The following is a 53681-nucleotide window of genomic DNA, read 5'->3' on the forward strand; positions in this document are numbered from 1 at the left end:
TGAGATCGGTGACCACGAGGCCGGGCGCATAGACCGTCCAACGCCCGTCGTTGTCCTGAGACATCCGGATGTCGATCAAGGGAAACCTCCCTGCCTCCGTAAAGGCGCAAGACGGTACACGGAGCGTAGTTCCCACGCCGACTCGCGCCCGGCTTCCCGGCGCCGAATCTTCACATCCCGAATCCCGGCACGGGACCGGCTGCCCGCAGCTCTGGCACGCCCCAGTAACCGCCGCCTGCCATCCTGCCGGGGAACCGCGTTGCGTATCGGCTCGGTTCACACGCTGGTGAGATCGGACGCTCCCCCGCCCGTGAGCAGATCGGGGCGGGGCCCAGCGAGCACGCAAAGGCGGGATAGGTTGGCAGGCGGGAGCTTGCGCATCAGCGCTGCACCGCCTCGATGTCGTCCTCGTAGATCGAGTCCGGTTGGCAGGCGTGCCACTCCATCTTCTCCTCGCTCTGCCCCTTACGGCCGAAGCAGTAGCCGGCCTGGGCCAAGCGACCGCTGAGCCGATCTCGGAGGCGGCACTGCTCTCGGGTGACGGCGGGATCGCCGGAGCCTTCGCAGGCCTGCGTGGCTTTCAGCTCCGCGGTCAGGAGTTCAGGGACGGTCGGCAGCTGTTGCTGAGCCTGCGCTCCACCTGCAGCGGCGACGAGAACGAGGGCGGCGATGGCTATGCGCATCCCCGCAGGATAGCCATCGGATTGGTGGTGTCGAGTTCGCAGAGCCTCTGGGCCCGGGCCTACGCGATCGCGGCCATCGGCGGGCAGGCGTGTATGGCGTCTCGTTTCACGACGCCGTGCAGAACCACGGGTGGTAGATGGCGAGGCGGATACAGCTTAAGCCTCGGAGGCCGGGTTTAATGCAGTTGCAGCGTCTGCAGCGCCTTGCGCACCAACCGTTCGCCACACGGTTTGGCGATGAAGTGCGCCTCGCCCGGCAAGAGAGCCGCCTCGTTCGGCGTACATCCAGAGCAGACGATGATCCGCGTGTCCGGCCATCGCGCGCGGACTGCATGCGCCAAATCACAGCCGTCCATCGCGCCAGGCATGTTCACGTCGGTGTAGAGGAGCGCCACACCATCATGGGCCTCCAGATGCTGTAACGCCCCGTGCGCGTGCTCAGCTTCCAGCACCTCGAAGCCCATCTTTGTCAGCATGTCGGCCGCCACGAGACGAGCGAACTCGTCATCTTCGGCAAGGACTGCGAGGGGGCGAGGCGGTGACATGGATTGATGAATGCGGTCGCCCGTATCGCGTTTCAGCGTGGCCGCAGATTTTTCGATCTCTCGCCCCACCGGCAGCGACGGAGAGAGCGAGGGCGGCGAGGGCTATACGCACGGGAGAAGCTAGCTGCTGGGATGGCGGTGTCGAGTTAGAAGCGCCCAAAGGTCCGTGCCTCTGCAATGGCAGCGGACAGCGGGCGGCCGTGACCCGGCAACTTCGTCGTCGACATCGTGGAGAACCACGGGCGGCAGAGGGCGAAGGCGGAATAGATCAACCTCCACCACCGCCACCTCCACCGGTCCCAGGACCACCGAGATTGCCGTCCTTGTTCGGCGTGTTCCAGTGAATGATGCCGTCATCAGGAGGCCGTAGCGTTGTGGTCGCCGGTCGCGGGTATCCGTATTGCGGCGCTTCGATCGTTGGTCGAGGAGCCGCCCTATAGATGCGCCTTCGCTGCGCGACAGCTGTGGTGCTCACGCTGACGATGAGCGCTACCACGAGCCATCTGATCAGCGCGGTTCTCATGATCATCTTGCGTCGTGCAGAGCGTGCCCCCCCGTCGGCTGCGAGGGCTGTGCGCATCACGCCGGCGGAGATTTAAGCAGCCGCAGAAGGATTTGGCCGACCACGACCAAGGCAGCGCCTCCGCCGAGCGCCTGTGCGCCAGCGGTCAGCCAAGATTGCGCCAGTTTTGCGTTTTCGGGTGATCCGTAGAATGCTACATACATTAGGAACGTGAGGATGATCACGCCGACGGCCGCACCGGTGAACACGATGCGCGTGAAAAGGGACAGCCGTCGCTTCTCGCGACGCTCCTCCCCTTCCATTCGACTCGTGGCGAATTCAAATTCGCGAGCGTTCTGGGCAACCTGCGCAGAGATCATTTCGCGAACCACTTCCGTCCGGCGGTTAGAGCTATCAATCCGAGCGCGCTCGATGGCCATGAGTTCACGAAACTGGACGCCCTCCAGGTCGTGGCTCTGGCTGTTGGTGCTCGGATTATAGGGAACGGGAACAGCCGCTGGGCGCGGCTGGTCGTCACCCTCAGTCATTGAATGAGGCGCCGCCGAAACCGAAGCCGTTCATGAACCCAGGCATGGGCGTTCCATCGAGTGCCATGTCGAGGATAAATTCCGCCGGCAGACTGCGGACCACGAAACGCCCATATGCAGAGCGCGTGACGTTCGTGATGTAGCCTTCCAGGTTGGGCTGACACTTACGTCGCGTGGCTTCCTGGAGCGCTTCGCGGTAGGTGTCGTGATAAGACTCGACGGTTGCAGATGCAGCCTCCGGTCTCGGATGGGTCTGCACGGGCATAAGGTCCCCTATGGCGCGTCCGGGCCGGATCATCGGAATGATGGCGGCGCCCGGAGTTAAGGCACGGTTACATATTCAACCCGACTCGGGCAACAAGTGTCCTGTCGCACATGAAGCGGGTATGCCTTCTACCGAAAGCCCTTCCAGGCGCATCACACGAATGGATGATTTTGACCGGTTCATTCGCTGCGGTGAGGATACTCCGTAGCCTTCCGCAGCCGCACCCCCGGCCCCTCGCCGTTCTCCTCAATGAAGATGACGACGACGGCTTCCAGAGCGGAAAGGCTTAGAAGAGCGCCACGAGCGCAACGCCGGCTACCATCAGGAGGCCGCCCAGAACACGCCAAAGGCTGGCCGGGTGCTCCTCGAAGCCCACCCACCCGAAATGGTCTAGCAGGATCGAAGTCACGACGCCTGCGGTGACCAAGAGGCCGAGGAACACCCCGGCTCCGACTTGGCGGGCGATCAGCAGTTGGGTGATCACGATCCCGCCACCCAAGATACCGCCACCCCAGGCCCACCATGGCACCTGTGACAACTCCTGCAGCGTTGGCCAAGCCAAGCGACGGGACACAAGGCCAGCGGCCAAGACGGTCAACGCCGTGCCGATCCCGACGACCAGACCGGCGACAAGGGGCTGGGAAAAGCTTCTGGCCAACGTGCTGTTCTGACCGGGCTGGATGGCATTCGCGATCCCGGCGATAAGAACGGCGCCGTAGAGGTACCACATGGTCGAGATCCGATCGGTGGGATCTCCCTAGGTAGGGCGTTCAGTGCCTCTTCCACGAGGGGGGGGATGATGTCAGGAGCGGTACCGCCCCACCTCAAGGCCCTTGAGCGGTACGCCCATCCTGAACCGGTCGTACTTTCGGCCGAGGGCGTCGAGGTAAGCGCCGGCCACTACCGAGGCGGCAGGGCGATTCTTATCGGCCACGACGTGCAGTAATCGCGGCTGGAAGACAGCGTCAGTCTCGGGATCGCTCACACCCTGTTCAATAGTGCAACGAGCACACACGCGAGAAGGCCCGCACCGAGGACTACGAGAGGAGCGTACTCAACGCCTTCGTCAGTGAGAAGCTGCAAACCAGCCACAGCTACGACCGCGACACCTATGACGGTCGCGGCCCGGCCGAGGCTCATCTCATGAGGCCCTTCGCCTTTAGGTGCTCGGTGAGGGGCATCACGGCACCTCTTCCAGCGCTGATCCGCGAACACAGTGCCAGCACGGACTCTCCGGATCAACGCAAGCGCCAACTGGTTGCAGAGGGTCGGAATATACGCGAGCCGGCCGCGGCCTTCTCGTTCTCGCTAAAGCTCGTGAACGGCACGAGGCAGCGGTGCTCGGGAGAAAGCCAGCGGCGCCAGTGCGGCGACGCAGTGTTGCGCACGTTCGTGACGCCCGGATAGACCTTCTTGCCCTTCAGCGCGAAGGCAGGCGACGGCATGCCCCAGCGCATCATCGACAGGGCGCGGGCGCCCTCGCGCATGCGGATCACGGGAGCCGCGGTGTTCGGGAAGATGCCGGGCAACGGTGGCAGGTTGCCGGTATCGTCGTACTCGACGCCGAACGCTTTGCCGATCTCAGTCTGCGAGCGGATCAGGCTGTAGAGGTTGCACATACAGCAGGCTCGCCAGGGACGCGAGATGCCAAATGCTGCCCCCGCTGCTCGATCTGATCACGGCCTGGCGAGGCTCAATGCCGTTCCTTACGGCGATGGTGCCAGTACGCAACACCGTCTGAACGGTAGGATAAGCGATGGCGGTTAGTCGAGGTTCAACAGCGACCTATGCCTGCATCCCAGATCGGGATGCCCCCGCATCTCCGAGTGGCGATGCGGCTCAGCTCAGGGCATCTGGGTGAGGGGTCGAGGTTCCTGAGAACCCCCTCCCGTTGAACGGACACCCCTCGTGTCCCTTGCGATGCATCAAGCCCAGACGGCTTGTTCCCTCGTAGGTGCCGAAAATGTAGACGGGTCCGTGACAAGCGCAACAGCGTTTAGGTTCGGACCGATGTTGATTATGGGCTTGGGCGATGGTGAGCGTCTGCCAGTCGCCCGCAACCTGGATCTGACACGTCAAGGGCTGCGCTGGTTTCATCGCTGGACTGTTACTTACAAACCCGTCCGGACTGAGGCCAGGATCGCCCTGGCCGACCCAGCTGATTTGGGAGGAAGCAGTTTGGCTACCCTCTCACGGACGGGGCTGCGGCTCCCCAGATAAGAGATATGATCACCTTCAAGCCGAACCCCCACAAGCTGCAGGTCACACTATCCTCAAAGGAGCCGGGTCGGTTCGATTGGTCGATTACCTGCGACGGTGTCATGGTTCGCCAGTCGGCTCGCTCCTTTGGCTCAGAGGGGGCGTCTGAGGCAAACGGCGACGCGGCGTTTCGGGAGATCACATCGCGTTGGCAGAACGCGCGATAGGTGTCGCCCTTGTCCGTCGGTAACGATTCTTCGTCCTATAGAGCCCTCGCGTAGCCTGGAAGGAGGTCGATCGCCTGCGCTGTGGCCTGGGAGAGGCGTACCTCGGTCAAGGTGACCTCGGCACCTGCCCTGACTGCATCCTTGACGATCTGGATCCCGCGTTCCGGATCCTCGGCCAGGACCGCATAGAACAGGGTGAGTAGCTGCTCCGGCGCATCCTCATCCGGACATGCGACTTTGACGATGTAGGCGGTCTGATTGGGCTCTATCATCGATGGAGCCTACACCCGACACGCTCTGCAACGAAGGCACGACTGACCAGTCGGACCGTCGAGAGGCGCTTGGTGTCGAAAGCGACGTGCCCGCGGTAGCGAGCAATGATGGTTTCGGGCGAGCCGCCGAACATCAGCGTCGTCGTGGCCTCGCCAGCGGCGTGAACCTTCTCGACCACCATGGATTGCGCCTTGGCCAGCCATTCGGCCCCGCCCCAGGCCGATCGAACCAACCTGAGTTCGATGACCCGCTGAGCCTCGATCGCCAGAATAAACGAAGAGAGGAAGAGTTTGTACATAGAACCTTCGCACCATTTGAACAAAATTACAGTCCAGCCCGATCAAAAATTACAAAAATTTCTCATCAACATGTGTTGGATTTTGCTATCAATGTTTCAGTCGATTGCCCTTGAGGTCGCAGGTCAGAACTTTCGGACCTAGCCATATGTTTCTTGTTCATGTTCGCGATAGCGCGGACAAGCGAGGTTCATGAGTGTCAGAGCAGACATCCGGTCAAGATAGCCGCCAGGGCAAGCGCGGCAGGCCGGCCCTCTACGTCCTGATCGTCAGTGTCGGCCTGATGCTGATATCCCTGACCGGGTTGATGATCTGGCAGGGCGCGAGTTCGCCACCAGACTATGCGAGCCAGAGCCAGGCAGCATCACGCAAGCAGATCACCGGCTCGGAGACCGGCAGATCAGACGCCGCGTCATCGGCCAACAGCAGCGGGGTGCCTGGGGGAAATCCGGCATATCCTCAGCCAGCCGTGCGCAGGGCCAACCCATGAGCGCGATCAACGATCCGTTCGAAGCGGCAGTGCTTCAACGTGCGCAGCAGAATTTCCTCGACAGAGGTCCGGGCAACCGGATGTGGGCAGATCCCTCCCCGGTGAAGGGGTCTCTGTTGAATCTGTGCTTTACTCTGAACCCAGCTGAACGCGCCGCGTTTATTGCCCTCGCAAGGGTCGAGATCGAGAACGAGACGAGCCAGCCCACCCAGGCGGGGGCAGCTAAGCCCCGAACGATTGTAGAACCATGACTTCCGGCATCAATGCACTGTATGAGAGCCACAGCGGCGCGCAGGCGGCGATGGCTACGCTGGTTGCGGCCGGCATCCCCAACGCGGCGATCCGGTTCGTCGTTGGCTCTCTTACCTCTAAGGCTGGCAGTGTCGAGACGAGAGACCCGTATCTCGACAACGACACGCTACGACGCACGCTCAATGAAATCGGCCTACCCCAGGCGGCGTGGGCTACCTATTGCGCGAAGCTGACCGCCGGCGGGGTGATGCTGAACCTAGTAGTCGACGATGCGGAACGGGAGCGCGTATTAGCGATCCTGAATGATCACGGTTCGATCGACCCGACGCAACGCGTCGCGATCTGGCGTGACGAGGGCTGGGGCGGGACATCGCCGGTTTCGACCGAGGGCTGGGGCGGCTACTCCGCCACTTCGACTGGTGGAAAGAACATCACCGACAGTCAGGTTTGATCCAATGGCGAACGCTCTTACGACATCCGAGACGACCGACCTCGACGCCGTGCGGCGTTACGCGGTGAGCGTGATCGCGCAGTCAGAAGGCGAGGACCTGCAGATGAAGGCGGTCACCCTAGCGCTGCTCGGCGGGATCATGTGGCGCAGCAAGCCAGGATCGACCGAGATGACGCAGGATGGTGACAGCGCCAACGCCGTCCTCTCGACGACGCTCGGAGGCCGCCACCTAATATTCTCGTATGAGCAGCAGACCGAGTCGATCGTGATGCGCGAGGGCCGGGTCGATGGCCCCATCCTGCACAACTTCTGCAACCGGACGCTGATTGGAGATTTCGAGCGGGCCTTCAGTGCTCTATGGCGCTGAGGAAGCACGATCCGATTTCGTTTATCTGAATGCTTGTTGCTCAGACTTGCGAAGCAGAGATGGATGGCAAGTGGCGCTTGGTCAGCCTCACCGAGGCCGTGAGCCGCTATGCGATAGCTATAAAGCGTTGTCCCGCGCCACGGGCGCGTCTCGATCAACGGCGCCTACTGCGGCCCTAGTTTCAGCAAGACGATGATGCACAGGAAGGCTCACAGCAGCTGCCCAGTGAAGCCTGACACGTATTGCGGCACGCCGTCGCCTATCCTCAAGCGCTTGCCTGATGGCTGGGCCCCTGCCGCCCGATTTGATCATGGGCGGGCAGGGGTGTCTATCTCACTGGCGAGAGCCGATACGCGATGCGGCTCGGGATACAGGATGCCAGCGCCCGGTTAGCCGAAGAGCTATGACGAGAGCCGGCGGTGGTCCCGGATTGGGAAGAGCCAGGCGCTATTCAGATTGGCGGCGCTCTCCTTGCCGGTGCGCCGGTCGGCCTCGACGGCTTAGGAGATCTCCAGTCGCTCGAAGAGATTGTGCATCCAATTGCGCGCGTGAAAGTTGATCTGGAGGACCTAGCAGTCGTTGGTCCATAAGGATTTCGCCATGCCTGCTAATATAGCAGTTTTACCTGAAGACGTTCAGAGTTTTGCTTCACTTGCACGAGCTAAGATTGACAAGCGACTCGCTCAGATCCCAGAGAGAACGAGACCAAAATTTTGGGCCATCATCGCGAATGTCTATGGTCGAGGTCTTACAAGAGACGCGGTGCCTGCAAACCTTCTCCAAGCGCCGCCCAAGATCGCTCTCGACTTCGTATCTGCCGCCAAGCTGATCACGGCTACCCCATGCGATTAGAGCGCAACGAGCGCGGCGACTGGATGCTCGATCCCGAGCAGCTCCACTCCCGGCTCATGATCAATCCAGGCTTGATGCGGCAGAAGATGAGGCTCGGCCTTGTCACCAGCCGGATCGAGAAAGGCGTCGATGCAGATGTTGGCAGGTCGCGCGTAACAATAAAAGTTGCCAAATCGACATGGGAAGGCATATTTGATGAGGAAGGATACTTGTTTAATGAAAGTATTATATAGTTTTATTTGCACCCAATGTTCGAGGCCACAGTGAGAGCGCAGCTATACCAATCCCGACTGCGCGTTCTTGACCTCCAGTCCTCCGCCTCCATGCAACCCGAGGGCAACCTGCCGAGATGCGCTACGCTGTCGCCGCATGACCTGATCACGGGTCGGCGGGAGAGATCGTCGATCTCACCGGATATAGCGGCGCTCTAGCGGGCGCCCCTTTTCAGTACCCCTCCGTTCTCTTCAATGAAGATGGCGCCGGCGATCTAGCGGGCAGCCTTAGTCACCCTACTCGGCGGCGAGGGATGCATCGGCCTCGCGTTCGACGAACCCACGTGCGGCCACCAGGAGAGCCTCGCGGTTCTGCGGATCTCGGATCGCCTGCCAAAGGCGAAGCAGTTCGGCTGCTTCCAAAGCATCAGACTTGAGGGGAGCGTCCCCGAAGAATGCTTCGACCGGCACTTCAAGAGCCTGAGCTAGCCGCTGCAGTTGAGCCCCAGCTGTCTCGGTATGAGCCACGGGCCGAGTGTCATTCGGCATTCCTATGCGCTCCATCGGTGCTGCAACCGAGCAGGCTTAATGCACGCCTGAATTGCAGACCACATGATAGTGCGTAACCGTGCCATGCGGATTACGAGCGCATGGCACACCCGTAAAACTACCGGTTGTAAAAATTCATCAGCGCCTCAAAAGCCGTCCGGAGACGTACTGAAGACGGAACCGATGACTGAGGATACGGGCACCCAGGCAATGCTAGATGCCTGTATCGCCGCCTACGAGGCCGTCAAAAAGTATGGCACGAGCGAGATGCAATTGGCTGCCCGCATTCTCCTACAGCTGATCGGCGAGCACATTGCTCGTGAGGTCCCACCGCTGACTGCTGAAGCCAGCAATGAGAACTTCACCTAGCGCCGCACGATCAAAGTGACCCGCCTTCAGCGCCTCTTCCACGAGGCGGCGGGTGGGGTCAGTGGATCGTAGATCTTAGCGGTACCACGAACGCTGCCATGCCCTCTTCCTCTACTGCCTTGTTGAGGGCGTCGATGGCGTCTTGTGGGGTTGGAAACGGGTCATCCCAAGCGGTTGAGCTACCCTCATGGTCTAGCACCTCCAACTGCCAAGGGTCGTCGGTCCCGGCAAAGCGGTAGATCTTGACCTCGACCGTCACGCCGTCGCGTGTGAAGTGGCCTGAAAGCGGGGAGCACTCAAGCTCACGCTCCTTGGTCTTCACGATCGCCTCTGTCAATTCGCCACATTAGAGTTCCGAGCGCCCGGTCGGATCCTTATTCGGCGAGACAGCTGCTGGATCTTGAGTTTCGCATCTCGCGCCGTCCGCAACGTCTTAAGGCGCACAGTTCGCTCGTCGAAATCCACCCGGCCAGCTTCTATTTCATCGCGAATGGTTTGAGAATTCGCCTCTGCGATCGCCTCTCTAGAGGCTGGCGTCACGAGTTGCCCGCGAAGATTGTACGGAATATCGGACATCGCCCAAACCTCGCTATCATCTGAATTAAACAGATGGTGCTCAGCTGATCGTTTTACGACCGCTGCATTTTTAAAGATTTTTCGGTCGAGCGACTGACGGCTAGCCCACGATCACCGAGCCGTCGATCTGATTGATCGACACGACGCGCGGACCACGAACGTCCGGATCCCTCTGTTCCCAGACCGACAGCACAGCATTGGCTGCCTCAATGACCACTCCCGGTGAGCCATTGCCGATCTGAGGACGGATCGCCTCGACGAGTCGCGTCAGGATCGTCTGCTCCTCAAGCGGGTGAGCCGGCAACGTCGCCTGCCGACAGAACGCGGCGTAGACGTTCTCGGCGATCACACGGGCGACTCGGTCGGAAGCAGGCGTATCGCTCATTTCAGATAGCCCTTCGCCTTCAGGTGCTCAGTGAGGAGGATCGCAGCGCCACGCATGTCACGGCTTCTTCGGGTCAGCCGCGGCAGCATCTCGTTCAAGGCGCGCAGCCTTTAGCCGAGCGGTCTTTTGATCCGCATCGCTGACGCTTGGCTCAACGGGTATCTTACCGCCAGGATGAACCTGGGTTTTGGCAAAATCCGCCTCGGCCCGCGTTCGCTCTTTGCTGTGGTTGTCAGCCATAGGCCGCTCCTCAATTCACGCCCTCTGGATCCTCACGGTGCCGCACGTAGCCCTGACCAGTGAGCCAGTCCGTGAGCGCGTGACGGATCGCTTCAGGGCGTGAGGGCTTCGGATCGGGCTGAGCTGCGATCCAGGCATCGAGGGGCAATAGGCTGTCTGGCTGCAGCCGTACCTGAATAGGCACGCCTTGACCGGTCGGTTTGGGACCGCGTCGTTTCTTTGGTTGCAAAGTTTCTTGCGTCGCCATGAGAACCATGGTACCAAAGAAACGGCCCGACAGGAAGGTGAGATTTCCGGCCGGGCCTGACCACGCAACGCTGTCGAGAGATACCGTCACATGGCTATCCACCACCCTACACCGCCCCTCAGCGGCGGTGAACGCCCGCGCTTACCTTCAACACAGGTAGGACCGGTCACACAGGCCATCCGCGCGATGCGGGCTGCCGATCCGGTCAAAGCGGACACCGTGTCCGTTTTCCCGAGCCGCACGGCGCAGTTCACCCATGGCATCCGCGCCCTGTCCCGCCCCGAGGTCGAGGATCTGATCGGCGGCCTGATCGACCTCCTCGACGCCATGGACGGCGACGCGGACCGCGAGCCCGAGGTGCTGGACGCCTCGGCTGTCGAATGGACCGGCCGCGGCGCTCACCGCTTCAACGTGGGAGAAGCGGCATGAGCACTCCTACCCCCAATACCCCCCTCGCGCGCGACATGAGCGACGCCGAGATTGCGGCTGTGGACTTCACTCCTTGGAACCGCGACGGCGCATGCCCGGTCCCGACGGCCTGCCAGTTCGACGAAATGAAGAAGGTCGCACCATGGCTGCGGATCGGCTTCCTCTTCATGACGCTCGACAGGGAGCGCTTGGCCGACGCTCTCGCGGAGATGTCTGAGGACGACCTCGACAGTTTGGAGGATGTGGTCAGAACCACCCAGCGCAATTGCCGAGCGCTGGCCGATATGTGCGACGGGCTCGATGGTCGGATGATGATCGCCTACGCCGTCCTGGTGCAGCGCAAAGCCGCGCAAGGAGGCCAGGCATGAGCATCGCCTCCACCCGCCGCGCTGCGCTCGGCGCCATCCTCGCCGCCCCGCTGACATCCATGCCGGCGGCTGCCTGGACAGCAGAAACTGGCAGCGACCTGCCGGACCACGAGGTCCAGTTCCTCGCCCTGATCCCACAGCTTCGTACGCTGGTCCCGCCCATCGAACACGCCAAGGCGTCCGCCAGGGCTCTGTACGAGCACGGCGATCGCAGTGCCGGAGAGCATCCCGGTTGGGGCGATCCCCCAGCTGCGAAGGCTTGGCGGCTGCGAGCTGAGGCAGCCCGGGACCGTAACGGCTACCACGAAGCCTGGGAGGCATGGGCCAAGCTTACCGATGCTGTCGACAAGCTCGTCACCGACTTCATGACCGAGCGCATGACCACGCTGCCGGCCATCAGCTGGAAAGCCCGGGTCGCCGACCTGCTGGACTGCTGGGAGGAGCAGGCCGGCTACGATCTTGCGGCGTGGGCACGGGAGGACGCGCTATGCGCCTGATCCTCGGTTTCCTCGCCCTCGCGCAACTGCGCCTCGCCCGCCTCGACCATGCGCGAGGCGACATGCTGATGGACGACGCCGAAGCGGCCCTAAACCGGGCTCGCGAACGCATCGCTCGCGGCCATCGTCTCGCTGATCGCGCCGGCCAACCGCTGGCACGATTGGTCGCACGCCGCTGATACCCCGGCCCGGCCGCTCGCGCTGTCGAGTTTCCGACAAGTTGTCGGATACTGCTCTGAGCCTGGCCGGGCCTCACGACAGCCCTCGGCGCAATTCCGTACCGGTAAGGGGGTGGTGAAACGCCACCCCATCCGCCAGTCCCCAGATCCGGGGAGCGCAAATGCGAAACGGTTTCGCTTTTGAGAAACGGAAACGGTTTCCGTTTTGCCGAGCCGGATCTCATCATCCACGCCCACTCCGACAGCTGAGGGGCAAATCTGCGAGCGGGCGTGGATCGTCAGCGGGACCGTCTCAGCCCGCCGGCGCAGTCGACTCTAATCGGTCGGCCTTACGGAATGGTGTCTGCCTACCACGAACGCCCCTCGCGCATCTGGTGCGGGCGGTTAACTCCACCGCGGTCCAATGAGGTTTATTGGACAACGCTTGGACATGACAATGGCGATAGTTCGCTAAGCAACTGTCACAATTTCTGTTCTAGTTCGCGGCACTCACCCAGTTGCTGCCGTCATAGGGCGAGAGCACCGCGTCGAGGCGGGCGTTGCCGTAATAGGCCGAGAGCAGGTTATCCATCCGGGCCTGGGCGGTGGCCGGATCCCAGCGCAGGGTCGAGACCTTGTCCATGCCGAACTGGCCCGAGCGCACCACGAGCGTCTTCGCGTCGATGTACGGCTTCAGCACCGACAGGGCGCCGTCGTAGAAAAAGTATGCGTTATTGTCGTCAGGCGAGCCGCCGAACAGCTCGATATTGAACGGCCCCTTGCCGTCCTTCAGGCCCAGCGCATCGACGATCGAGGTCGCCTGCTGCACGCCGACCTTATAGTTGTCGAACGTGGCGTAATAATCAACGTTCGGCGTTCCCTTGATCAGGCGATCATAGGCGATGACCTTCACGCCGCTTGCTGCAGCCTTCGACAGCACGTCGCCCAACGTCGTCCCGTCGATCGAGGCGATCACCAGGATTTTCGCGCCCTTCGTGAGCATGTTCTCGATCTGGGCGAGCTGGGTCGGGATGTCGTCGTCGGCGTATTGCAGATCCGGCTTGTAGCCCTTGGCCTGAAGAAGCCTCGCGATGTTGCTCCCGTCATCGATCCAGCGCTGCGACGACTTCGTCGGCATGGCGACGCCGATCGGATCACCGCCCGCGGCCTGGGCCGGCGAGAGAGTACCGCCCGTGAGCGCGACGCCGAGAATCAGCTTGCGTAACAGTTGCTTGGCGAACATGGCTCCCCCCATTGACCTAAGCGTCGGCTGTTCCGAAATATTCTGTGCCCACCGCCACTTCGTTGTGCTTATATCTGCAAATATCTCTGATCGTATTCCGTCATATATCAGATAATTACGCAGCACATATCGTCTATATTTGGACCAAATACTGGAAGCAGATACATCTTTTATGGTGAAGCGGTAGATTCTTATTGAACGCGCGCAGCTTTTGTTGAAAAATGCTCGCACAGTCGAGGCCGAGGCGGCGGAGTTCCTCTCTCAGCGCGGGATCGGGTTCAGCCCCGCCCGATCTTCGTTACACGATTTGTATGAGTTATAGAACGGGACGTCAATCGTCCGCTCGCACGCGGGCTGCGCCGCGCCGACCCTTGCACACCGTCAAATGAAGGTCGGGATCGGTCTAAGGCTCAGCCGCGGCCGACGAACGGCATCTTGGTGGCCATGATGGTCATGAACTGCACGTTGGCGTCGAGCGGCAGGCTCGCCATGCTGAGCACCGCTTGGCCGACATGGGCCGGATCCATCACCGCCTCGGCCCGCAGCGAGCCGTCCGCCTGGGGGACGCCGGCCTTCATCTTGCCGCCCATGGGCGTGTCGGCGTTGCCGATGTCGATCTGCCCGCAGGCGATGTCGTAGGCGCGCCCGTCCAGCGAGGTCGCCTTGGTCAGGCCCGTCACCGCGTGCTTGGTCGCCGTGTAGGCGATCGAGTTCGGCCGGGGGGCGTGGGCCGAGATCGAGCCGTTGTTGATGATCCGGCCGCCGCGGGGATCCTGATCGCGCATGATCCGGAAGGCGTGCTGGGTACACAGGAACAGGGCGGTCAGGTTTGTGTCGATCACTTGGCGCCAGGTCTCCAGCGGCAGGTCCTCCAGGGGCACCGCCGGCGCGCCGATCCCGGCATTGTTGAACAGCAGGTCGAGGCGGCCGAACTGCGCCCGGGTCCGGGCGAACAGGTCGGCGATCGAATCGGGGTCGGTGACGTCGGTCGGCACCGCGAGCGACCGGTCGCCGCCGATCTCGGCCGCGACCGCTTCGAGGGGCCCCGGCCGCCGGCCCGACAGCACGACGCGCCACCCGGCCCCGGCGAGCGCCAGGGCGGCGGCTCGGCCAACGCCGGTCCCGGCTCCGGTCACGATCGCGATTCGATCAGCCCCCGACATGCAAGCCTCCCGCTTCTTGTTCGGGAAGCCTGTACCGGATGGCGATGCCCGCGCGAAGGGATCAGCCTTTCAGAAGCGGCACGTGGTCACGCGCCGGCGATACGTGCGACGGATCGGAACCGGCGCACGACGCCCGTGTTGTGAGCCGCGTCGTCTTGACCCCGCGGGGCGACGGCCTCCTTTCGGGCTGCGGCAGCGCACGGCGACCCAATGAGCCGACGGAAGGACCGGAAGGATGCGACGATGGCCGGGGGCCGATCGGCCGGAGGTGATCGAGGGAGCGGAGCAGGCTTGAGCGCGCCGGAGATCCCGTTCCTGGCTGGGCTCGACCCGGCCGCCGCCGAGGCGGTGCGCGCCCGGATGGAGCCGGTGACGATCCCGGCGGGAAAGATCCTGTTCGAGCAGGGTGCCACCGGGGACGCGCTCTACACGCTCGTGTCCGGCGTCGTCGGCGTCTCCGCCCGGGACCACACCGGCATGCCGACCCGGATCGCGCGCCTGCGCCCGCCGGAGATTTTCGGGGAGATGGCGCTGCTGTCCGATGCCCCGCGGGCGGCGACCGTGATCGCCCTGCGCGACGCGCACCTGCTGCAGCTCACCCGCGCGGCCTTCGAGGCGGTGATCGCCGAGCATCCGCGCACGCTGCTCTACTTCGCCCGCATGCTCGCCGACCGCCTGCGTCACATCTACGACGGCTATTCGGTGCATCATGCCCCACGAGTCTTCACGATCCTGGCGGTGACGGACGGGCCCGATCCGGCGCACCTCGCCCATCGGCTCGCCGCCGCCTTCGACGCCCTGCTTCCGGGTGAGACGGGCTGCCTGACGGACTGGCCGGAGGGCGCCGACGAGGCGTGGTTCCAGGCCTACGAGGCACAGCACGCGCGCACGATCTTCGCGGCCCGGCAGATCGACTGCCCGTGGTGCCGGTTGAGCCAGCGTCGGGGTGATCACGTGCTGCTGCTGGCAGAGCCGGGCGCCCCGCCGCGGCCGGGAGCGGCAGAGTATCTGGAGCGAGTACGCTCCGACTGGATCCGCATGGATTTCGTCGTCCGGCAGGATCCCGGAGCACGACGCCCGAAACCTCTGCATCCGGCGGTCGCCGCGCTGCCCGCTTCCCTGCGGATCCAGCTCCGCGACGGCAGCACGGGGGATCTGCACCGCCTCGCCCGGCTCGCCAGCGGCGCGGCCCGGGGCCTCGTGCTCGGCGGTGGCGGTGCCCGGGGGCTCGCGCATCTCGGGGTCTTGAGGGCCCTCGACGAGGTGTCGTGCGCCCCGGATTTCGTCGGCGGCACCAGCATGGGGGCGATCATCGCGGCGAGCCTCGCCATGGGCTGGAGCCTCGCCGAGATCCGGGCACAGACCGAGGCCTTCTTCGCCACCGACAACCCGATCAACGATTACACGCTGCCGCTCCATGCCCTCACCCGGGGTGCCAAGGTCGATGCCGGCCTTGCCGCCCGCTACGGCGGCGCGCGCATCGAGGATCTGTGGCTGCCGTTCTTCTGCGTCTCGTCGAACCTCACCACCGGCAACACGATGGTCCACCGGTCCGGCGACCTTACGCAGGCCCTGCGGGCCAGCATCGCCATTCCCGGCCTGCTGCCGCCGGTGCTCTGCGACGAGGGCGTGCTGGTCGATGGCGGCATGATGAACAACCTCCCGGCCGACGTCGCGGCCGACCTGGAGCGCGGACCGGTCCTCGCCGTCGATGTCGGCAGCGACCGGGCCTTCCAAGACATGCCCACGCGCGGCTGGACCGGGCGCCTCGTGCGCAAGCTGATCGGCTCGCCGCTGGCGATGCCGGGGCTGGCGCCGCTGCTGCTGCGCGCCGCCACGGTCTCGAGCGACGCGCAGAGCCTGATGGCGGCGACCCACGCCACCGCGGTGCTCAAGCCGCAGCTCGCCGGGATCGATCTGCGGGCGTGGTCGCGGTTCCGAGAATCGGCCGAACTCGGCTACCAGGAGACCCGCGCCAGCCTCGAGGCCGGCACCCTCGCGCGCTGGCTCGACCCGGTGCGCTGAGATGTCCGCGTGTGGCAGCGCACAAGAGCCCGAGGGACCCCTGTAACCCCAGCCGCCCGGCAACGATCTCCCTGACAGGTTCGCCCGTGGAGTTTATCGCCGTGACCCAAACGACAACGACCGAACCCGTCCGGAGCCCGTCCGCCTCCGATCCGACCCGGGGCCTCCTCGAGGGGGCGGCCTTCGTCCTGCTCTGCCTCTGGACCCGGACCACGCCGGTTCGCCTGCGCGATCAGCTCTCGCCAGAAGTCGGCAGCTGCGCCACCCTGGGCTTCTGACGGTCTCGCGGGGCGCGTCCGGACGGAGCAAGGATGCCGATGGACGTTGCGGGTGTGACCTTCCGGCGAATCAAACTGCCGGAGCTCGGCCTGCACGTGGCCGAGGCCGGCCCCGAAGCGGGCGCACCGACCATCCTCCTGCACGGCTTCCCGGAATTTTGGTACGGCTGGCGCCACCAGATCGGCCCGCTCGCCGCGGCGGGCTTGCGGGTCGTGGCGCCGGATCAGCGCGGCTACGGCCTCAGCGACAAGCCCGGCGGCCTCGACGCCTATCACCTCGACCGTCTGGCCGGCGACGTGATCGCGCTGGCCGATGCCTACGGCTTCCCTACGGTGCGGCTCGTGGGGCACGATTGGGGCGGCCTCGTCGCGTGGTGGGTGGCAAGCCTCTATCCGGAGCGGATCGAGCGGCTGGCCATCCTGAACGCCCCCCATCCCGGCATCGTCGGCGCCTATATGCGGACGCATCCGGGCCAGTTGCTGCGCAGCTATTACGTCGGCCTGTTCCAACTCCCCGGCCTGCCGGAACGCCTGCTCACCGCGGATCGAGGCCGGGCCCTGCGGCGGGCGCTCACGCGCACCAGCCGGCCCGGCGCCTTCGGGGCCGCCGATCTCGATCGCTACGTCGAGTCCTGGCTCCAGCCCGGCGCGATGACCGGCATGCTGAACTGGTACCGGGCCCTGGTGCGGCTCCCCCGGACGACGCCGCCCCGCGTCCGGGTGCCCACCCTGATCCTCTGGGGCCGGCAGGACATCGCCCTGCAGGCCGGCCTCGCCGAGGCGAGTCTCGCCTTCTGCGACGACGGCCGGATCCGCTGGTACGACCGCGCCAGCCACTGGCTCGCGCACGAGGAACCGGCCGCGGTCAACGCGGATCTGATCGACTTCCTCACCTGAGAGCAGCCACCTATCGCGCCATAGAGTGTGTCGCCGAACTGAATTCGCTCTACAGTTATCGCAAGTTGAGTCCGAACGGCTGCGCAGCACGTACAACGCATCTCTTTAATCCGATCGCGTGTTGAAATTGACTGTCGCATTTTCCGCGTCGAACCGGAACCTTCCGATCAGTTTTCGTTTAGGGGACAGCTCCTGAGAGCGGATCGGAGATACTGAATAATGTCTTTTCGCACCCTTCTGACCGCGGGCCTGTTCGCCGGCGGCCTCGTGGCCGGCACGGCGGTCGCTCAGGCTGCCCCCGCGATGCCGCAGGCCGGCCTGGCCGGCGGCGGTCTGGTCGAGACCGTCATGATGCATCACCACCACCATCATCGGATGCATCGCCATCATTCCACCCGGCACGAGCGCCGGATGCGCCGCCTCAACACGATGCGCCACGGCAACCCGAACGCACGCAACCCGTCGCGGCCCGGCTATCAGCAGCAGCTCGGCAACACCACGGGCGGCCCGCGCTACTGAGCTCTATCCACCGCCGCCGCGGCTTCTCCCCAGCCGCGGCGGTGCGCGATCCTGATTCGGCGGTCACGCTCTGCTAAGACGCGCCATGGCCCGAACCGCCGTCCGCCCCGCCGACCCGCCGACCGCCCCAGGCCTCGATCCGGCCGGCGCCACGCCCATGATGGCGCAGTACATCGAGATCAAGGCCGCCAATCCGGACTGCCTGCTGTTCTACCGGATGGGCGACTTCTACGAGCTGTTCTTCGAGGACGCCGAGATCGCCTCCCGGGCGCTCGGCATCGTGCTGACCAAGCGCGGCCGGCACGCCGGGACCGAGATCCCGATGTGCGGCGTGCCGGTCGAGCGCTCCGACGACTATCTCAACCGCCTCATCGCCCTCGGCCACCGGGTCGCGGTGTGCGAGCAGACCGAGGACCCGGCCGAGGCCAAGCGGCGCGGCCCGAAATCGGTGGTGCGCCGGGAGGTCGTGCGCCTCGTCACGCCGGGCACGATCACCGAGGACCGGCTCCTCGACCCGGCCCAGGCCAACCTCCTCCTGGCGATCGGCCGCCGCAAGACGGGGGAGGGGGTGGTCGCCTACGGGCTCGCGGCCGTGGACATCTCGACCGGACGCTTCGCTCTGAGCGAGGTCGCGGGCGGCGACCTCGCCGGCGCCGTCGCCCGCCACGACCCGCGGGAGATCGTCCTGTCCGAGGCGATCCACGCCGATCCGGCACTCGCGCGGATCTGGCAGGAGAGCCGCGCGGCGGTCGTCCCCCTGGCGCAGGCGGAGCTGGAACCGGCCGCCGCCGAGCGGCGCATCCGCGAGCAGTACGGCGTCTCGACGCTGGAGGGGTTCGGCCAATTCACCCGGGCCGAGATCGCGGCGGCCGGGGCGGCACTTCTCTACATCGCCCGTACCCAGCTCGCGGCCCGGCCGACACTCGCGGTCCCGACCCGGGAGGATGCGGGCGCGACGCTTGCCATCGACGCGGCGACCCGCGCCAACCTCGAACTGACCCGCACTCTGTCGGGCGACCGCACGGGGAGCCTGCTCGCCACGATCGACCGGACCGTGACGGCCAACGGCGCGCGGCTCCTCGCCGAGCACCTCGCGGGTCCGCTGACCGCCCTCGATGCCATCGCCCGGCGGCACGCGGCCGTGGCGCATCTCGCGGAGGGCGGGTCGCTCCGCGCCGGGCTGCGCGATGCGCTTGCCCGGGCGCCCGACCTCGCCCGCGCCCTGTCGCGCACCGGGCTCGGCCGTGCCGGGCCGCGGGACCTCGCCGCGATTCGGGAGGGTCTGGCGGTTGCCGCGGATCTCGGCGCGCGCCTCTCCGCCGTTCCGGATCTGCCGGAGGACCTCGCCCGCCTCGCCGACCACCTGGCGGAGGCCGACGCCGCGCTGATCGCGACGCTGGGGGCCGCGCTCGCCGACGAGTTGCCCTTGAGCCGGCGCGACGGCGGCTTCGTGCGCGCGGGCTATCACCCGGAGATCGACGAGGCCCGGACGCTGGGCCAGGATTCCCGCAAGGTGATCGCCGCCCTCCAGGCCCGCTACGCCGAGCAGACCGGCTGCCGGACCCTGCGCATCAAGCACAACAACCTGCTGGGCTATTTCATCGAGGTCCCGCAATCCGTCGGCGAGGCCTGCCTCAAGGGGCTGCAGAGCGAGTTCGTCCACCGCCAGACCATGGTGGACGCCATGCGCTTCACCAGCGTCGAGCTGGGCGGGCTCGAATCCAAGATCTCGGGGGCGGCCGACCGGGCGCTCGCCCTCGAAGCGGCGGTGTTCGACGACCTTGCGGCCCGCGTGCTGGCACAGGCCGAGAGCATCGCCGAGGTCGCGGAGGCGCTGGCCGGCCTCGACGTGGCGGCGAGCCACGCGGAGCTCGCGGTCGAGCTCGACTGGCGCCGGCCATTGGTCGACGACTCGCTCAGCTTCGTCGTGGTCGGCGGGCGCCATCCGGTGGTCGAGGCGGCCCTGCGCCGGGCAGGCGAGCCGTTCATCGCCAACGATTGCGACCTGTCCGGCGACACGCGCGGCCGGATCCGGCTGATCACCGGCCCCAACATGGGCGGCAAGTCGACCTTCCTGCGCCAGAACGCACTGATCGCGGTGCTCGCCCAGATGGGCGCCTTCGTGCCGGCCACGGAGGCGCGGATCGGGCGAATCGACCGGCTGTTTTCCCGCGTCGGCGCCGCCGACGACCTCGCCCGGGGGCAATCGACCTTCATGGTCGAGATGGTCGAGACCGCCGCGATCCTGAACCAGTCGACCCGCCGCTCGCTCGTCATCCTCGACGAGATCGGCCGCGGCACCGCGACCTTCGACGGGCTGTCGATCGCCTGGGCCTGCCTTGAGCATCTCCACGAGGTGAACGCTTGCCGGGCCTTGTTCGCCACCCATTTCCACGAGCTGACCGCCCTGGGCGACCGGCTCGCTCGGCTGGAGAACGCGACCCTCAAGGTGGCCGAGCACCGCGACGGCGTCGTGTTCCTTCACGAGGTGGTACCCGGGGTGGCCGAGCGCAGCTACGGCTTGCAGGTGGCGCGGCTCGCCGGACTGCCCGGCAGCGTCGTGGCGCGGGCCGGGTCGATCCTCAAGAGTCTGGAGAAGGCGGAACGCGGGCGTCCGGCCCGCGCCCGGATCGACGACCTTCCGCTCTTCGCCGCCCTGGCCCCGCCCCCGCCGCCGGAGCCGCCACCCGAGGATCCGCTCGGCGCCCTGCTCGACGCGATCGATCCGGACGCGCTGACGCCCCGCGAGGCGCTGGATGCGCTGTATCGGCTGAAGCGCGAGCGGACGGGCAGCGGATGAAAGTCGCTCGCCGCGGGGGAGGGGAAGCCGCGGACATCGTCCCGAGAAGACATCACCCCGGCGCTGGCAAGAAACCGTCCGGACAGGCCGGTTCGCCGCGGCCGGCGCGGCGGTCGGCCACGTAGTCGAGGGTGCTGGCCACCACCCGCTCGGAATAGGGCTTGGCGATCACCCCGATGGCGCCCGCGAAATCCCGCGGGATGCGCTTGGCGTTGGCGGTCATGAACACCACGGTGGTGCGCCGGTCCTGCGAGAGCGCCCGGGCGACCTCGATGCCGGTCGGGCCGTCAACGAGGTGGATGTCCACCAGGGCGACGTCGGGCGCGGTGGAGCGCGCCAGCGCGATGGCCTCGGTCGAGTTGCCGGCGATGCCCACGGTGACGTGCCCCAGATCATCCAGCAGGCATTCGAGCTCCAGAGCGATCAATGCCTCGTCCTCGACGACAAGGATGCGCAGCGCGGCGCCCGCGTTCCCGGTCCCCATGGGCTCTCCGTATCCCGGCGTCCCCGACGCTCACGCGTCCGGGAGCGTGGAGTGTCCGCGCCGAAGACTCAAGATGCGGATTGCAACGGGATATCGATCTCGACGATCGTGCCCGGCCCGCGATCCGTCCAGGCGATGGTGCCCCGCATCTGCCGCACCACCATCTCCACGAGGTTGCGCCCGAAGCCCGCCGGGTTCGGCGGCGCCGCCGCGAGGCCGACGCCGTCATCCTGAATCGTGAGATGCATCCCGCGTTCGGTGCGCCGGGCCGCGATCGAGACCCGCCCCTCCCGCGCGTCCGGGAAGGCGTGGCGCAGGGCGTTGGCGGTGAGTTCGTGGATCAGCAGGGCCAGCGGTGCCGCCATCGCGGCCGCCACCGCGATCGGCTCGACATCGGCCTCGATCCGGTGCCGCTCCGGGTCGAGGCCGGCATTCATGTCGGCCAGGAACTCGGACGCGAAATCGCCGAGATTGAAATGCGCGCAGTCGCCCTCGGAGTAGAGCAGCCGGTGCGCTGTCGAAAGAGCCCCTATGCGTTCCGCCATGCCCTGCAGCGCGTCGCGCGCCTCGCCTTCGGGCGTCCGGCGGGCCTTCAGCAGCATCAGCGAGGAGATCACCTGAAGGTTGTTCTTCACCCGGTGATCGACCTCGTGCAGCAGCGCGGTCTTCTGCTCGAGCGCCGCGCTCAGGGCGTGCGTTCGGGCATCGACGAGGCGCTCCAGCTCGTCGTTGGTGCCGCGCATCGTGACTTCGAGCTGATGAACATGGGTCATGTCGGCCTGGGCGGCGTAGAAGAACGCCACGCCCTGCGCGTCGCTCACCGGCGTGATCGTCATCGCGTTCCAGAAGGTCGTGCCGTCCTTCCGATAATTGAGCAGCTCGACGGAGAACGGTTCGGCCGCCGCGACGGCGGCACGGATCCGCGCCACGGTGGCCTCATCGGTGGCCGGACCCTGCAGCATGCGGCAATTGCGCCCGACGATCTCCGCGGCCTCGTAGCCGGTGGCCTGCAGGAAGGCCTCGTTGACCCAGGCGACCGGATTGTCGGGGGCGCGCGCGTCGGTGATCACCATCGGCGACGGGCTGCGGGAGAACGCATCGACCAGCATCGCCGGCGGCGGAGCAGGCTCGGATCGGGCACTCACCGCATCATTCCACACTCTGTAACGCTACGCGTCCGCTGAATCCCTCCACGTCCCGAAGCTCGGGGCATGGACATTCCCTTAAGCAAGCGGCGATCAAGATCGCTCGGAACCGCATCACAATCCAGCGAGCCCACCGCGGCGCACAGTTGCCACGATTTCGCGGGATCAAGGCCATCGAGGCTCAGGAGTTCCATGCCATGGGCAACCAGCCACAGGCTTCGCGCCGTTTCCGGCTCCGCGACATCGTGGAGGACCGGCGCATCGTGCTTATGCTCGCGCTCGGTTTCTCCTCCGGTCTGCCGCTGCTGCTGGTCCTCGGGACCTTCACGCTCCGGCTCGCGTTCTCGGATATCGACGTGCGCGCCATCGGGCTGTTCAGCTATGTGGCGCTGCCCTACTCGCTGAAATTCCTCTGGGCGCCGGCCGTCGACCGGCTGAACGTCCCCGTCCTCGGCGCCCGGCTGGGCCGGCGACGGGCCTGGATGGTGACCACCCAGGCCGCCGTCGCCCTGTGCCTCGTCCTGATGGCGGTCTCCGATCCGAAGACCAGCCTCGCGCTGCTCGGATTCGGGGCGTTCCTGGTGGCGTTCTGCGCGGCGAGCCAGGACGTGGTCATCGACGGCTGGCGCATCGATGCCGCCGGCAGCGACTTCCAGGGCATTCTGGCGGCGACCTCGAACCTCGGCTACCGCCTCGGCCTGATCACGGCCGGCGCGGGCGCGCTGTTCATCGCCGCCTCCGGGGGCTGGACGCTGGCCTACCTGATCATGGCCGCGCTGATGCTGGTGGGGATGGTCGCAGCCCTGCTGGCGCCGGCCTTCGACACCCCCCGGGCCGCCGTGGTCGAGACGACGCACCGCTCGCGGCTCTGGTCGATGCGCCGGGCCGTGCTGGAGCCGCTGACCGAGCTGCACGGGCGGTTCGGGGCTGCCCTCTGGGGCATCCTGCTGCTCGTGGCGCTCTACCGCCTGCCCGACTTTCTGTCCGGCGTGATGGCGAGCCCGCTGTACCGGACCCTCGGCTTCGACCTGAAGGAGATCGCGACCGTCACCAAGCTCTACGGCATCTGGGTCGGCATCGCGGGGGGCTTCGCGGGGGGCTGGGCGCTCGCCCGGCTCGGGCTGTTCCCGACGCTGCTGCTCGGCGCCTTCCTGGCGGCGGCCTCGCACCTCGCCTTCGCGTGGCTGTCGGCGGGCGCCCCCGAGATCTGGCGCCTGACGGTCGCCATCTCGATCGAGAACTTCTGCGGCTCCTTCGCGGGCATCGTGCTCATCGCCTACATGTCGAGCCTCACCAGCCCAGCCTACGCGGCGACACAGTACGCCCTGTTCTCCTCGCTCTACGCACTGCCGGGCAAGCTGATCGCGGGCGCCTCGGGCTTCATCGTGGCGGCGATCGGCTATCCGGCCTTCTTCGTGCTGACATCGCTCATCGGCATTCCGGTGCTGGCGCTCGGCCTCGCCGTGGGCCGTCGCAGCGGCAGGGCGGATGCCGAAGCGCCATCGGCGCGACTGCCGAACACGGCGGGGAACCGTGCGACGGGCGCAGAACTTCCTTCCACGGCGCGCGCCCCGGGGGCCGCGTGACCGGAACAGATCCGGGGATCCTTGGATGACCACGACCGACATCACCCGCGCCGACCCGACGCTGCCGACGGTGGCCCGCGAGACGGCACTGAGCGAGGCCGACCTCGCCGCCCTGCGCCGGGCGGTGCAGACGCTGGAGCGGCCGAGCCTGGCGGCGCGCCTCTCGGCGGCCGCGGGGGCCCCCCTGGACATCATCGGGCGCTCGCTGCCGGCCCCCGTGACGGAGGTGGTCAGCCGCAGCACCGAGGCCGCCATGCGCGGGGCGCTCCGGGTCGCCCTGGCGACGCTGCCCCGCGCGGAACTCGCGCCCGCCACGGCGGGCGAGGCCGTCGGCACGGCAACCGCCAAGGCGGAGAGCCGCATCACGCGGCTCCTCGGCTCGGGCGACGCCAAGCACAAGGCGTTTGCCGCACTCTCCGGCGCCCTCGGCGGCGCGTTCGGCCTCTCGACCCTGGCGGTCGAACTCCCGGTCTCGACGACGCTGATGCTCCGCTCGATCGCCGAGATCGCCCGCGAGGAGGGCGAGGATCTGGGGACGCCCGAGGGCGCGCTCGCCTGCGTGCAGGTCTTCGCCCTGGGCGGCCGGGCGACGGCGGCGACGGAAGCGGGTTCGGCGCTCACCGAGAGCGGCTACTTCGCGGTCCGCGCAGCCCTGGCGAAGACCCTGGCGGAAGCCGCCCGCTACGCCGGCAGCAAAACACTCCTCGACCAATCCGCCCCCGCGCTGATCCGGTTCACAGCGCAGATCGCGGCGCGGTTCGGCCTCGTCGTGTCGCAGAAGGTCGCCGCGCAGGCGGTGCCGATCCTAGGAGCGTTCGGGGGTGCGGCCGTCAACACCGCCTTCATGAACCATTTCCAGGCGACGGCGCGCGCCCATTTCACGGTCCGGCGCCTGGAGCGGACCTACGGGGCGGCCGCCGTGCGCGCGGCCTACGAGCTCGAGAAGGCCGCGCTCGGGATCAGTTGACAGACCGGCCCATGATCGTCCGGGATCGGCGGATGCCGCGCCGTGCGGACGGGGGGAGGCGGTCGTGATCGGCAACGGCGAGATGGTGGCGCGGCTGGCGCTGGCGGCGCTGTTCGGCAGCGTGATCGGCCTGGAGCGCGAGCGCCTCCTCTGGGCAGCGGGCCTGCGGACCCACATGCTGGTCTGCGTCGGCTCCTGCCTGATCATGCTGGTCTCGGCCTTCGGCTTCGGCGACGTGCTGGGCGCCGACCACATCGTGCTCGATCCCTCCCGTATCGCCGCCCAGGTGGTGTCGGGGATTGGCTTCCTCGGTGCTGGCACGATCCTGCTGCGCGGCGAGGTGGTGAAGGGCCTCACCACGGCGGCGAGCCTCTGGGGTGTGGCGGCGATCGGGCTCGCGATCGGCAGCGGGCTCTACGTGCCGGCGCTCGCCACGACGGCGCTCATCGTCGGCATCCTGGCCGGCGTGAAGCCGTTCGAGGAGCGCTGGCGCGACCGGATGCGGGTTCAGACATTGCGGCTGACCGTGCGCACGGGCACGATGTCGATCGATACGATCCAGACGGCCACCGGCGCGCGTGCGTCCCGGGTGCGGACCTTCACGGTCCGCCCCAGCGCGAATCCGGATTACGACGACGTCACCGTCACCTTCGTGCGCCTGTCGCGGACCAGCGTCGCGGAGATCGCCGCGACGCTGCGGGCGATGCCGGATGTCACCGCGGTCGAGGAGGGCGCGGACTGAGCGGTCACGCTGCCGAGATGGTCTCGCCGTCGAGGAACAGGCGGTAGGCCGGGTTCTCGGTCTCGTCGGTGGCCGGGTAGCCCAGCGCCTCGATGACCGCGTCGAACCGCGCCCGCTCGCCCGGGGGAACCGCGATGCCGGCGAGCACGCGGCCGTAATCGGCGCCGTGGTTGCGGTAGTGGAACAGCGTGATGTCGAAGTCCGGGCCGAGCGCGTCGAGGAACTTCATCAGCGCGCCGGGCCGCTCCGGGAACTGGAAGCGGAACAGCCGCTCGTGCGCGACGCCCACGGCCCGGCCGCCCACCATGTAGCGGACATGGACCTTGGCCATCTCGTTGTCGCTCATGTCGAGGACGTGGTAGCCGGCCTCGCGCAGGGAGCCGATCAGCGACTGCTTCTCGCGCTTGCCGTCGGTCAGGTTGATGCCGACGAAGATCTGCGCCTCGTTGCCCGGGGCGTGGCGGTAGTTGAACTCGGTGATGGCGCGCGGCCCCAGGGCGTTGATGAACGCCCGGTAGGCGCCGGGCCGCTCCGGGATCGAGACGCCGATCAGCACCTCCCGCTGCTCGCCGATCTCCGCCCGCTCGGCGATGTGGCGCAGGCGGTCGAAATTGAGATTCGCCCCCGACGAGATCGCGATCAGCGTGCCGGTGCCGCCCTCGCGCTCGGCATAGAGCTTGGCACCGGCGAGACTCAGCGCGCCGGAGGGCTCCGACACGGCTCGCGTATCGTCGAAGATGTCCTTGACGGCCGCGCACATCGCGTCGGTGTCGACCGTGATGACCCCGTCGAGGTGCGCGCGGCAGAGGCGGAAGGTCTCCTCGCCGGCCTGCCGCACCGCGACGCCGTCTGCGAACAGGCCGACCGAGGGCAGGCTGACCCGGGTGCCGGCGGCGAGCGCCGCGGCCATGCAGGCGGCATCCTCCGGCTCGACGCCGATCACTTTCGTGCCCGGCCGCAGGTATTTCACGAAGGTGGCGATGCCGGCCGCGAGCCCGCCGCCCCCGACAGGCACGAAGATCGCCTCGATCGGGCCGGTATGCTGCTCCAGGATCTCCTTGCCGATCGTGCCCTGGCCGGCGATCACCTCGGGGTCGTCGAACGGGTGCAGGAAGGTCAGGCCCTGCTCGGCTTCGAGGATCTTCGCCTGCGCCAGCGCCTCGTCGAAGGCGTCGCCGTGCAGCACGACCTCGGCGCCGCGGGCCCGGCAGGCATCGATCTTGATGGAGGGTGTGGTGCGCGGCATCACGATCACGGCCCGCGCGCCGAGCTTGGCCGCGGCGAGCGAGACCCCCTGGGCATGATTGCCCGCCGAGGCGCAGACCACGCCGCGGGCGATCTGGTCCGGGCTCAAGCCCGACATCTTGTTGTAGGCGCCGCGCAGCTTGAATGAGAAGACCGGCTGCAGATCCTCGCGCTTCAGCAGCACCGGGCGACCGAGGCGCTGCGTGAGGCGCGGCATCGGATCGAGCGGGCTCTCGATCGCCACGTCGTAGACGCGGGCGGTGAGGATCTTGCGGATGTAGTCCGTCACGGGGCGGATTCTCGGGCGGTGTGCGAGGGGATGAGCGGCAGATAGACCCTTACGCAGAGAGATGCGAGCGGCGAACCTGTTCAGGTCAGATGGCGCGTCCAATCCTGACGACCGTACAACACGCGAACGATCAGGATGCCGTCCTCCTCCTCGACGTAGGCGACGACATGCGCGCGATAAGGATACAGCCGCACCGGCCGGACGAATTCTTCACGAAGACGGGCCATCTTCGGCCTTTCTTCGAGCAGGGAGAACAGGGCCCTCAGTCCGGCGTAATAGCGTTCGGCATGCCCGCGTCCGAACTTGGCGGCTCCGGTCATGTAGATCTCGACGAGATCCGAATTCGCCCGCCGTGTCGTCCGGATTGTCACGGACGCCGCATGTCCCGCGTGCGCTCCCGGGCCTCGGCAAGAACATCATCCAACGACGATGCGCTGATACCGCTGTCGAACCCCTCGGTGATCAGCGCTTGAATCTGCGCGAGACTGTCGCTCCGCTCCTGATCCTGGCGAATCAGGTCGCGGACATAATCGCTGGCGCTGTTGAAGCGGCCGCTCGTGGCCTGGGCTTCGACCCAATCCTTCATAGCTTCGGACAACGATACATTCACGTTCGCCATGTCGAACCGCCTCCCGCATCAGGGAAGATGGCAAGGATTCTGGATCGTTACCAGGGACAGGCCAACGTCGAGACGACGTCACATCGCGGTTGGGTCAGCCCACCCGCTCGACCAGCGCGGCCACCCACACCAGCAGCGCCGCCACCTGCGCCATGAAGGTCCCCGCCGAGGCGAGATCCTTCACCCGGCCGATCATCGGGTGGTGACTCGGATGGACGTGGTCGCACAGCTTCTCGACGGCGGTGTTGAGGAATTCCGCGGCCAGCATCAGCAGCAGGCTCACCATCAGCGCGACGCGCACCCACAGGGTCTCGCCGAGCAGCAGCGCGACCGGCACGCCGACCGCCAGCAGCACCAGTTCCTGCCGGACCGCCCGCTCGGTGCGCGCCCCGTGGCGCAGGCCGCGCCACGAATTGAGGAAGGCGAGGATCAGGGCGTTCATCAGGCCGCCCCCTCGGGCACGGACCGGCTGATCCACTTCGCCAGCAGCGGGCCGGTGAGCAGGACCACGAACAGGCGCAGGGTCTGCACCGCCAGCACGAAGGAGACGTCCGCCTTCGAGCCGACCGCGATGATCGCGACCGAGTCGAGGCCCCCCGGGCTCGTGGCGAGCACCGCGGTGAGCAGGTCGATCGGCAGCAGCAGGGTCAGGCCCCAGCCCCAGGCGGCGCAGAGCGCGATCACCGAGAAGGTCGCCGTCAGGATCCCAGGAAGCGCCGCGAAGGTCAAACGCAGGGTCTCGCGGGTGAAGCGCAGGCCGACATAGATACCGATGCAGGCATAGGCGAGTTCGAGAAGCGGCACCGGCAGGGCCATCCGGACGAGGCCCGTGGCATGGAGCAGGCTCCCCAGCACCATCGGCCCGACCTGGGCCCCCGCCGGCACCCGCAGGGCTAGGGCCGCGCCGGCGCCGATCACCGCCACCGCGAGGGTCGCCAGGAGGGACAGGGGCTCGATCGCCTCGGCGCCGCCGGCCGCGCCGGCCGCGGGCGGGTTCACCATCAGGAAGCGGGCGGCGAGTGAGGCCGAAAAGACGACCGCGGCGACGCGCACGTACTGCATGAAGGCCACGAGCCGCGGATCCGCGCCGAAATCCTCGGCCATCGCCACCATGGCGGAGGCGCCGCCGGGTGAGGATCCCCAGGCCGCGGTGGTGCCGGGGAGCACCCGCAGGCGGGTGAGGACCCAGCCGACGACGCCGCTGACCGCCACGGTTACCAGCACGACGGCGACGATGAGCGGGCCGTCCTCCAGCAGGGTCTGGGCGATCTGACCGGTGACGGCGTGGGCCACGAGGCAGCCGATCATCGCCTGTGAGGCCTGGAAGGCGGGACGTGGCACGTGGAGCCGCGACCCGCCCACCCCGAACGCGATCGCCCCGATCATCGGCCCGAGCAGCAGCGCCGCCGGGAACTGCGCGCGCATCAGACCGTACGAGACGGCCGCGGACACGACGACGAGGGCGGCCCAGAGGCCGAGGGTGCGGAAGGAGGGCACGGCGATCGCGGGAGGATTTGCCCGCATGGAAGATCGGGCTTCGGCCGCGCGCTACACTGGAATATTGGCCCTGTCACGGCAAAGATTCGGCACGGCGGCCCCGCGCGGGTATCAAGGCTCGTAGGACAGGGCAATCCCGTCCCGGCAGGCTGCGGTCCCGGGCGGCGCGTGCGCCCGGAAGAAGGCCGCCAAGCGCGACAGGCCGGGCGCGCGGGGATCGCTCGACCGCCAGGCTAGCGCGATGGTGCGGCCGGGACCATCGACATCGAAGGCCCGTGTCACGGTCAGGCCGGTCGGATCGGGTCCGGACGGCACCGCGAGGGCGGGGAGCAGCGTATAGCCGGTGCCGGCCGCCACCATCGAGCGCAGGGTCTCCAGGCTCGTGGCATGGCGGCCGACCGAGGAACCTGCCCCGCAGGCGGCGATCGCCTGATCGCGCAGGCAGTTGCCCTCGTCGAGGAGCAGGAGGTCCGGCCCGGCGATCTCGGTGGCCGAGAGGGCGCCGCCGCGGGCAAGCGCATGCTCGGCCGGGCAGGCGAGCCAGAACGGCTCGACGAAGAGCGGCGATACCGTCAGCCCGTGCTGGGCAACCGGCAGGGAGACGAGAGCCGCGTCGATCCGGCCGTCCCGCAGGCCCTCCACGATCCCGGCGGTTCGAGATTCCTGCAGCGAGAGCGTCAGCAGCGGATATTCCTCGCGCAGCGGCCGCAGCACCAGCGGGAAGAAATAGGGGCCGAGCGTCTGGATCGCCGCGAGGATCAGGCGGCCGGTCAGCGGCGAGCCGCGCCCCTCGCTCGCGAGCGCCAGCAGCCGCTGCGCCTCCGCCAGGACCACGCGCGCCTGCCGAACGATCACCTGCCCCACCTCGGTCAGCAGGATCCGGCGCTTCGAGCGCTCGAACAAAACGACACCGAGGGCCGTTTCCAGCTTGCGGACCTGCACGCTCAGCGTCGGCTGGCTGATGTTGCACCGTTCCGCCGCCCGGCCGAAATGGCCTTCGTCGGCGATGGCGATGACGTATTCCAGGTCACGCAGGGACAGGCCGGCCAGATTCATAGACCGCATCTATCACAGTGTTTGTGACGATGCATTTGCTTCGGCATCGTGCCGGGGTCATAACCTGTCACGAGAACGGTTCCAGGCTGGCTCCGCTGTCCCCTCGGAACCCTCGCATACGGAGAGACGGTACGCATGAGCGATCAACGCCCGATCCTGACCACCCGCCAGGGCCATCCGGTCCGCGACAACCAGAGCACCCGCACGGTCGGCGAGCGCGGGCCCGCGACGCTCGAGAACTACCAGTTCATCGAGAAGATCACCCACTTCGACCGTGAGCGGATCCCGGAGCGCGTCGTCCACGCCCGCGGTGCCGGCGCCCACGGCTATTTCGAGGCCTATGGCAAGATCGGCAACGAGCCCGCCTCCAAGTACACCCGCGCCCGCGTCCTGAACGAGACCGGCGTGAAGACCCCGATGTTCGTCCGCTTCTCGACCGTCGCGGGCGCCAAGGAGAGCCCGGAGACCGAGCGCGACCCGCGTGGCTTCGCGGTGAAGTTCAAGACCGTCGACGGCAATTGGGACCTCGTGGGCAACAACCTCAAGGTTTTCTTCATCCGCGACGCGATCAAGTTCCCCGACATGATCCACGCGTTCAAGCCGGATCCGGTGACGAACCGCCAGGAGGCGTGGCGCTTCTTCGACTTCGTGGCGCAGCACCCCGAGTCGATCCACATGGTGACGCACCTCAAGTCACCCTGGGGCATCCCGGCCAATTACCGCGAGATGGAAGGCTCGGGCGTCAACACCTACAAGCTGGTCAACGACCAGGGTGAAGCGGTGCTGTGCAAGTTCCACTGGATCCCGAAGCAGGGTGTCCGGAACCTGACCTCGCAGCAGGCATCGGAGATCCAGGCCAAGGATGTCGGCCATTCGACCCGCGACCTGTACGACAACATCAAGGCCGGCAACTTCCCCGAGTGGGAATTCGCCGTGCAGATCATGCCGGACGGCCCGAACGATCACCTGTCGTTCGACCCGCTGGACGACACGAAGCTGTGGCCGGTGGACCAGTTCCCGCTGCTGCCCTGCGGCCGCATGGTGCTCGACCGGGTGCCGGACAACTTCTTCGCCGAGGTCGAGCAGTCGGCTTTCGGCACCGGCGTGCTGGTCGACGGCATCGACTTCTCGGACGACAAGATGCTGCAGGGCCGGACGCTGTCCTACTCGGACACGCAGCGCTACCGCGTCGGGGCCAACTACCTGCAGCTGCCGATCAACGCGCCGCAGCCCGGCGTGAAGGTCTACTCGAACCAGCGGGACGGCCAGATGACCTACGGGGTCGACGGGACCGGGCCGAACAAGCACATCAACTACGAGCCCTCGACCCTGGCCGAGGGCCTGCGCGAGGCTGCGAAGCCCGCGAGGGACTATCACCAGCCGGTGGAGGGCAATCTCGGCCGCTATCAGACCTCGCGGACCGAGGACGACTACACCCAGGCGGGCGTCCGGTACCGCTCGTTCCAGGATTGGGAGCGCGACGACCTGATCGCCAACCTGGTCGGCGACATGAAGCAGTGCCCGGAGCCGATCCAGCTGCGGATGGTCTGGCACTTCTGGCACGCGGACGAGGATTACGGCCGGCGTGTCGCGGAGGGTGCGGGCATCGATCTGGAGAAGGCCAAGGCCCTGCCGCCGCTGCCGGGCCGCGCCGCCCCGGGCAAGCGCCTGCAGTCCGAGACCTACACGGACGGCTCGCAGGCCCACCGGGTCGCCGCGGAGTAGGTCTATCTCAAGCGCCGATTGACGAGAGGCCCCGCGAGCATCGCTCGCGGGGCCTTCTCTTTGGGCAGGACGCTGGAGTATCGGCGGCAGAAGTCCGATCCAACTCAATCCCTCTCCGGCTGAGGTGCCGGAGCGTGCGATGTCGGGCGGGCGACGCGGCTGCCGATTTCCCACCCGCCATGCTGCCCCCTCACGGGCAGCGGCGACGGATGTGGCCCTTGCCGATATAGGTCCGTGTCCTGGGGTCGTAAGTCTTGAACCGCCGCGCGCAGTCCGCGATCGCGGCGGGATCGTCCGTCGCCACCTCTGTCTCGACCGGCACCGCGACCGGGGCCCCGTAAACCGGTGGCGTGTAGACGGCGTCACCGTCGTACCAGGGATCACCGTAGCTGCCGAACAATCCGCCGAGGCCCAAGCCCAGCCCGAACCCGCCGACTCCGTAACGGTAGTCAAAGTCGCGCCGCCGCCAGGTGCGATACACGTAGGGCCGCGGGCCGACGAAGCCGGGCCAGCCAAAGCCGCCGGGCGCGATGCCGGGCCGGACGGGTCCGAGCGGCCGGTCCGCTTCACCCTGAGATTCGCGCCGGCGCTCGCCCGCGAGGGGTTCTTCGAGGGGCTGGCGGAATTCGCCGCGGCGGGCCGCCTCTCGGACGCCGCGGCCATGGACGACCTGATGCTGGGCTACGATCAGGAGCCGCTGGCCGGGCTGGACGGCTGGAGCGCGCCCAATGGCTGAGAGGCCGGCCCGCGGGGCTCCGGCTCCGCCGCGCTGACCTTGCGGTCGCGGCCCGCCGCGAGGCCGATCAGGATCGCCGCGGCGGCGATCCCGACGAACAGGACGCCCGGGACACCCCACCCCCCCGTCGCCTCGTGGGCGAGCCCGAAGACCAGCGGGCCGAGGCAGGCCCCCGAATAGCCGATGCCCTGCGCCATGGCCGACAGACCCGCCGCGCTCGCCGCATCCGCCGCGCGCAACACGATCAGGGTCAGCCCGAGGCCGAAGCAGCCGCCGATCCCGAAACCCAGCGCGCAGGCAGCCGGGATGCGCAGGGAGGCCGCCCCGAAGGCGACGACCAGGAAGGCGATTGCGGTCAAGCCCGGGATCGCGACGATCCAGCCTCGCTGATCGCGGGCGCGGGCGGCCAGCGTGGCGGTGATCAAAGCCCCGGGGGCCTGGATCAGCGTCGTCAGCGAGGCGAACAGGCCGGCATCCAGCGGGGACAGCCCGCGCCCCTGCAGCAGCAGAGGCAGCCAGCCGAACAGGATGTAGGCGAGGGCGGATTGCAGGCCCATGAAGCCCGTCACCCACCACGCGAGGGGGTTGCGCAACAGCCGCCCGGCCGAGGGCGCGACCCGCGCGCTCGGCCGCCGGGCGAACGGGATCCAGAACAGGCCGGCGACCAGCGCCGGCAGCGCCCAGATCGCCAGAGCCGAGGGCCAGCCGCCGCCGAGGGTATGCTCGACCGGCACCGCCGCACCCGCCCCGGCCGCGGCGCCGAGGCAGAGCGTCATGGTGTAGAGCCCGGTCATCAGGCCGCTGCTGCCGGCGAAATCGCGCTTCACCAGGGCGGGCAGCAGCACGTTGTCGAGGCCGATGCCGATGGCGGCGAGCGCCGTCCCGGCAAAGAGCGGGACCAGGCCGCCGAGACCGCGCAGCGCCAGCCCGGCCGCCAGGATGGCGGTGCCCGCCAGCACCGCGAGATCGGCCCCGATCCGCCGGATCAGCGGGGCCGCCAGCGCACAGGCGATGCCGAGGCACAGGACCGGCAGGGTGGTGAGGATCGCGGCCCCGCCCGCACCGAGGCCGGTGCCGTCCCGGATGATCGCCAGCAGGGGGCCGACCGTGCTGAGAGCCGGCCGCAGGTTGAACGCGACCAGCATCAGCGCGAGGGCGAGGAGGATCCGGCGCGCTCGAGCGGGTTCCGCGCTCATGCTTGCCGCCCCGCGGCCAGAGCTCCGACAAGGCAGGCGGCGAGCATCGCCGCGAAGGCCGCGTCGCCGAACCGGCCGTACAGGGTGCCGCCGACGATGCGCGCCGGCAGGTCGGCATCGAGCCAGGTCTCCTTGTCGAGCGGCGTCTCGGCGACGATGCGGCCGTGCGGGTCGATCACCGCGGAGATCCCGGTATTGGCGTCGCGGACCAGGGGCAGACCCTCCTCGACGGCGCGCAGGCGCGCCTGCGCAAGGTGCTGGCGCGGGCCCGGCGTATCGCCGAACCATGCGTCGTTGGTGACGTTCAGGATCAGCCCCGGGGGATGGGCCGCGGATGCGGCATGACCGGCCGGCAGGATCGCACCGGGAAAGATCGCCTCGTAGCAAATCGTCGCCGCCGCCGGCGGCAGGCCGGGCACGGCCAGGATCCTTTGCGCGGCGCGCGCGCCCGGGGTGAAGCCGCCGGGAATCGCCACGAACTGACGCAGGCCGAGCGCCCGCAGGGCGGCATCGAGGGGTGCGGGCAGGTACTCGCCGAACGGGACGAGGTGGACCTTGTCGTAGCTGTCGGAGATTTTTCCGTCGGGCTCGATCACCAGGATCGCGTTGAAGTAGCGCAGCCGCTCGCCCGGCAGCGGCTCCTCGGCCCGGGCCGCGCCGGTCACGAGGTGCTGGCCGGGCTTGAGGGCGGCCGCGACCTTGGCCAAAGCGTCGGGATCGCGCTGGATCAGGAACGGAAAGGCGGATTCCGGCCACACGATGTGGGTCGGTTCAGGCGCGCCGGCCGCGACCGGGCGCTGGCTGAGTTCGAGGTACCGATCGACGATGTCGGCGCGGTTCTCGGGGCGGAACTTGGCGTCCTGCGGCAGGTTCGGCTGGACGAGGCGCAGGCGAACGCCCGCCACCACCGGATCCGGCGGCCCCAGGCGTTCGGCGCCGAACAGGGCGAGACCGGCGAGCAGGAACGCGGCGGCCACGCTGGGGCCGAAGCGGCTGCGCGGATGCGAGCCGGTGGCGAGCGTCGCGGGCGCCGCGCAGATCAGGATCGCCAGCACGGCGAGGCCGTAGAGGCCGATCTCGGCGGACCATTGCATCAGCCACAGATTCTGGGCGAGGGCCATGCCGAGGGTGTTCCACGGGAAGCCCGTGAACAGGTGGCCGCGCAGCCATTCGGCTGCCCCGACCCCGAAGGCGAGCGCCGCGATCCGCGCTGGCCCGCCGCGCCACAGCAGACCTGCAGCGCCAAAACCCGCGCCGTAGAACAGGCCGAGCCCGAAGGGCAAGCCGACGACGCCGAGCGGAAGCGCCCAGAGGAACTCGTCGGCCTCCACCAGGAAGGCCTGCCCCAGCCACCACAGGCCGGCGGTGAGATAGCCGAAACCCCAGGCCCAGCCGATCAGAAAACAGGGCCAGACCCGCCGCAGGGCAGGGCGGTCCGCAGCCGCCCCGTCCATCAACCACACTGCGACGGTCAGGGAGCCCACCAGGGCCGGCAGCATGCCGTAGGGCGGCATCGCCAGCGCGCCCAGCGCGCCCGCGAGCCACGCCAGCCCGAGGCGGCGCCATCCGGTCAGGCGGGCGATCGCCAGGACGAATCGCGGCGCCGGCTCGCGCATCGGCGCGCCCGGCGCCGCGGGAGCCCGGGCGAAAAAACCCTCCGCCACGCGCGTCACGCCGGAACCGTCACAGGTGCGGCGTCTCGGCGGCCGGCGGATTGGCATTGGAGGGCGGGGGCAGGGCGAGGGGCACGACGGCGCCGATCCGCGCCGCGCCCTTATGGAAGCGCAGCCGCTTCAGGCGGCGGGGATCCGCGTCGAGCACCTCGAACTCCAGATTCCCCGGGCCGGCAATCAGTTCGCCCCGTGAGGGGACGCGGCCGGCCAGCGTCACGATCATGCCGCCGAGCGTGTCGATCTCCTCGGCCATCTCGCCGACCGCCGCGGCCAGATCGACGCCGGTCGCCTCCGACACCTCGGCGAGCGGCGTGCGCGCGTCGGCCACGAAGACCTCGCCCTCGCCATCGACGCGCTGGACATAACTGGCCTCCGCGACGTCATGCTCGTCCTCGATGTCGCCGACCACCACCTCGATCAGATCCTCGATGGAGATCAGCCCGTCGGTGCCGCCGTATTCGTCGATGACCAGCGCCATGTGGGTGCGCGTGGCCTGCATCCGCACCAGCAGGTCGATCGCCGGCATGGAGGGGGGCACGAACAGGACGGGCCGCTGGATGCGGGCCGCCGCCAGGGTCGTGCTCAGATCGACCTTGCCGAGGTCGAGGCTGCGCGGAAGCCGCGGTGCCGGGCGGCGGACGCGCGGCGCGGCCGCCGCGTCGGGCGTTCCGTCGCCGGACGGTTCAGTGGCCTTGGCCGCCGGAACGCTGCGCCGGGTCGGCTCGGCCTTGGCGGCGATGTGGTCGACGAGGTCGCGGATGTGGACCATGCCGCGGGGATCGTCGAGGGTCTCGCCGTAGACCGGCAGGCGGGAATGGCCCGCGGTACGGAACAGCTTGAGCAGGTCGCCGAGGTTCGTCTCGTTCGAGACGGCGACGATGTCGGCCCGGGGGACCATCACGTCGTCGACCCGCACCTTGTGCAGGCCCAGCACGTTCTTGAGCATCACGCGCTCGAGCGGGCTGAGCCCGCTCTCACCGGCATCCGGCTCCGCCAGCGCCTCCTCAAGCCCCTCGCGCAGCGAATCGCGCGGCTTGAGGTGAAGCGCCTGAAGCAGGCGATCGTACCAGGGCTCCCGATTCTGGGACTCGCCCTCGGTGGAACTGGGCGCGGCCAGGGCCGCGCCGCGACTTCGATCGTTGCTCATGTCTCTCGGGTCTGGGGTCGCTCGGACGTCGCGCGCTCAGGCATAGGGATCCGGGATGCCGAGGGTCGCGAGGGCCGCGACTTCGAGGGATTCCATGGCCTCGGCCTCGGCCTCGCCGATCTCGTGGTCCTGACCGAGACAATGCAGGGTGCCATGGACGAGGAGGTGGGCGAGGTGATTCTGGAGCGGCTTCGACTGCTCCGCACTCTCGCGCACCAGGGTCTCGTACGCAAGGACCACGTCGCCGAGCGGCGTCGCGACCTGCGCATGGCGCGGCTGCGGGGCGGCCGGGAACGACAGGACGTTGGTGGGCTTGTCCTTGCCGCGCCACGTCCTGTTCAGCTCCTGAACGGCGGCATCGTCGGTCAGGAGGATGCTGACTTCCACTGGACCGTCCGGCTTCTCAGCGGCGCATGCGAGCCCCGCCCCCACCGCGCGGATGACGAGGGCTTCGAGGCCGGGGATCGCGGTCTCCCAGCGTTCGTCCTCGACGGCGAGGTCGATTTCATTGTCGGTCATGATCACACCAGCGGGCGCCGCCGGGGGTTCGGGTTGCGGTCGGCCTCGCTCGCACCGTGGGCGGCGGATTCGTAGGCGGTGACGATCCGGCGCACGAGGTCGTGGCGGACCACATCGACGTCCTTGAAGCGCACGTGCCCGATCCCCTCGACGCCCTCCAGCACGCCGACCGCCTCCACGAGGCCCGACTTCTGGCCCGGCGGCAGGTCGATCTGGCTCGGATCGCCCGTGATGATCATGCGCGAGCCCTCGCCAAGCCGCGTGAGGAACATCTTCATCTGCATGGAGGTCGTGTTCTGCGCCTCGTCGAGCAGCACCACGGCGTTGGTCAGGGTCCGCCCGCGCATGAAAGCGAGCGGGGCGATCTCGATCGTGCCGGTCTGCAGGCCGCGGTCGACGTGGCGCGCCTCCATGAAGTCGTAGAGGGCGTCGTAGATCGGGCGCAGGTAGGGATCGACCTTCTCGCGCATGTCGCCCGGCAGGAAGCCCAGCCGCTCGCCGGCCTCGACCGCGGGACGCGACAGGATCAGCCGCTCGGCGTGGCCCTGCTCCAGCAACGAGACCGCGTGGCCGACGGCGAGCCAGGTCTTGCCGGTCCCGGCCGGCCCCTCGGCGAAGACCAGCTCGTTGGTGCGCAGCAGCTTGATGTAGGCGTCCTGCGCGGGGTTGCGCGCCCGCACGGCCCCGCGCTTGCGGGTGGCGATCTGCTCGAAATGCGGCTTGTCGGCCTCGGCCGCGATCGTCTCGGCCGGGAACAGGATCGCCTGCGCGGTGGCCTCGCGGATCGCGCCGTCGACGTCGCCGAGCGTCAGCGTGCTGCCGCCCGTCCGCACCCGCGCGTAGAGCTTCTGGAAGACCCGCCGCGCCTTCTCGGCGGCGTCGGGCGACCCCTTGATGACGAGGTGGTTGCCGAGCGCCGTCGCGGTGACGTCAAGCCGCCGCTCGATATGGGCGACGTTCTGGTCGTATTGCCCGAAGACGAGGCTCGCGAGGCGGTTGTCGTCGAAGGTCAGCGGCACCTCGACCGCCTCGTCCTGCCCGGCCGGCCGCACCGGTCCGCGCCCCTTCAGCGCGCCGCGCGCGCCCGCCCCGTCCGACGCGCTCAAGCCGCCATCCTCGTGTTACCTCTCACGCCGCCGCAGCCTCCGATACGAGCTCACCGAACAGGCTGTTGGTGCCCGCCTCGGTGATCCGCACCGGAACCACCGTCCCGATATGGTGGGGCGCGGCGTCGAACTGCACGGCGAGCAGGTGCGGCGTCTTGCCCGCGACCTGGCCCGGATGCCGCCCGGGCTTCTCCACCAGCACGTCGAACACCCGGCCCTGGGCCGCCCGCTGATAGGCATGGCGCTGGCCGTCGAGCAGCGTCTGCAGCTCGGCGAGCCGCGCCGCCATCACGGGTTCCGGCACCTGATCGCCCCGGTCGGCCGCCGGCGTGCCGGGGCGGGGGCTGTACTTGAACGAGAAGGCGCTCTCGAAGCCGACATCGCGCACCAGCCGCAGGGTGTCGGCGAAGTCGGCGTCGGCCTCGCCCGGGAAGCCGACGATGAAATCAGACGACAGGGCGATGTCCGGACGGACCGCGCGTACCCGGTCGATCAGGCGCCGGTATTGATCGCCGGTGTGCTTGCGGTTCATGGCGGCGAGGATCCGGTCCGAGCCCGACTGCACCGGCAGGTGCAGGTAGGGCATCAGGGCCGGCACCTCGGCATGCGCCCGGATCAGCGCGTCGTCGAAATCGTTCGGGTGGCTGGTCGTGTAGCGGATCCGCGCGATCCCGGGGATTTTCGATACCGCCCGCACCAGATCGGCGAGGCCGACCGGCGCGCCGTCCGCCCCCGCGCCGTGATACGCGTTGACGTTCTGGCCGATGAGCGTGACCTCGCGGACGCCGCCCTGGGCGAGCTTCTCCGCCTCGGCCAGCACAGCCAGCACCGACCGCGAGACCTCGGCGCCGCGGGTGTAGGGCACCACGCAGAAGGCGCAGAACTTGTCGCAGCCTTCCTGCACCGTGAGGAAGGCCGCAGGCCCGAGGGTGCGCCGCCGGGGCAGATGGTCGAACTTGTCCTCGACCGGGAATTCGGTGTCGACCACCCGGCGCTCGCGGGATCGGGCCAGGAGGTCGGGTAGCCGGTGGTAGCTCTGCGGGCCCACCACCACGTCGACGGCGGGCTGGCGCGCCTGGATCTCGGCGCCCTCGGCCTGGGCGACGCAGCCGGCCACGACGATGCGGGTGTCGAGCCCCCGCGCCCTGCGCTCAGTCTTGAGCACGCGCAGGCGGCCAAGCTCGGAATAGACCTTCTCGGCCGCCTTCTCGCGGATGTGGCAGGTGTTGAGGACGACGACGTCCGCATCCGCGACCGAATCGGTCGGCGCGTAGCCCTCGGCGCCCAGGACGTCGGCCATGCGGGCCGCGTCGTAGGCGTTCATCTGGCACCCGTAGGATTTGACGTAGGCCTTCTTCAACGCGCCCGTCCCGAACCGTCCGCTTGATCCTTGCGCCGGCCCTGCGGGGCCCGGCCTGCGGCCTGTAGCACGGATCGCGCGGGCCGTCGCGGCGCCTGAAACGCGACCGGCCGCCCGAGGGCGGCCGGTCCATGGTTGCGGAGGCGCGGGCCTCAGTGGGCGGCTGGCGCCGCCGCGGGCAGGTCGATGACCATGTGCTGGAAGAACGGCACGTAGGCCTGCAGCATCACGAAGCAGCCGACGAGGCAGGCCAGCGCGATCGAGTGCCAGAACACGAAGCGCAGGATCTTGCCCTCCTGGCCGAAATAGCCGGTGGCCGTGGAGGCGACGACGATCGACTGGGCGTCGATCATCTTGCCCATGACGCCGCCCGACGAGTTCGCCGCCGCCATGAGCACACCGGGCAAGCCGAGCTGCTCGGAGGTGATCCGCTGGAGGCCGCCGAACAGCACGTTCGAGGCCGTGTCCGACCCGGTGAGCGCCACGCCGAGCCAGCCGAGCAGCGTCCCGAAGAACGGGTAGAGGATCCCGGTCCCCGCGAAGGCGAGGCCCAGCGTGGCGTCGACGCCCGCGTAGCGGGTGAGGACGCCGAGCGCGAGCATCGCCGAGATCGTGATCAGCGAGTAGCGCAGCGCCCAGATCGTCTCGAAGTAGGCGGTGACGAGGCGCACCGGCGAGAAGCGCATGATCAGGCCGGAGATGATGGCGGCGATCAGCACGCCGGTGCCGGTGAACGACATGTAGGTGAACAGGAAGACCGCGCCCTCCGGGGCGGGCTTCGGCACCACCGGCGGCACCTTCATGATCAGGTTGTGCAGGCCCGGCACCTCATACTTCCAGGTGAAGATCGGGTTGACGATACCCTTGAACCAGCCGGTGCCCCAGATGGCCACGATGATCGAGAGGATGATCCACGGCATCCAGGCCATCAGGATCTCGCCCTGCGAGGCCGTGCGAGCCCCGATATGGACCGGGGGCGAGCCCGGGACGCCGGCGCCCAGCGCCACCGGGCGCGGGCCGGCCACGGCGAGCGACGGGTCGTGCCCGCGCAGGGCCGGCGACGTCCAGATCTCGCGCGGATGCCAGACCTTCAGGAACAGCACGAGGGCGAGCATCGAGGCCAGCGAGGCGCCGATATCGACGATCCAGGGGTTCACGTAATTGGAGATCAGGAACTGCGCCACCGCGAAGGAGGCGCCGCAGACCAGGATCGGGGGCCACACCCGGATCATGCCGCGGAAGCCCGCGAACACCCAGATCAGCCAGAACGGCACGATCAGCGAGAACAGGGGCAGCTGCCGGCCGATCATCGCGCCGAGGACCTCGGGCGCGTAGCCGGTGACCGAAGCGAGACCCTGGATCGGCGCGCCGAGCGCTCCGAAGGCCACCGGGGCGGTGTTGGCGATCAGCGACAGGCCGGAGGCGGCGAGCGGCGAGAAGCCGAGGCCGATCAGGATCGCGCCCGTGACGGCGACCGGGGTGCCGAAGCCGCCCGCGCCCTCGAAGAACGCGCCGAACGCGAAGGCGACCAGGAGCAATTGCAACCGCCGGTCGGCGGTAATGCCGGCCACCGATTGCTGGAGGATCGCGAACCAGCCCTTCTCCACCGTCAGACGGTAGAGGAAGATGACGTTGAGGATGATCCAGCCGATCGGGAAGAAGCCCGTGACCATCCCGAGGATCGCAGCGCGGCCGGCGAGGCCGGTCGGCATGCCGAAGCCCACGATGGCGACCAGCAGGGCGAGGCCGAGGGCGATGACAGCCGCGAGATGGGCTTTCACGCGCCCGCTGGCGATCATGGCGAGCAGTGCGATGACCGGCACTGAGGCGGCGAGCGTCGAGAGCCAAGCGCTCCCGAACGGATCGTAAACCTGATTCCAGGTTTGCACCGGGCGTCCTCCACAAATCCCGCCTGTTACGGGTTGTGGCCTAGCTAGCAGACAGGTTCAGGACGCTCAATGCGTTGCATCATGTATTCCAAGGCAATGGCGACGGATCTGAATGCGGTCGAAGATGGATTCGGCCGCACGTGCGACGAGATCCGCGCGGCGCGGAAATGACCTGACGCCCGAAGTGAGCTCGAACCCGACCGTGATCGACTTCTGCTGCGATCCGTAGTTTTCGTCCTTGGATCGGATCAATGGCGAAGCGGCCCGACGCCTACGGTCCGTTCAAAAGGCGATGTGGTTTGATGGGGGAAAGATCCTGAGGAGTCGAACACCGACATTACGATTGGCGTCGATCAATACGACCCAACTGACTGGCAGTCGGCGTCGTGCTCCCGAATCGAATCGCTCCAACGCTTATGCCGGCAAGCGGGGCTCGGACGTGATCAGTGGCGTCGCCATCCTGCATCACCTGCTCTTTCTCGAAGGGATCGCGCGGCGGTTGCGGACCCGATCGCACTGGCGTGGATGCTGGGGCGCGAGCGGCCCGCGCACGATCCAAGCATCTCCCGCATCGGAGACTACGTAATCATATCCCGTTGCGAGGCCCACGGTTGCGGCGGGCATAACCGGGCGATCGACATCACGACCGACGGGTCGCGGGTTAAGGCGTGCTATCTCGACGAGGAGCAGGCCCCGAAGCGCGCCGTGTGGTCGGCACCGAACGGCGCGCCGGTCAGACCGCCGCGACCTCCGGTTCGCGCAGGCCGAGATCGGTCGATGCCGGCCGCACACCCGCCGCAGTCGCGCCGATTCCGCCTCCCGCGGTGAGGCCCCGCAGCGCGGCGCGGACCTCGGCCTCGGCGGCCGCCGTGGCGGCCTTCCGATCGGTCGTCGCCTCGAAGGCGATCGGCGCGCCCCAGACCACGTGGGCGTCGATCGGACCGCCCTGCACGAAGGCGGCGAGGTGGGGCGCCAGTTCCATGTCGCCGTACCACGCGATCTCGGCCCGCTCGGAACGTGTCACCGGCAACCCGTTGCGCCGGGGATACGTGATGGCGAGCGGTTGCAGACGCACGCGGCCGCGGCCCGACTCGGCCTGCAGCGCGGCCCGGGCGGCGCCGACCAGCGAGGAACGGAACGGCAGGAGCCGGGTGCCGTCGCCGGTCGTGCCCTCGGCGAACAGCACGACGAGTTCGCCCTCGGCGAGGCGATGCCCCATCGCGGCGCTCACCGTCGCTGTCGCCCCCCGGCGCTGCCGGTCGATGTAGATGGTCCGCTGCAGCCCTGCGAGGGCGCCGATCACCGGCCAGCCGGCGATCTCGGATTTCGCCACGAAGGAGAGCGGCCGCAGCGAGCCGATCGTGATGATGTCAAGCCACGAGACGTGGTTGGCGAGCATCAGGGCCGCCTCGCCCGGGGCGGGGGGCGTGCCGCTCTGTGTCACCCGCACCCCGAACAGCCACAGGAACACCCGGTGGAACAGGAGCGGCGCCAGGGTTGCCCGGCGGCCGAGCAGGCGCAATGCCATCCAGTGGGGCGGTGCCAGCACCAGGAAGGCGAGGACCAGGGCCGCGACGCGGCAGGCGAGGCCGAAGCGGCTCACGGGATCAGAGGTCGGCGCTCATCGTCAGCGCGGTCGCCCGGCTGCCGTCGGCCTTGAGGTAGTAGCCGGTGCGGGCGCCGACCTGCCGGAAGCCGTTGCGGGCGTAGAGGCGCAGGGCCGGAGCATTGCCCTCGTCGACCTCCAGATGGACCCGGGCAATCCCGCTGAACGCGAGGCTCGACAGGTGCTCGCGCAGGAGCTTGCGGCTGTGCCCGCCCCCGCGCAAAGCCGGCGACAGCACCACAGTGAGGATCTCGGCCTCGTCGGCGGCGCGGCGCGAGAGCACGAAGCCGTGGAGCGTGCCCGCCCGCCACAGGGCATGTGCCTGCGTCGAGCGCTCGCAGAGCAGGCGCTCGAACTCGTGGACCTCCCAGGGCCGCGCGAAGGCCGTGGCGTGCAGCCGGGCCAGCGTCGGAGCCTCGGACGCGTCGGCGAGGGGTGCCACGTAGGGCTCGGGGCTCAGGGCGTCCCACCACGCCGACCACCAGTCGAAGGGCCAGAAGGAGATGGGCCGCGTCATTGCCGGGCGATCCGCGCATGGTCCTGGGGCCGTGCGTCGGGCCCGCGCAGGTAGAGCGGCCGCGGCAGGGCCTGTTCGGGATCGGCCAGCAGGCCGAGGGCGGCCACGGAGGCGATGTCCGGCCCCGTGACCCGGATGACATGGGCGCCGACTCCGCGCTCGGCCAGGGCAGCCGCCAGGGTGGGCGATCCGGAGCCGGCGAGCAGCACGGGGCCGGCCCGGGACAGGCGATCGGCCACCGCCGACACGGGCAGGTGGGCCGACGCGATGCCGTCACCGCCCGGGCTGAGGGCCTGGACGTACAGCGCGCCGTGCCGGGCATCGATCGCCGCGGCGAGCGAGCCCTCGACCGTGTCCGCCAACAGATGCGCCAGCAGCGCCGACAGGGTGCCGACGCCGACCACCGGCTTGCCCGTCGCGAGCCCGATCGCCCGGGCGGCCGACAGGCCGACGCGCAAGCCCGTGTAGCTGCCCGGCCCCACCGTGACCCCGATCCGGTCGATCGCCTCGAAGCCGCCCTCCACGCGGGCCATGACCCGCTCGATCAGCGGCAGCAGCGACTCGGCATGCCCGCGCGCCATCGGCAGCGATTCGGCGGAGAGCGGCGTCTCGTCACCCTCCGCCATGACGCAGGCGGCGCAGGTGTCCAGCGCTGTGTCGATGGCCAGGATACGCACGCCCACTCCCGCATGCCGGTTCGCACCGGCCGTCGCCTCCCTGCGTCCTCGAAGGACGCGAACGGTCGGAAACGATAGAGCAAAACCGCCGTCCCGTCAGCGCCGGGACGGCCGGCCGTCCCCATCGGCGGCGAAGTGTTGCCGGCTTGCCCCGGTCGGAGTCCCGCCGGGAAACGGTGCGGCGTCACCGACTCTCCGTGGCACCCGCGCGATGCGGAGAGCCGGCCCCGGTTCGGACGTTCCGCCGGTGGTTGAGCGCGATGGCGAGGCGTCAGACCGCCTGAACCTCGCGTACTTCCGGAAGGAAATGCCGGAACAGGTTCTGCACCCCATGCCGCAGGGTCGCGGTCGAGGACGGGCAGCCCGAGCAGGCGCCCTTCATCTCCAGGTAGACCACACCTTCCTTGTAGCCGCGGAAGGTGATGTCGCCACCGTCTCCGGCCACGGCCGGGCGTACGCGCGTCTCGAGCAGATCCTTGATGGTGACGACCGTGTCGTGATCAGCCTCGTCGTAGAACTCGTCGCCGGCCTCGATCGTGTCATGCCCCCCCTCGGCCATCACGGGTGCGCCGGACTGGAAATGCTCCATGATGGCGCCGAGCACGGCGGGCTTCACCTGAGCCCAGTCGGACTCGTCATCGGCCTTGGTGACCGAGATGAAGTCGTGACCGAAAAACACACCGGACACTCCGGGAACGGCGAAGAGCGCCGAGGCCAGGGGTGAGCGGGCGGCGGCTTCGGCGTCCTTCGCCTCGAAGGTGGATTCGGCGAGGACCACGCGTCCGGGGAGGAACTTCAGAGTCGCCGGGTTCGGCGTGGCTTCGGTCTGGATGAACATGGTGGAATCACTCCGCTGCGCCGGTTCAAGGCCGGCCGGGACATGCGCCCCGAGGCGCTTCTGTTCATGTGGACCGGCAACGGGATTTTCTCAACCTGCACGGCCGGCCGCGAGAGTGGACATTCGGCCCGACCCGGTTGAGGACGGGCGCGTTCAGCGATGAGAGGAGCCAGCGGTGACCGTGACCGGGGAAGAGACGCTCGCGCAGGATCTGCGCGAGACCCAGGCGGAGCTCGAAGGAGCCCGGGCCGAGATCGCCTCGCTCAAGGTTCTGCTCGCCCTGCGCACGCACCAGCACGATCAAGCGTGGCAGGCGGCGCGAAGCGCCGCGGCAGAACGCGATATGGCCCGTCCCTGCCCGAACCCGGCGGCGCGCGCTCCTGTCGACAGCCCATCGGACGCAGACAGCACGATGCCGGGCGCTACGGCCCATACCGAATCGATCGCGCGTGCCGAGGTGCGCGCTGATGCGGTACGGATCGTGCTCGGTGCCATCCTGAAGAGTCTTCGCTTCTGGGGGCTGGACCGACGCCGTTTCCAGGCGCTCATCGTCCAGGCCGGCCGGGAGACGCCGGAGACGGGTCCCGAGGCGGAGCGCCACAGGGTGTTGCTCGCCGAAGCGCGGCGGGTTCTGGGACGCGCCGATTAGCAGCTCATCGGTCCTGGATACGGGATTCCGAAGGGCCAACCCTTTGGCGGGTGCTCGGGGCAGAGCCCTGGGATGTTCCGCTCAGAGATTTGCACCAGGGCTTCGCCCTATACCCACGAAAAGTCTCGACCTTTCGAAACCAAGACTCGATCCGCCTGACCGACGCGGAAGTGCGTGTCTGCAGTCGAAACGGCTCACGAGCGCGAGGCAATCCCGGTGCCGCCGCATGGCCGCGGAGCGTGGCACAAGCGGGAAACGCACCGGCGCGCAGGGTTAACCGTGCCTTAACCACCCCCTCCCATCGTAAGTCGCGGGACGGACAGCAGGAGGTCTACGGCATGCAGATCAGTGAGCACGATGTGCGCGAGTGCGCCTACTTCATCTGGGAGAACGAGGGCCGTTGTCACGGTCAGGCCGCAACGCATTGGCTGCGTGCGGAAGCCGTGCTGCGCGCCGATGCGGCGCCGGCGGCGACCGTGACCGAGGCGGTTTCGGCCCCGAAGGCTGCGCCGGCCAAGATTGCGCCGGCGAAGGCTGCGGCGCCCAAGGCCGCGAAAGCCGCCGCCGCCGCCGCCGCCGCCAAACCGGCGGCCCCGAAGCCCGCGCCCGTCAAGGCCGCGGCGAAGCCGGCGGCTCCGAAGCCCGTCCGGTCGTCCAAGGCTGCGGTCACCGCCGGGCTCGCCGCCAAGGCGAAGCCCGCCCGCACCCCGGCCGCGATGCACTAACGCACCCGGACCGAACCCATTTCAGAAGCCCGTCCCTTCCCGGGGGCGGGCTTCTGCCGTTGCGGCTGAGCGCCCATGGAACAGGCGCTTCACGCCCCGGTTGACTGCGCTGAAGCGGCCCGCCCTGCGCCGCGACGAGGGTGGCATGCGCGCCGTAATCTTCGACATCGACGGAACCCTGCTCGACAGCGTCGATCTGCATGCCCGCGCCTGGGTCGAAGCCTTCGCGCATTTCGGTGTCGAGACCGACGAAGGGCGGGTCCGCAGCCAGATCGGCAAGGGCGGCGACGAGCTGATGCCGGTCTTCCTGTCGCGGGAACGGATCGAGCGGGAGGGCGACACCATCGAGGCGTTCCGGTCCGACCTGTTCAAGACGAAGTACCTGCCCGAAGTCCGGCCGTTTCCAGGCGTGCGAGTTCTGTTCGAGCGGCTCCGCGCGGATGGCCTGACGATCGCATTGGCCTCCTCGGGCAAGCGGTCCGAGGTGGAGCGCTACACGGACATCCTGAAGATCGGCGACCTCGTCGACGTCGCGACCAGTTCGGACGATGCGGAACGGTCGAAGCCGCATCCCGACATCTTCGAGGCTGCTCTGAGGAAGCTCGCCGGAGGGCCGTCCGATACGATCCATGTGATCGGCGACACACCCTACGACGCGGAAGCCGCGAAAAAGGCCGGCCTGCCGACCATCGGCCTGCTCTGCGGCGGCTTCCCGGAGGTCGACCTCTCCGCCGCGGGCTGCATCGCGATCTTCCGGGACCCTCAGGATCTGCTCGACGGTTTCGCGCATTCGCCCCTGGCACAGCGCTGAGGGGCGGCTGGGCAAGCTGATTCGACGATACGTCGGCCGATATCCCCATGTTTCAACCATGCTGTTGCAGCGCAGTGACGCAACGCGATGCCGGCTACGTAAAATCGCGAAAGGGTCTGGTGCGTCTCGGGCAAAAGGCGTAGCCAGCCGCCCGCCAACCTGGATCCTTTCGAAGGACGAGCGTCGCGGATGCCTCAAACCCATCAGGCCCAGCCCGCACCGCGTTTCGTTCCGGTCGCCACGACGCTGCCGGAACAGATCGCCGAGGCCATCGCGTGCCGGTCGACCCCGCTGAGCCACCTGCTGCGCCTGATGACGGCATTGCAGGCCGAGGGCGGAAACGAGTCTCTTCGTCTGAAACTGCGGGCTCGGATCGGAGCACCGCTCGACGCCTGATCGGCGCAGGCCGAAGCCTCCGAACTACCGGCGGCGCCGCTTGTGCCGTCGCTTCGCCACCCTGGCCGGCTGGGTGGATTGGCCCAGCCGCGCCATGCAGGCATAGTAGATCTGCTTGCCGATCTCCTCGAGTTCCAGACCGCGAGGATTGGGCGCCGCAAAGACCTTCGCCTTGGCCTCCAAACGGCAGGCCGCGTCCTCCGGACTGCGAATCGGCGGTTCGGCGCGCGCGGGGCTTAGGGCAAGGAGAAGGCCGATCAGCGCTCCGGACGACACGCATGCGGGAAAACGCCGTCTCGCCCACAGATGCAACATTCGGATTGCGGTCCTCGCTCCAATCATACTCGGAGATAGGGTGTTTCGATCCGCGGTGAACCAGTTCTGAATACGTGATCGGCGCGCCTTAGGGTACGATCCACAGGCAACGCTTGGCACCCGCGATCGTCATGCATTCGTAGGGTGCGCCGCCGATCAGCGCCCGCTGCTCCACGGAGCCGATCGACGTCCGGTCCACGCCGCGGCAGCCAGGCTCGCTCTCCGCCGGGTGGCCTGAACCGGACGCGGCATCCACCCGACGAGCCGCCAGAAGAGTCTCGCAGGCGGTCGCTCGGCTCGGTTCCTGAGCCGGGGCAGCCCCCAACCAGAGGATCACGGGAACGAGCACCAAGAGCGTCCGGTAAATCATCGTGCGACCTCGCCGGGGCAGCCGCATCGATCGGGACTGCTCACAGACAGTCGCAACGCTGCACGCCGTACCCCGGTTTCAGGCGGAGCAGCCTGAACGCGGCGACGCCCGCCGGGGGGGGGGGCGGGCGTCGTGCTAGATCGACGGTCGCATCAAGGGCCGCGCGTGCCTAACGCTTGACCTTGACCTTGGCTTTTCGCGCCGCGTACCGGGCGTCGCGCTGGGCCTTCTTGGCCGCGAGGTCGGCCGACTTGCGCTCCTGCGCGGCCGCGAGTTCGGCGGCCTCGCGGGCGAGTTGTGCGGCCAACTGCGCTTCCTCGCGCTGACGCTTCTCCTCCGCGGCTTTCAGCTCGGCGGCGATGCGTGCGGCCTCGCGCTCACGGGTCCGCTCCTCGCGCGCCTTGGCGACGTCCGCCCGGGCCTTGGCCTTGGCGATCACCTCCGGGTCGTCGGACGGGGGCCTCGCCTTGAACTTGGCCAGCAGCGCGGCCTTGGCATTCTGTGAGTTCTGGCGGCGGTCGTCGAAGTTTCTGTAGTCGAATGCGCTCATCTGACCTTTCTCAGTTCGGTATGCTGGGCGTCGTACAGGGACATCCGGTCAAGCGGGATCTGGACCTCAATCTGCGGGTTCCGACGCCGTCCCCGGACCTCAGAACCGTGCCGACCCATCGGTACAGCCGATGGCTCGACCCGAGCGCTCGGTCTGCGCAAAAGCGCTCGGGTCGGACCAAAGTTTGAAAAACGGAAAGCCCTTAACCGGAGCCCCGCGGCAGATGCAATCGCTCGGATGCGTTCAGCCCACCGACGATGCGACAATCCCCATGGTCTTTGTCAAAGTTTTACCCGGCGATGCAGAAAAACATCATGCCATGGCGCGGTGAACGCATCGACCAGCGTGGGGCCGGGATCGTGCCGTGCGGCTCTGAGATAGGTCGCGCGCAAAACGGCGGCAAGGCGTCGGGGGTGTATTGGCTCCCACCCGTCAGGCCGGCACCATCGTGGCACAGCGTTTCGCCAGCCTATATCGCGCGACCATCCCGCGGCCGAAGCCGGATCGCCATGACACCCTCAATGGACGCAACCCGGATTTGCACGTGCAACGCGCGTCATTGGGACTGTCCCGTCGATGGCAGGCTGAGATGCGGCAGGGTCAGGGATGCTCGTTTGCGACGACGGTTCCGCAAGTGCTCAGGAATGAGGCGGTCGCGTATCGCAAGGCCGGCGATGTCGCTTGCGATTCCATCCTGCACACGATTGAGGCAGGCGGTCATCATCGCCGCACCGCGGGGAACGGCATGAGGCCTGCAACCGTGCGTCACCAGTTCGATCAGCGCCGAAGTTGAGAATCACGATGGAAGAAACGGCCCCTGCGTTCGAGCCCGAGACCTACGTCGCCGCGACCGCTGCGCTTCTCGGTGTCACCCTCGATGATGCCTGGACCACCTCGATCGCAGCCAATCTTCGCGTCCTCGCGGCCGCTGCCGCCCTGCTCACGGACTTCCCACTTCCGGACCAACTCGAGGCCGCGCCGCGGTTCGCGGCATGATCGGATCCCCACCCCTGGACGCGGTGTCGATTGCTGCCGCGGTGACCGAACGGCGCAGCAGCGCCCGCACGATCGTGACCGAAACCCTGGCGCGCATCGAACGGACGAACCGGCGCGTCAACGCCTTCACCGACGTGCTCGGCGCGCGCGCCCTGTCACGGGCCGACGCGCTCGATGCCGCTCTTGACCAGGGCGCCGCAGCCGGGCCGCTCGCCGGCGTGCCCTTCGCGGTCAAGAACCTGATCGACATCGAAGGCTTGCCCACCCGGGCGGGCTCGAAGATCAACCGAGCACATGCCCCGGCCCAGCGGGACGGTGCCCTGGTCCGGCGGCTCGAGGCAGCCGGCGCAATCCTCGTCGGCGGCCTCAACATGGGCGAATACGCCTACGACTTCACCGGCGAGAACGTCCACGACGGGGATGCCCACAACCCGCACGCCCTGGATCACATGACCGGCGGCTCGTCCGGCGGGTCCGGTGCGGCGCTCGCCGCCGGGATGGTGCCGCTGACCTTGGGCTCGGACACGAACGGCTCGATCCGGGTGCCCGCCGCCTTCTGCGGCGCCTTCGGCCTGAAGCCGACCTACGGACGGCTCAGCCGGGCCGGAAGCTTCCCGTTCGTCGGAAGCCTCGACCATCTCGGTCCGATGGCCCGCAGCGTCGCCGATCTCGCCCTGGCGTACGATGCCATGCAGGGCCCCGATCCGGACGATCCCGTGGCCACGACCCGCGCGCCGGAGCCGGTCATGCCACTGCTGGAGAGCGGCATCGACGGCCTGCGCATCGCGGTGGCGGACGGCTATTTCGCCCGGGGCGGGGATCCGGACGCCTTCGCGGCGGTGGCGCGCGTCGCGGAGGCGCTCGGGGCAGGGCGTCGCGTCGAGCTGCCGGAGGCCCACCGCGCCCGCGCGGCGGCCTACCTGATCACCGCGGCCGAGGGCGCAACGCTCCACCTCGACCGCCTGCGCACCCGGCCGCGGGATTTCGACCCGGCGGTGCGGGACCGGCTGATCGCCGGCGCGATGATCCCGGCCCCCTTCGTCGAGCGGGCGCAGCGCTTCCGCCGCTGGTATCGCGACGCGGTGCTCGACGTGTTCGGCGGCGTCGACGTGATCCTGGCGCCCGCCACCCCCTGCCGGGCGCCGAAGGGCGGCCAGACCCATTTCACCCTCGACGGCGTGAGCCTGCCGGTGCGCGCCAATATCGGCCTGTTCACCCAGCCGATCTCGTTCATCGGCCTGCCGGTGGTCGCCGCGCCGGTCTGGCTCGACGGCGGGCTGCCGCTCGGCGTTCAGGTGATCGCCGCCCCCTGGCGGGAGGATCTCGCCCTGCGCGTGGCCCGCCACCTCGAACGGACCGGCATCTGCACGGCGCGCATCGCGGAGCTGACCTGATGGTGATCGACGATCCCGCCGTGAAGGCCGAGGTCGAAGCCGCGTTCCGGGCCTACGAGACGGCGCTTACCACCAACGACGTTCCGACCTTGGAGGCTTTGTTCCGGGACGATCCGCTGACCATCCGGTACGGCATCGGCGAGAATCTCTACGGCATGGAGGCAATCCGCGCCTTCCGCCGCGCCCGCGCGCCGGTGGGCCTGGAGCGGACCCTGGCGCAGACGCAGATCACCACCTACGGGCGCGATGCCGCCACCGCCATGACGCTGTTCACCCGCGCCTCCGCCCCCGGCAAAGTCGGCCGCCAGAGCCAGACCTGGATGCGCTTCCCCGGGGGTTGGCGCGTGGTGGCCGCGCATGTGAGCCTGATCGACGCCGAATAGCGTCGCGGGACGACTGGCCGCCAGCTTGCATACGGTCGAACATATGCCGTGCCCTCGCGGTTCGGCCCCACGCGAGTACCCGATCCAAGATGCTGTCCCGTCTGAGAAAATTCGGCGCCCGTGCGGCGCTGGCCGGCGCCCTGGCGCTTTCCGCGAGCACTGCCGCCCGCGCGCAGGGGACGCTGCGGATCGGCATGACCGCCTCCGACATCCCGCTGACCACCGGCCAGACCGACAATGGCGGCGAGGGCATGCGGTTCCTCGGCTACACGGTCTACGACGGCCTCATCAATTGGGACCTGTCGAGCGCGGAATTGGCCTCCGACCTCGTGCCGGGGCTGGCCACGAGCTGGACTGTCGATCCGGCCGACAAGACCAAGTGGACTTTCAAGCTGCGGCCCGGCGTGAAATTCCACGACGGCTCGGACTTCACCGCCGACGCCGTGGTCTGGAATCTCGACAAGCTCCTGAAGGCCGACGCCCCGCAATACGACCCGCGCCAGTCGGCGCAGGGCAAGACCCGCATCCCGGCGGTGGCGGGCTATCGCGTGGTCGATCCGCTGACGGTGGAGATCACCACCAAGGCCCCCGACGCGACGCTGCCCTACCAGATCGCCTGGATCATGATGTCGTCGCCGGCGCAGTGGGAAAAGCTCGGCAAGTCCTGGGACGCCTTCGCCAAGCAGCCCTCGGGCACCGGGCCGTGGAAGCTGACCCTGTTCGCGCCCCGCGAGCGCGCCGAGATGGTCCCGTTCAAGGAGTACTGGGACAAGGATCGGGTGCCGGAGCTCGACAAGCTCGTGCTGATCCCGCTGCCCGAGGCCAATGCCCGGACCGCGGCCCTGCGCTCCGGACAGGTGGACTGGATCGAGGCGCCCGCGCCGGACTCCGTGGCCTCACTCAAGAGCGCCGGCTTCACCATCGTGACCAACGCCTACCCGCACAATTGGACGTGGCACCTGTCGCGGGTCGAGGGCTCACCCTGGAACGACATCCGCGTGCGCAAGGCGGTCAACCTCGCCATCGATCGCGAGGGCCTAAAGGAGCTGCTCGGCGGTCTCGCGATCCCGGCCAAGGGCTTCATGCCGCCCGGCCACCAGTGGTTCGGCCACCCGACCTTCGACGTGAAATACGATCCGGAGGCCGCCAAGAAGCTGCTCACGGAAGCCGGCTACGGCCCGGCCAAGCCCCTGAAGCTGAAGGTCGCGATCTCGGCCTCGGGCTCGGGCCAGATGCAGCCGCTGCCGATGAACGAATTCATCCAGCAGAACCTCGCCGACGTGGGTGTCCAGGTCGATTACGAGGTGGTCGAGTGGAACACGTTGATCAACATCTGGCGGGCCGGCGCCAAGGCCGACATCTCCCGCGGCGTCTCGGCGATCAACTACTCGTACTTCATCCAGGACCCGTTCACCGGATTCATCCGCCACCTGCAGTGCAATTTCGCCCCGCCGAACGGCACGAACTGGGGCTATTACTGCGACCCCGCGATGGACAAGCTGTTCGATCAGGTGCGCAACACCTTCGACAAGGCCGAGCAGACGAAGGTCCTCGAAAAAATCCACGAA

63 protein-coding genes and 2 pseudogenes (1 of these 65 running past the window's edge) are annotated in these 53681 nt (G+C 68.1%); 27 read left to right on the top strand and 38 right to left on the bottom strand.

What is annotated here, in order from left to right; genetic code table 11:
- Window positions 1-380: 380 nt before the first annotated feature.
- The 8 genes and pseudogenes from MKK75_RS17885 to MKK75_RS17920 all read right to left on the bottom strand — a co-directional run bounded on the left by MKK75_RS17885 (window position 381) and on the right by MKK75_RS17920 (window position 5540).
- Complete coding sequence (locus MKK75_RS17885) at window positions 381-683, bottom strand: hypothetical protein (RefSeq protein ID WP_244043882.1); 303 nt, start codon at window positions 681-683, stop codon at window positions 381-383.
- A 176-nt stretch (window positions 684-859) separates the two neighbouring features.
- Complete coding sequence (locus MKK75_RS17890) at window positions 860-1297, bottom strand: response regulator (protein WP_244043883.1); 438 nt, start codon at window positions 1295-1297, stop codon at window positions 860-862.
- Between the two features lie 510 nt (window positions 1298-1807).
- Window positions 1808-2278: a hypothetical protein gene (locus MKK75_RS17895; RefSeq protein ID WP_244043884.1), complete on the bottom strand. Its 471-nt coding sequence runs from the start codon at window positions 2276-2278 to the stop codon at window positions 1808-1810.
- Window positions 2271-2537: a hypothetical protein gene (locus tag MKK75_RS17900; protein WP_244043885.1), complete on the bottom strand. Its 267-nt coding sequence runs from the start codon at window positions 2535-2537 to the stop codon at window positions 2271-2273. The genes MKK75_RS17895 and MKK75_RS17900 overlap by 8 nt, the downstream gene beginning before the upstream one ends.
- Before the next feature lie 292 nt (window positions 2538-2829).
- Entirely contained in the window at window positions 2830-3273 is a 444-nt protein-coding gene (locus MKK75_RS17905; protein ID WP_244043886.1) for a DMT family transporter, read from the bottom strand.
- Between the two features lie 550 nt (window positions 3274-3823).
- Window positions 3824-4162: pseudogene (locus MKK75_RS17910) on the bottom strand (SOS response-associated peptidase family protein); the annotation flags it as partial.
- An 842-nt stretch (window positions 4163-5004) separates the two neighbouring features.
- Window positions 5005-5241: a hypothetical protein gene (locus MKK75_RS17915; protein ID WP_244043887.1), complete on the bottom strand. Its 237-nt coding sequence runs from the start codon at window positions 5239-5241 to the stop codon at window positions 5005-5007.
- A complete protein-coding gene (locus tag MKK75_RS17920; RefSeq protein ID WP_244043888.1) occupies window positions 5238-5540 on the bottom strand; it encodes a hypothetical protein in 303 nt (100 codons plus the stop codon). Before MKK75_RS17920 ends, MKK75_RS17915 begins: the two co-directional genes overlap by 4 nt.
- A 484-nt stretch (window positions 5541-6024) precedes the next feature.
- On the opposite strand from MKK75_RS17920, the gene MKK75_RS17930 reads away from it, so the two are divergent.
- From MKK75_RS17930 to MKK75_RS17945, 4 genes are all read left to right on the top strand, one after another.
- Entirely contained in the window at window positions 6025-6279 is a 255-nt protein-coding gene (locus MKK75_RS17930; RefSeq protein ID WP_244043890.1) for a hypothetical protein, read from the top strand.
- A complete protein-coding gene (locus tag MKK75_RS17935; protein ID WP_244043891.1) occupies window positions 6276-6731 on the top strand; it encodes a hypothetical protein in 456 nt (151 codons plus the stop codon). Before MKK75_RS17930 ends, MKK75_RS17935 begins: the two co-directional genes overlap by 4 nt.
- 4 nt (window positions 6732-6735) lie before the next feature.
- Window positions 6736-7098, top strand: a complete 363-nt coding sequence (locus tag MKK75_RS17940; RefSeq protein WP_244043892.1) for a hypothetical protein — start codon at window positions 6736-6738, stop codon at window positions 7096-7098.
- 842 nt (window positions 7099-7940) lie between these two features.
- A complete protein-coding gene (locus tag MKK75_RS17945; RefSeq protein WP_244043893.1) occupies window positions 7941-8183 on the top strand; it encodes a DUF6522 family protein in 243 nt (80 codons plus the stop codon).
- Window positions 8184-8459: 276 nt separating this feature from the next.
- Here MKK75_RS17945 and MKK75_RS17950 read toward each other — a convergent pair whose 3' ends face one another.
- Complete coding sequence (locus tag MKK75_RS17950; protein ID WP_244043894.1) at window positions 8460-8690, bottom strand: hypothetical protein; 231 nt, start codon at window positions 8688-8690, stop codon at window positions 8460-8462.
- A 204-nt stretch (window positions 8691-8894) separates the two neighbouring features.
- On the opposite strand from MKK75_RS17950, the gene MKK75_RS17955 reads away from it, so the two are divergent.
- Entirely contained in the window at window positions 8895-9080 is a 186-nt protein-coding gene (locus tag MKK75_RS17955) for a hypothetical protein (RefSeq protein WP_244043895.1), read from the top strand.
- A gap of 58 nt (window positions 9081-9138) precedes the next feature.
- Here MKK75_RS17955 and MKK75_RS17960 read toward each other — a convergent pair whose 3' ends face one another.
- The 4 genes from MKK75_RS17960 to MKK75_RS17975 all read right to left on the bottom strand — a co-directional run bounded on the left by MKK75_RS17960 (window position 9139) and on the right by MKK75_RS17975 (window position 10618).
- The gene (locus tag MKK75_RS17960) at window positions 9139-9402 is read right to left on the bottom strand and encodes a hypothetical protein (protein ID WP_244043896.1); all 264 of its coding nucleotides are present in this window, start codon (window positions 9400-9402) and stop codon (window positions 9139-9141) included.
- A gap of 354 nt (window positions 9403-9756) precedes the next feature.
- Entirely contained in the window at window positions 9757-10041 is a 285-nt protein-coding gene (locus MKK75_RS17965; protein ID WP_244043897.1) for a hypothetical protein, read from the bottom strand.
- A 57-nt stretch (window positions 10042-10098) separates the two neighbouring features.
- Complete coding sequence (locus tag MKK75_RS17970) at window positions 10099-10281, bottom strand: hypothetical protein (RefSeq protein WP_244043898.1); 183 nt, start codon at window positions 10279-10281, stop codon at window positions 10099-10101.
- Window positions 10282-10291: 10 nt separating this feature from the next.
- The gene (locus MKK75_RS17975) at window positions 10292-10618 is read right to left on the bottom strand and encodes a hypothetical protein (RefSeq protein WP_244043899.1); all 327 of its coding nucleotides are present in this window, start codon (window positions 10616-10618) and stop codon (window positions 10292-10294) included.
- Window positions 10619-10714: 96 nt separating this feature from the next.
- Here MKK75_RS17975 and MKK75_RS17980 point away from each other — a divergent pair, with 96 nt between their 5' ends.
- The 4 genes from MKK75_RS17980 to MKK75_RS17995 are packed head-to-tail and all read left to right on the top strand — an operon-like array spanning window position 10715 to window position 12001.
- Window positions 10715-10957 (top strand): hypothetical protein, encoded by a 243-nt coding sequence (locus tag MKK75_RS17980; protein ID WP_244043900.1) that lies wholly within the window; start codon window positions 10715-10717, stop codon window positions 10955-10957.
- The gene (locus tag MKK75_RS17985) at window positions 10954-11325 is read left to right on the top strand and encodes a hypothetical protein (RefSeq protein WP_244043901.1); all 372 of its coding nucleotides are present in this window, start codon (window positions 10954-10956) and stop codon (window positions 11323-11325) included. The genes MKK75_RS17980 and MKK75_RS17985 overlap by 4 nt, the downstream gene beginning before the upstream one ends.
- The gene (locus MKK75_RS17990) at window positions 11322-11822 is read left to right on the top strand and encodes a hypothetical protein (RefSeq protein ID WP_244043902.1); all 501 of its coding nucleotides are present in this window, start codon (window positions 11322-11324) and stop codon (window positions 11820-11822) included. The genes MKK75_RS17985 and MKK75_RS17990 overlap by 4 nt, the downstream gene beginning before the upstream one ends.
- Window positions 11813-12001 carry a hypothetical protein gene (locus tag MKK75_RS17995; RefSeq protein ID WP_244043903.1) on the top strand — a complete coding sequence of 63 codons (189 nt, stop codon included), beginning with the start codon at window positions 11813-11815 and terminating at the stop codon, window positions 11999-12001. Before MKK75_RS17990 ends, MKK75_RS17995 begins: the two co-directional genes overlap by 10 nt.
- Before the next feature lie 502 nt (window positions 12002-12503).
- Here the strand turns inward: MKK75_RS17995 and MKK75_RS18000 are convergent.
- Window positions 12504-13223 (bottom strand): annotated as a pseudogene (locus MKK75_RS18000) (substrate-binding domain-containing protein); the annotation flags it as partial.
- A gap of 410 nt (window positions 13224-13633) precedes the next feature.
- A complete protein-coding gene (locus tag MKK75_RS18005) occupies window positions 13634-14386 on the bottom strand; it encodes an SDR family oxidoreductase (protein ID WP_244043904.1) in 753 nt (250 codons plus the stop codon).
- A gap of 291 nt (window positions 14387-14677) precedes the next feature.
- Here MKK75_RS18005 and MKK75_RS18010 point away from each other — a divergent pair, with 291 nt between their 5' ends.
- From MKK75_RS18010 to mutS, 5 genes are all read left to right on the top strand, one after another.
- On the top strand, window positions 14678-16411 hold the full coding sequence (locus MKK75_RS18010; protein WP_244043905.1) for a patatin-like phospholipase family protein: 1734 nt from the start codon (window positions 14678-14680) through the stop codon (window positions 16409-16411).
- Between the two features lie 101 nt (window positions 16412-16512).
- Window positions 16513-16689, top strand: coding sequence for a hypothetical protein (locus MKK75_RS18015; RefSeq protein ID WP_244043906.1), 177 nt, complete (start codon window positions 16513-16515; stop codon window positions 16687-16689).
- Between the two features lie 39 nt (window positions 16690-16728).
- The gene (locus MKK75_RS18020) at window positions 16729-17586 is read left to right on the top strand and encodes an alpha/beta fold hydrolase (protein ID WP_244044002.1); all 858 of its coding nucleotides are present in this window, start codon (window positions 16729-16731) and stop codon (window positions 17584-17586) included.
- A 219-nt stretch (window positions 17587-17805) separates the two neighbouring features.
- The gene (locus MKK75_RS18025; RefSeq protein WP_244043907.1) at window positions 17806-18105 is read left to right on the top strand and encodes a hypothetical protein; all 300 of its coding nucleotides are present in this window, start codon (window positions 17806-17808) and stop codon (window positions 18103-18105) included.
- Between the two features lie 85 nt (window positions 18106-18190).
- Complete coding sequence (mutS, locus tag MKK75_RS18030; protein WP_244043908.1) at window positions 18191-20905, top strand: DNA mismatch repair protein MutS; 2715 nt, start codon at window positions 18191-18193, stop codon at window positions 20903-20905.
- A gap of 52 nt (window positions 20906-20957) precedes the next feature.
- Here mutS and MKK75_RS18035 read toward each other — a convergent pair whose 3' ends face one another.
- The gene (locus MKK75_RS18035; RefSeq protein ID WP_244043909.1) at window positions 20958-21389 is read right to left on the bottom strand and encodes a response regulator; all 432 of its coding nucleotides are present in this window, start codon (window positions 21387-21389) and stop codon (window positions 20958-20960) included.
- 68 nt (window positions 21390-21457) lie between these two features.
- On the bottom strand, window positions 21458-22498 hold the full coding sequence (locus MKK75_RS18040) for a histidine kinase dimerization/phosphoacceptor domain -containing protein (RefSeq protein ID WP_244044003.1): 1041 nt from the start codon (window positions 22496-22498) through the stop codon (window positions 21458-21460).
- 233 nt (window positions 22499-22731) lie between these two features.
- Between MKK75_RS18040 and MKK75_RS18045 the strand changes: the two genes are divergently transcribed.
- The 3 genes from MKK75_RS18045 to MKK75_RS18055 all read left to right on the top strand — a co-directional run bounded on the left by MKK75_RS18045 (window position 22732) and on the right by MKK75_RS18055 (window position 25829).
- Window positions 22732-24120 (top strand): AmpG family muropeptide MFS transporter, encoded by a 1389-nt coding sequence (locus tag MKK75_RS18045; protein ID WP_244043910.1) that lies wholly within the window; start codon window positions 22732-22734, stop codon window positions 24118-24120.
- Between the two features lie 25 nt (window positions 24121-24145).
- Complete coding sequence (locus tag MKK75_RS18050) at window positions 24146-25087, top strand: EcsC family protein (protein WP_244043911.1); 942 nt, start codon at window positions 24146-24148, stop codon at window positions 25085-25087.
- An 82-nt stretch (window positions 25088-25169) separates the two neighbouring features.
- On the top strand, window positions 25170-25829 hold the full coding sequence (locus tag MKK75_RS18055; RefSeq protein ID WP_244044004.1) for an MgtC/SapB family protein: 660 nt from the start codon (window positions 25170-25172) through the stop codon (window positions 25827-25829).
- A gap of 4 nt (window positions 25830-25833) precedes the next feature.
- Here MKK75_RS18055 and ilvA read toward each other — a convergent pair whose 3' ends face one another.
- The 6 genes from ilvA to MKK75_RS18085 form a co-directional block, all read right to left on the bottom strand.
- A complete protein-coding gene (ilvA, locus tag MKK75_RS18060) occupies window positions 25834-27420 on the bottom strand; it encodes a threonine ammonia-lyase, biosynthetic (RefSeq protein WP_279593970.1) in 1587 nt (528 codons plus the stop codon).
- 23 nt (window positions 27421-27443) lie between these two features.
- Entirely contained in the window at window positions 27444-27683 is a 240-nt protein-coding gene (locus MKK75_RS18065) for a type II toxin-antitoxin system RelE/ParE family toxin (protein ID WP_244043913.1), read from the bottom strand.
- Window positions 27684-27730: 47 nt separating this feature from the next.
- Window positions 27731-27982: a type II toxin-antitoxin system ParD family antitoxin gene (locus MKK75_RS18070; protein ID WP_244043914.1), complete on the bottom strand. Its 252-nt coding sequence runs from the start codon at window positions 27980-27982 to the stop codon at window positions 27731-27733.
- 94 nt (window positions 27983-28076) lie between these two features.
- A complete protein-coding gene (locus MKK75_RS18075; RefSeq protein WP_244043915.1) occupies window positions 28077-28424 on the bottom strand; it encodes a diacylglycerol kinase in 348 nt (115 codons plus the stop codon).
- Entirely contained in the window at window positions 28424-29479 is a 1056-nt protein-coding gene (locus tag MKK75_RS18080; RefSeq protein WP_409567590.1) for an AbrB family transcriptional regulator, read from the bottom strand. Before MKK75_RS18080 ends, MKK75_RS18075 begins: the two co-directional genes overlap by 1 nt.
- Window positions 29480-29590: 111 nt before the next feature.
- A complete protein-coding gene (locus MKK75_RS18085; RefSeq protein WP_244043917.1) occupies window positions 29591-30535 on the bottom strand; it encodes a LysR substrate-binding domain-containing protein in 945 nt (314 codons plus the stop codon).
- 135 nt (window positions 30536-30670) lie between these two features.
- Between MKK75_RS18085 and MKK75_RS18090 the strand changes: the two genes are divergently transcribed.
- Window positions 30671-32260: a catalase gene (locus MKK75_RS18090; protein ID WP_244043918.1), complete on the top strand. Its 1590-nt coding sequence runs from the start codon at window positions 30671-30673 to the stop codon at window positions 32258-32260.
- Between the two features lie 190 nt (window positions 32261-32450).
- On the opposite strand, the gene MKK75_RS18095 is transcribed toward MKK75_RS18090, so the two are convergent.
- The 12 genes from MKK75_RS18095 to MKK75_RS18150 form a co-directional block, all read right to left on the bottom strand.
- The gene (locus MKK75_RS18095; protein ID WP_244043919.1) at window positions 32451-32741 is read right to left on the bottom strand and encodes a BA14K family protein; all 291 of its coding nucleotides are present in this window, start codon (window positions 32739-32741) and stop codon (window positions 32451-32453) included.
- Window positions 32742-32947: 206 nt separating this feature from the next.
- Window positions 32948-34192 (bottom strand): MFS transporter, encoded by a 1245-nt coding sequence (locus MKK75_RS18100; RefSeq protein WP_244043920.1) that lies wholly within the window; start codon window positions 34190-34192, stop codon window positions 32948-32950.
- A complete protein-coding gene (gene lnt, locus MKK75_RS18105; RefSeq protein ID WP_244044005.1) occupies window positions 34189-35808 on the bottom strand; it encodes an apolipoprotein N-acyltransferase in 1620 nt (539 codons plus the stop codon). The genes MKK75_RS18100 and lnt overlap by 4 nt, the downstream gene beginning before the upstream one ends.
- Window positions 35809-35875: 67 nt before the next feature.
- Window positions 35876-37012, bottom strand: a complete 1137-nt coding sequence (locus MKK75_RS18110; RefSeq protein WP_244043921.1) for a hemolysin family protein — start codon at window positions 37010-37012, stop codon at window positions 35876-35878.
- A gap of 36 nt (window positions 37013-37048) precedes the next feature.
- Complete coding sequence (ybeY, locus tag MKK75_RS18115; RefSeq protein WP_244043922.1) at window positions 37049-37531, bottom strand: rRNA maturation RNase YbeY; 483 nt, start codon at window positions 37529-37531, stop codon at window positions 37049-37051.
- Window positions 37532-37533: 2 nt separating this feature from the next.
- Window positions 37534-38637, bottom strand: a complete 1104-nt coding sequence (locus MKK75_RS18120) for a PhoH family protein (protein WP_409567586.1) — start codon at window positions 38635-38637, stop codon at window positions 37534-37536.
- 22 nt (window positions 38638-38659) lie between these two features.
- Window positions 38660-39997 carry a tRNA (N6-isopentenyl adenosine(37)-C2)-methylthiotransferase MiaB gene (gene miaB / locus MKK75_RS18125; RefSeq protein WP_244043923.1) on the bottom strand — a complete coding sequence of 446 codons (1338 nt, stop codon included), beginning with the start codon at window positions 39995-39997 and terminating at the stop codon, window positions 38660-38662.
- Window positions 39998-40149: 152 nt separating this feature from the next.
- Window positions 40150-41886 carry an L-lactate permease gene (locus MKK75_RS18130; protein WP_244043924.1) on the bottom strand — a complete coding sequence of 579 codons (1737 nt, stop codon included), beginning with the start codon at window positions 41884-41886 and terminating at the stop codon, window positions 40150-40152.
- A gap of 733 nt (window positions 41887-42619) precedes the next feature.
- The gene (locus MKK75_RS18135; RefSeq protein ID WP_244043925.1) at window positions 42620-43489 is read right to left on the bottom strand and encodes a lysophospholipid acyltransferase family protein; all 870 of its coding nucleotides are present in this window, start codon (window positions 43487-43489) and stop codon (window positions 42620-42622) included.
- 4 nt (window positions 43490-43493) lie between these two features.
- Window positions 43494-44009: a GNAT family N-acetyltransferase gene (locus MKK75_RS18140; protein WP_244043926.1), complete on the bottom strand. Its 516-nt coding sequence runs from the start codon at window positions 44007-44009 to the stop codon at window positions 43494-43496.
- Window positions 44006-44686 carry a tRNA (adenosine(37)-N6)-threonylcarbamoyltransferase complex dimerization subunit type 1 TsaB gene (gene tsaB, locus MKK75_RS18145; RefSeq protein ID WP_244043927.1) on the bottom strand — a complete coding sequence of 227 codons (681 nt, stop codon included), beginning with the start codon at window positions 44684-44686 and terminating at the stop codon, window positions 44006-44008. Before tsaB ends, MKK75_RS18140 begins: the two co-directional genes overlap by 4 nt.
- Before the next feature lie 271 nt (window positions 44687-44957).
- Window positions 44958-45524, bottom strand: a complete 567-nt coding sequence (locus MKK75_RS18150) for a NifU family protein (protein WP_244043928.1) — start codon at window positions 45522-45524, stop codon at window positions 44958-44960.
- A 175-nt stretch (window positions 45525-45699) separates the two neighbouring features.
- Here MKK75_RS18150 and MKK75_RS18155 point away from each other — a divergent pair, with 175 nt between their 5' ends.
- From MKK75_RS18155 to MKK75_RS18170, 4 genes are all read left to right on the top strand, one after another.
- A complete protein-coding gene (locus MKK75_RS18155; protein WP_244043929.1) occupies window positions 45700-46173 on the top strand; it encodes an atp-dependent helicase in 474 nt (157 codons plus the stop codon).
- A 338-nt stretch (window positions 46174-46511) separates the two neighbouring features.
- Complete coding sequence (locus MKK75_RS18160) at window positions 46512-46898, top strand: DUF2934 domain-containing protein (protein WP_244043930.1); 387 nt, start codon at window positions 46512-46514, stop codon at window positions 46896-46898.
- A gap of 145 nt (window positions 46899-47043) precedes the next feature.
- Window positions 47044-47709 carry an HAD family hydrolase gene (locus MKK75_RS18165; RefSeq protein ID WP_244043931.1) on the top strand — a complete coding sequence of 222 codons (666 nt, stop codon included), beginning with the start codon at window positions 47044-47046 and terminating at the stop codon, window positions 47707-47709.
- Between the two features lie 189 nt (window positions 47710-47898).
- On the top strand, window positions 47899-48105 hold the full coding sequence (locus MKK75_RS18170) for a hypothetical protein (protein WP_244043932.1): 207 nt from the start codon (window positions 47899-47901) through the stop codon (window positions 48103-48105).
- Window positions 48106-48129: 24 nt separating this feature from the next.
- Here MKK75_RS18170 and MKK75_RS18175 read toward each other — a convergent pair whose 3' ends face one another.
- The 3 genes from MKK75_RS18175 to MKK75_RS18185 all read right to left on the bottom strand — a co-directional run bounded on the left by MKK75_RS18175 (window position 48130) and on the right by MKK75_RS18185 (window position 49340).
- Window positions 48130-48420 carry a hypothetical protein gene (locus MKK75_RS18175; protein ID WP_244043933.1) on the bottom strand — a complete coding sequence of 97 codons (291 nt, stop codon included), beginning with the start codon at window positions 48418-48420 and terminating at the stop codon, window positions 48130-48132.
- Between the two features lie 88 nt (window positions 48421-48508).
- On the bottom strand, window positions 48509-48790 hold the full coding sequence (locus MKK75_RS18180; protein WP_244043934.1) for a hypothetical protein: 282 nt from the start codon (window positions 48788-48790) through the stop codon (window positions 48509-48511).
- Window positions 48791-48959: 169 nt separating this feature from the next.
- Window positions 48960-49340 (bottom strand): DUF6481 family protein, encoded by a 381-nt coding sequence (locus MKK75_RS18185; protein WP_244043935.1) that lies wholly within the window; start codon window positions 49338-49340, stop codon window positions 48960-48962.
- A 448-nt stretch (window positions 49341-49788) separates the two neighbouring features.
- Between MKK75_RS18185 and MKK75_RS18190 the strand changes: the two genes are divergently transcribed.
- The 5 genes from MKK75_RS18190 to MKK75_RS18210 form a co-directional block, all read left to right on the top strand.
- Window positions 49789-50133, top strand: a complete 345-nt coding sequence (locus MKK75_RS18190) for a hypothetical protein (RefSeq protein WP_244043936.1) — start codon at window positions 49789-49791, stop codon at window positions 50131-50133.
- An 8-nt stretch (window positions 50134-50141) separates the two neighbouring features.
- The gene (locus MKK75_RS18195) at window positions 50142-50336 is read left to right on the top strand and encodes an AtzG-like protein (protein ID WP_244043937.1); all 195 of its coding nucleotides are present in this window, start codon (window positions 50142-50144) and stop codon (window positions 50334-50336) included.
- The gene (locus MKK75_RS18200; RefSeq protein WP_244043938.1) at window positions 50333-51730 is read left to right on the top strand and encodes an AtzE family amidohydrolase; all 1398 of its coding nucleotides are present in this window, start codon (window positions 50333-50335) and stop codon (window positions 51728-51730) included. The genes MKK75_RS18195 and MKK75_RS18200 overlap by 4 nt, the downstream gene beginning before the upstream one ends.
- Window positions 51730-52113: an oxalurate catabolism protein HpxZ gene (gene hpxZ, locus MKK75_RS18205; protein ID WP_244043939.1), complete on the top strand. Its 384-nt coding sequence runs from the start codon at window positions 51730-51732 to the stop codon at window positions 52111-52113. The genes MKK75_RS18200 and hpxZ overlap by 1 nt, the downstream gene beginning before the upstream one ends.
- An 89-nt stretch (window positions 52114-52202) precedes the next feature.
- Window positions 52203-53681, top strand: the 5' portion of a protein-coding gene (locus MKK75_RS18210) for an ABC transporter substrate-binding protein (RefSeq protein ID WP_244043940.1). Its footprint extends 144 nt past the window's final position; the window shows 1479 of its 1623 coding nt (coding positions 1-1479); its start codon is at window positions 52203-52205; its stop codon lies beyond the right edge, outside the window.

Origin of the sequence: Methylobacterium sp. J-030 (genome assembly GCF_022829545.1) — a bacterium.
Classification (GTDB): Bacteria; Pseudomonadota; Alphaproteobacteria; order Rhizobiales; family Beijerinckiaceae; genus Methylobacterium.

What these genes read in the sequence shown, in the direction of transcription:
- MKK75_RS17885 (WP_244043882.1), bottom strand. Translation starts at nt 683, where the DNA reads ATGCGCATAGCCATCGCCGCCCTCGTTCTCGTCGCCGCTGCAGGTGGA.
- MKK75_RS17895 (WP_244043884.1), bottom strand. Translation starts at nt 2,278, where the DNA reads ATGACTGAGGGTGACGACCAGCCGCGCCCAGCGGCTGTTCCCGTTCCC.
- MKK75_RS17905 (WP_244043886.1), bottom strand. Translation starts at nt 3,273, where the DNA reads ATGTGGTACCTCTACGGCGCCGTTCTTATCGCCGGGATCGCGAATGCC.
- MKK75_RS17915 (WP_244043887.1), bottom strand. Translation starts at nt 5,241, where the DNA reads ATGATAGAGCCCAATCAGACCGCCTACATCGTCAAAGTCGCATGTCCG.
- MKK75_RS17920 (WP_244043888.1), bottom strand. Translation starts at nt 5,540, where the DNA reads ATGTACAAACTCTTCCTCTCTTCGTTTATTCTGGCGATCGAGGCTCAG.
- MKK75_RS17930 (WP_244043890.1), top strand. Translation starts at nt 6,025, where the DNA reads ATGAGCGCGATCAACGATCCGTTCGAAGCGGCAGTGCTTCAACGTGCG.
- MKK75_RS17935 (WP_244043891.1), top strand. Translation starts at nt 6,276, where the DNA reads ATGACTTCCGGCATCAATGCACTGTATGAGAGCCACAGCGGCGCGCAG.
- MKK75_RS17940 (WP_244043892.1), top strand. Translation starts at nt 6,736, where the DNA reads ATGGCGAACGCTCTTACGACATCCGAGACGACCGACCTCGACGCCGTG.
- MKK75_RS17945 (WP_244043893.1), top strand. Translation starts at nt 7,941, where the DNA reads ATGCGATTAGAGCGCAACGAGCGCGGCGACTGGATGCTCGATCCCGAG.
- MKK75_RS17955 (WP_244043895.1), top strand. Translation starts at nt 8,895, where the DNA reads ATGACTGAGGATACGGGCACCCAGGCAATGCTAGATGCCTGTATCGCC.
- MKK75_RS17965 (WP_244043897.1), bottom strand. Translation starts at nt 10,041, where the DNA reads ATGAGCGATACGCCTGCTTCCGACCGAGTCGCCCGTGTGATCGCCGAG.
- MKK75_RS17970 (WP_244043898.1), bottom strand. Translation starts at nt 10,281, where the DNA reads ATGGCTGACAACCACAGCAAAGAGCGAACGCGGGCCGAGGCGGATTTT.
- MKK75_RS17980 (WP_244043900.1), top strand. Translation starts at nt 10,715, where the DNA reads ATGCGGGCTGCCGATCCGGTCAAAGCGGACACCGTGTCCGTTTTCCCG.
- MKK75_RS17985 (WP_244043901.1), top strand. Translation starts at nt 10,954, where the DNA reads ATGAGCACTCCTACCCCCAATACCCCCCTCGCGCGCGACATGAGCGAC.
- MKK75_RS17990 (WP_244043902.1), top strand. Translation starts at nt 11,322, where the DNA reads ATGAGCATCGCCTCCACCCGCCGCGCTGCGCTCGGCGCCATCCTCGCC.
- MKK75_RS17995 (WP_244043903.1), top strand. Translation starts at nt 11,813, where the DNA reads ATGCGCCTGATCCTCGGTTTCCTCGCCCTCGCGCAACTGCGCCTCGCC.
- MKK75_RS18005 (WP_244043904.1), bottom strand. Translation starts at nt 14,386, where the DNA reads ATGTCGGGGGCTGATCGAATCGCGATCGTGACCGGAGCCGGGACCGGC.
- MKK75_RS18020 (WP_244044002.1), top strand. Translation starts at nt 16,729, where the DNA reads ATGGACGTTGCGGGTGTGACCTTCCGGCGAATCAAACTGCCGGAGCTC.
- MKK75_RS18025 (WP_244043907.1), top strand. Translation starts at nt 17,806, where the DNA reads ATGTCTTTTCGCACCCTTCTGACCGCGGGCCTGTTCGCCGGCGGCCTC.
- mutS (WP_244043908.1), top strand. Translation starts at nt 18,191, where the DNA reads ATGGCCCGAACCGCCGTCCGCCCCGCCGACCCGCCGACCGCCCCAGGC.
- MKK75_RS18035 (WP_244043909.1), bottom strand. Translation starts at nt 21,389, where the DNA reads ATGGGGACCGGGAACGCGGGCGCCGCGCTGCGCATCCTTGTCGTCGAG.
- MKK75_RS18040 (WP_244044003.1), bottom strand. Translation starts at nt 22,498, where the DNA reads ATGCTGGTCGATGCGTTCTCCCGCAGCCCGTCGCCGATGGTGATCACC.
- MKK75_RS18045 (WP_244043910.1), top strand. Translation starts at nt 22,732, where the DNA reads ATGGGCAACCAGCCACAGGCTTCGCGCCGTTTCCGGCTCCGCGACATC.
- MKK75_RS18050 (WP_244043911.1), top strand. Translation starts at nt 24,146, where the DNA reads ATGACCACGACCGACATCACCCGCGCCGACCCGACGCTGCCGACGGTG.
- MKK75_RS18055 (WP_244044004.1), top strand. Translation starts at nt 25,170, where the DNA reads ATGGTGGCGCGGCTGGCGCTGGCGGCGCTGTTCGGCAGCGTGATCGGC.
- MKK75_RS18065 (WP_244043913.1), bottom strand. Translation starts at nt 27,683, where the DNA reads ATGACCGGAGCCGCCAAGTTCGGACGCGGGCATGCCGAACGCTATTAC.
- MKK75_RS18070 (WP_244043914.1), bottom strand. Translation starts at nt 27,982, where the DNA reads ATGGCGAACGTGAATGTATCGTTGTCCGAAGCTATGAAGGATTGGGTC.
- MKK75_RS18075 (WP_244043915.1), bottom strand. Translation starts at nt 28,424, where the DNA reads ATGAACGCCCTGATCCTCGCCTTCCTCAATTCGTGGCGCGGCCTGCGC.
- MKK75_RS18085 (WP_244043917.1), bottom strand. Translation starts at nt 30,535, where the DNA reads ATGAATCTGGCCGGCCTGTCCCTGCGTGACCTGGAATACGTCATCGCC.
- MKK75_RS18090 (WP_244043918.1), top strand. Translation starts at nt 30,671, where the DNA reads ATGAGCGATCAACGCCCGATCCTGACCACCCGCCAGGGCCATCCGGTC.
- MKK75_RS18100 (WP_244043920.1), bottom strand. Translation starts at nt 34,192, where the DNA reads ATGAGCGCGGAACCCGCTCGAGCGCGCCGGATCCTCCTCGCCCTCGCG.
- lnt (WP_244044005.1), bottom strand. Translation starts at nt 35,808, where the DNA reads ATGCGCGAGCCGGCGCCGCGATTCGTCCTGGCGATCGCCCGCCTGACC.
- MKK75_RS18110 (WP_244043921.1), bottom strand. Translation starts at nt 37,012, where the DNA reads ATGAGCAACGATCGAAGTCGCGGCGCGGCCCTGGCCGCGCCCAGTTCC.
- ybeY (WP_244043922.1), bottom strand. Translation starts at nt 37,531, where the DNA reads ATGACCGACAATGAAATCGACCTCGCCGTCGAGGACGAACGCTGGGAG.
- MKK75_RS18140 (WP_244043926.1), bottom strand. Translation starts at nt 44,009, where the DNA reads ATGACGCGGCCCATCTCCTTCTGGCCCTTCGACTGGTGGTCGGCGTGG.
- MKK75_RS18150 (WP_244043928.1), bottom strand. Translation starts at nt 45,524, where the DNA reads ATGTTCATCCAGACCGAAGCCACGCCGAACCCGGCGACTCTGAAGTTC.
- MKK75_RS18160 (WP_244043930.1), top strand. Translation starts at nt 46,512, where the DNA reads ATGCAGATCAGTGAGCACGATGTGCGCGAGTGCGCCTACTTCATCTGG.
- MKK75_RS18165 (WP_244043931.1), top strand. Translation starts at nt 47,044, where the DNA reads ATGCGCGCCGTAATCTTCGACATCGACGGAACCCTGCTCGACAGCGTC.
- MKK75_RS18170 (WP_244043932.1), top strand. Translation starts at nt 47,899, where the DNA reads ATGCCTCAAACCCATCAGGCCCAGCCCGCACCGCGTTTCGTTCCGGTC.
- MKK75_RS18175 (WP_244043933.1), bottom strand. Translation starts at nt 48,420, where the DNA reads ATGTTGCATCTGTGGGCGAGACGGCGTTTTCCCGCATGCGTGTCGTCC.
- MKK75_RS18180 (WP_244043934.1), bottom strand. Translation starts at nt 48,790, where the DNA reads ATGATTTACCGGACGCTCTTGGTGCTCGTTCCCGTGATCCTCTGGTTG.
- MKK75_RS18185 (WP_244043935.1), bottom strand. Translation starts at nt 49,340, where the DNA reads ATGAGCGCATTCGACTACAGAAACTTCGACGACCGCCGCCAGAACTCA.
- MKK75_RS18195 (WP_244043937.1), top strand. Translation starts at nt 50,142, where the DNA reads ATGGAAGAAACGGCCCCTGCGTTCGAGCCCGAGACCTACGTCGCCGCG.
- MKK75_RS18200 (WP_244043938.1), top strand. Translation starts at nt 50,333, where the DNA reads ATGATCGGATCCCCACCCCTGGACGCGGTGTCGATTGCTGCCGCGGTG.
- hpxZ (WP_244043939.1), top strand. Translation starts at nt 51,730, where the DNA reads ATGGTGATCGACGATCCCGCCGTGAAGGCCGAGGTCGAAGCCGCGTTC.